Below are 56,699 nucleotides of genomic sequence, written 5' to 3'. Positions count from 1 at the left end.
CCGGATCGGCGAGCAGATGAAAGCGCCCGTCCGCTTCCTCGCGCGACCAGTGCTGCGCGAGATAGCGCGCGCGTGCCAACGGCAGACGCGGATTCGTGCGGATGAGCCGGTCCGCGACTTCGTCGAGGCTCGCGTAGCTGCGTAGCGCGGGCGGCACGCGCAGATCGTCGAGCCATTGCGTGAGACGCCCCGGCGCCTGCGAGGCGCACGCCGCCGGCAGACCAAAGCCTTCGAGATCGACCACGCGGCGCACGCGCCCGGGCCGCACGCCCGCGTACAGCAGGCACACGTTCGCGCCCATGCTGTGCCCGACGAGATTCGCTGGCGCGCCCGGCGTGTAGTGATCGAGCAGCAGGTCGAGATCGGCGAGATAGTCGGGAAAGTAATAGTGACCGCCGCCGTGTTGCGCGACCGGCCAGTCCGACAGGCCGAAACCGCGCGCGTCGGGCGCGAGCACTTGCCAGTCGCCCGCGAGCGCATCGACGACGAACTGGAACGACGCCGAGACATCCATCCAGCCGTGCAGCATGACGAGCATCGGTGCGTCGGGCGAACCCCAGCGGCGCACGTGCAGACGCACGCCGCGCGCGTCGACGAAATCGGAGCGCGATTCTTTCATGATGGGATCTTTGCGAAAAAGGATGATCGTTCGATTATAGCGGCCGGTTCTGCGTCGCGTCGTCGAGGCCGGCGAGCGCACGCAGTTCGGCTTCGTCGAACCCGGCGTCGCGGCGCGCTTCGAAGTTGAACGGCCCGCGCAGCTTCGGCGCGTGGTATTGCGCGGCGAGGCGTTCGTAGGTCGTGTGCGGATCGAGACCCTCGCCGTCGCACAGATGACGGAACCAGCGATTGCCGATCAACACATGGCCGATTTCGTCGCGCAGGATCACATCGAGAATCGCTGCCGACGCGTGGTCGCCCGCCTGCGCGAGACGCTTTCTAATGGGCGGCGACGCGTCCAGCCCGCGCGCCTCCAGCGTGCGCGGCACGAGCGCCATGCGCGCGAGCACATCGCCGCGCGTGCGCTGCGCCATCTCCCACAGACCGTCGTGCGCGGGGAAATCGCCGTAAGCATGGCCGAACTCGGCGAGCCGCGCGCTGAGCAGCGTGAAGTGATGCGCTTCCTCGGCGGCCACTTTCAACCAGTCAAGATAAAAACCAACTTGCATGGAGGGAAAGCGCCAGACGGCATCGAGGGCCAGATTGATCGCGTTGAATTCGATATGCGCGAGCGCATGCAGCAGCACGGCGCGCCCCGCCTCGGACTGCATGCCGCGGCGCTTGAGCGACGACGGTTCGACGAGCTCGGGCCGCGCGGGCCGGCCGGGCAGATCGTCCGGTTCGTCGAACGCCGCGCCCGGCTCGATGCGCTCAGGCGCCGCCCGCGCCGCGTCCCACAGCGCGCGGGCGTGCGCCGCCTTGGCCGCGGGCTCGCGCTCGCGCAGGATGTGGAGCGCCGCGAGGCGCGCGCAGTGGCTCGGGTTTGGGGCAATCGCGGAGTCGTGCATCGAACTATCTCGAAAACGGCGTCGAAGGCGGCAGTCCGGCGGACGGATGTCGCAAACAGCTAAAATAGTAATCCCGGTGAACGCCGCAATCCGCGCAACGATCGCGCGGCAAGATCCGCCACGCCGCACCGGCAGGCGCGCATTTTAGCGCCGCCGCCGCGCGGCGCGCCCCGCGCCTCATCCCCACGACACCACGCCCAGGAGACAATGTGGCCATCTACAAACTCGGCGACGACGCCCCCACCATCCACGAAAGCGTGTTTCTCGCGGATACCGCGACCATCATCGGCCGCGTGACGCTCGAGGAAAACGCGAGCGTCTGGCCGGCGGCCGTCCTGCGCGGCGACAACGAGCCGATCGTCGTCGGGCGCGGCAGCAACGTGCAGGAAGGCGCGGTGCTGCACGCGGACCCGGGTTTTCCGCTCACGATCGAAAATGACGTCACCGTCGGCCATCAGGCGATGCTGCACGGCTGCACGATCAAGGAAGGCTCGCTGATCGGCATTCAGGCGGTGGTCTTGAATGGCGCGGTGATCGGCCGCAACTGTCTGGTTGGCGCGGGCGCCGTCGTTACCGAAGGCAAGGTGTTCCCGGACAACACGCTGATTCTCGGCTCGCCCGCGAAGGCGGTCCGGGAAATCGGCGAGGCGGATATCGCCCGCATGCGCGCGGCCACGGCAAGTTATGCCGACCGGCGCGAATATTACAAGGCGCAGCTCGTGCGCATCGGCTGAAGACCGGAAAGAACGAGCGAGCCCCAAACCCCAAGGAAGAGTTGTGAACGACCAGTTGCAGAAATTCATGTTCAACGCGGCGCCCGTGCGCGGCGAGATCGTTTCGTTGCGCAGTACGTGGCAGGAAGTGCTCGCGCGCCGCGCCTACCCGCCGGCCGTGCGCAACGTGCTCGGCGAGATGATGGCCGCGTGCGCGCTGCTGTCTGCGAACCTCAAATTCGACGGCACGCTCGTCATGCAGATCTACGGCGACGGCCCCGTGAAGATGCTGGTCGTGCAGTGCAACTCGAACCTGTCGCTGCGCGCCACCGCGAAACTCGCCGAAGGCGTGGAAGCCGAGCTCGAAAACGAGATGTCGCTTCCCGAACTGCTGAACCGTCACGGTCGCGGCCGCTGCGTCATCACCCTCGATCCCGCAGACAAGAAACCGGGACAGCAGCCGTATCAGGGCATCGTGCCGCTCTCGGGCGAGCACGGCCCGCTTTCCTCGATGGCCGAAGTGCTCGAGCATTACATGCATCACTCGGAGCAGCTCGACACGCGCCTGTGGCTCGCCGCGGACACGGATCGCGCCGTCGGCATGCTGCTGCAGAAGCTGCCGGGCGATGGCGGCATCGTTCCCCATCCCGGCGAGCACGACGCCGACACCTGGCAGCGCGTCTGCCATCTCGGCAGCACGCTTTCGACGGAAGAATTGCTGAAGGAAGAACCGGAGACCGTTTTCAAGCGCCTTTTCTGGCAAGAGAACGTGCAGCACTTCGAGCCGGCGGCGGCGCGCTTCCAGTGCACCTGCTCGCGCGAGAAAGTCGGCGGCATGCTGAAGATGCTCGGCCGCGAGGAAGTCGACAGCGTGCTGGCGGAACGCGGCGAAGTCGAGGTGCATTGCGAGTTCTGCAACCAGCGCTACGACTTCGACTCCGTCGACGTTGCGCAACTTTTTGTCGCAAAAGAGCTCTCACAAGGAGTCAGTCCGGCGCCGGGACAGCGGCACTGAGCGCGGCTTTGGCACATGGCATCGCGTTTGTCGCGGATGCCGGGGCGCGGCGAGCGATCGCCACGCCCGCCCGCGGCGGGTCTCTCGCGAAATCCGCCGCGCGTTATGATGTGATTTTTGTTTAGTTGTCCGACCCGCTGGAGGTCGCAAAATGAAAACCGCAACGCTCAATCGGAATCTCATGTCGTGCATCGCCGGCGCGGCGCTCCTCGCCAGCTGCGCGATGGATCCGCCCGGCCCTTCGCCGATCTATAGCCGTCTGCCCGACAGCGCGCCCGCGCCCCAGCAAGCGCTCACGCCGCAACAGCAGATGGAACGCTACAACGCCATCGACAAGCAGGCGCTGAACGAATCGCAACAGGCCGCCGCCGCGGGCAATGCCGCGAAGACGATGTCGCAGTTCTATGCGCCCATGCCGGTGTCCGTGTATGGCGGATATTCGAGCGGCGGCTGGGGCGGCCCGTACTGGGGCACGGGCGTCGGATTCGGCACCTGGTGGTGAGCGGGCCGGAAACACATCGGCGGAAAGAAAAATGGCGCGGTCGATGACCGCGCCATTTTTTTTATGCAGTTCGATAAGACCGGGAGGCTACTGACCTGCCCCCTGCTTCTTCGCTTCCGCTTTTTCCTTCTGCGCTTTCTTGTCCAGATCGCGCAACTCCTGCTTCGAACGCGACACGGGATTCGGCACCACGCGCAACGGCGCCGCCGAAACCTGCCCGCGCGTCGAGCCGTTCATGCCCGGCACGTTCGCGGAGTTGACGGGCGCGGTCGAATTCGGCGAGACGAACTGCACGAACACCTCGCTGTCCTTCACCATGCCCATTTCATAGCGCGCACGCTCTTCCACGGCAGCGGTGCCGCCTTGCAGGTCCTGCACTTCGCCCTGGACGCGCTCATTGCGCAAGCGCAGATTCGTGTTCTTCTCCGTCTGCTGTGCAAGCTGCTGCTGCAATTCGTGCACGCGCAGCCAGCCGCCATGCCCCCACCAGAGCGGGTACTGGATCAACACCAGCAACAGAACCAGAACGACAGTTACGAGCCGCATTCACGTAGCCGAAATAAGCGCAGCCCGGCGGCCTCGATTGACTTCGAGAACCGTGGGCCGCGGGCTTCAAAAGATGACTTAACGTCCTTTATCGACTAAAGCGGCAAAAGCTTTAGCGCAAGTTGTAGAACGCCGACTTGCCGGGGTAGCTCGCGATATCGCCGAGATCTTCCTCGATGCGCAACAACTGGTTGTACTTCGAGATGCGGTCGCTGCGCGACAGCGAGCCGGTCTTGATCTGACCGGCGTTCAGGCCGACCGCGATATCGGCGATCGTCGAATCTTCCGTCTCGCCCGAACGGTGCGAGATGACCGCCGTGTAGCCCGCGCGCTTGGCCATTTCGATCGCCGCGAAAGTTTCCGTCAGCGTGCCGATCTGGTTGATCTTGATGAGGATCGAGTTCGCGATGCCCTTCTCGATGCCTTCCTTCAGGATGCGCGTGTTGGTCACGAACAGGTCGTCGCCGACGAGCTGGATTTTCTTGCCGAGCTTGTCCGTCAGCAGCTTCCAGCCTTCCCAGTCGGACTCGTGCATGCCGTCTTCGATGGAGACGATCGGGAACTTGTCGGCGAGCGTCGCGAGATAGTCCGTGAATTCCGCCGACGACAGTTGCAGGCCTTCGCCCGCGAGCTGGTACTTGCCGTCGTGATAGAACTCGCTCGCCGCGCAGTCGAGCGCGAGCAGCACGTCTTCACCGGCGCGATAGCCGGCCTTCTCGATGGCTTGCAGAATGGTCGACAGGCATTCGTCGTTGCTGCCGAAGTTCGGCGCGAAGCCGCCTTCGTCGCCCACCGCCGTGCTCATGCCGCGCTCGGCCAGAATCTTCTTGAGCGCGTGGAACACTTCCGCGCCGCAGCGCAGCGCTTCGCGGAACGTCGGCTGGCTCACCGGCACGATCATGAATTCCTGGATGTCCAGGCTGTTGTTCGCGTGCGCGCCGCCGTTGACGATGTTCATCATCGGCACCGGAAGCTGCATCGCGCCGGAGCCGCCGAAGTAGCGGTACAGCGGCAGGCCGGCTTCTTCAGCAGCGGCCTTCGCGACCGCCATCGAAACGGCGAGCATCGCGTTCGCGCCGAGGCGCGACTTGTTGTCGGTGCCGTCGAGTTCGAGCAGGGTCTTGTCGAGGAAAGCCTGTTCCGAGGCGTCGAGGCCCATGATGGCTTCGGAAATCTCGGTGTTGATGTGTTCGACCGCCTTCAGCACGCCCTTGCCGTTATAGCGGCCGGCTTCGTCGTCGCGCAGTTCGATGGCTTCGCGCGAACCGGTGGACGCACCCGACGGCACCGCGGCGCGGCCCATCGTGCCCGATTCGAGCAACACGTCGCATTCGACGGTCGGATTGCCTCGCGAATCGAGAATCTCGCGGCCGATGATATCTACGATAGCACTCATGGTTTCCTCAAGAAATGACGATGAATTCTGTCAGTCACAACGAAGCGCGCCGCGCGGTTTTACACTTCGATACACCCTTCGGCGCACGCTTCACTGGCTTCGCTCAGACCTTCCCGATGACCGCCGGGTTCAGTTCCGGCGCACAGAGCGGTCGTTCGGGACCGGCGTTGTCGGTCCATGTGACCCCTCGCGACACGGGCGCCGATGGTGACGCCCGCGTTGCACTACCTGTTGCTGCCGATGCTCAGTTGAAATCGTTCTCGAGAAACGCGCCGCTTTTCACGGCGCGATCGATCGTGATGAGCGTATTGAGCAGCGCTTCCATATGATGCAGCGGCACCGCGTTCGGGCCGTCCGACTTCGCGCACGCCGGGTCCGGATGCGTCTCCATGAAGAGACCGGCCACACCGGTTGCGACCGCCGCGCGCGCGAGCACCGGCACGAATTCGCGCTGGCCGCCCGAGCTCGTGCCCTGCCCGCCCGGCAACTGTACCGAATGGGTTGCATCGAACACGACCGGCGCGTTGGTTTCGCGCATGATCGCGAGCGAGCGCATGTCGGACACGAGATTGTTATAACCGAACGACACGCCGCGCTCGCATGCCATGAAGCGGTCTTCCGAGAGACCCGCTTCTCGCGCGGCGTCGCGCGCCTTGTCGATCACGTTTTTCATGTCGTGCGGCGCGAGAAACTGGCCCTTCTTGATGTTCACCGGCTTGCCCGAGCGCGCGCACGCGTGGATGAAGTCGGTCTGACGGCACAGGAACGCGGGCGTTTGCAGCACGTCGACGACCGACGCGACCGCTTCGATTTCCTCTTCCGTGTGCACGTCCGTGAGAACGGGCACGCCAAGCTGCTTCTTCACTTCACCGAGAATGCGCAGGCCTTCGTCCATGCCGGGGCCGCGAAACGACTTGCCGGAGCTGCGGTTCGCCTTGTCGAACGACGACTTGTAGATGAAGGGCACGCCGAGCTTCTGCGTGATTTCCTTCAGCCGCCCGGCGACGTCGATGGTCATTTGCTCCGACTCGACGACGCACGTGCCCGCGATCAGGAAGAACGGCTTGTCCAGACCGGCTTCGAAGTGACACAGCTTCATGCTTGCGCTCCCGCGGTGGCCGTAGCGCGCACCGGCGTCTTCGCGCCCGCGCCTTCGGCATGCGCGCGCGCCGCTTCGACGAACGCCTTGAAGAGCGGATGCCCGTCGCGCGGCGTCGAGGTGAACTCGGGGTGGAACTGCACGCCGACGAACCACGGGTGCAGCGACTGCGGCAACTCCATCATTTCGGGCAAATCCTCGCTCGGGGTACGGGCGCTGATGATAAGCCCGCCCGCCTCGAGCTGGGGCACGAAACGGTTATTGACTTCATAACGGTGACGATGACGCTCGTTCACATCGCTGCCGTAAATGCGCTCGGCCATCGTGCCGGGCTTGATCGGGCACTTCTGCGAGCCGAGACGCATCGTGCCGCCGAGATCCGACTCTTCGCTGCGCTTTTCGATGCGGCCCGCGCGGTCGTACCACTCGGTGATGAGCGCGACGACCGGATTGTTCGTGTCCTGATCGAACTCGGTGGAATTCGCATCGGCGAGGCCGGCGACGTCGCGTGCGAATTCGATCACCGCGAGCTGCATGCCGAGGCAGATGCCGAGATACGGCGTCTTCGATTCGCGCGCATAGCGGATCGCCTTGATCTTGCCTTCCGTGCCGCGACGGCCGAAACCGCCCGGCACGAGCACGGCGTCGAGATGCTTCAGCGCATCGGTGCCTTCGGCGTCGATCTGCTCGGAATCGATGTACTCGATGTTGACCTTCGTCGACGTATGAATGGCCGCATGACGCAGCGCTTCGATGAGCGACTTGTACGACTCCGTGAGCTCGACATACTTGCCGACCATGCCGATGGTCACTTCGCTCTTCGGGTTCTCGAGCTTTTGCACGAGGTCAGACCACATCGAGAGATCGGCGGGCGGCGGCGCGAGCTTCAGCTCTTCGCAGATGATGTCGTCGAGATGCTGGTCGTTGAGCATCTGCGGAATCTTGTAGATGCTGTCCGCGTCCCACACCGAGATCACGGCGTCTTCCGGCACGTTCGAGAACATCGAGATCTTCGAGCGCTCGTCGTCGGGAATCGGGCGGTCGGCGCGGCACAAGAGCACATTCGGATAGATACCGATTTCGCGCAGCTTCTGCACGCTGTGCTGCGTGGGCTTGGTCTTGAGTTCGCCCGCGGTCGCGATGAACGGCACCAGCGTCAGGTGCACGAAGCACGCGCTGTTGCGGCCCATGCGCAGGCTCATCTGACGCGCGGCTTCGAGGAACGGCAGCGATTCGATGTCGCCCACCGTGCCGCCGACTTCGACGATCGCCACGTCCGGCTGGCCGCACGTCGCCGCTGCGGCGCCGCGCTCCACGAAAGCCTGGATTTCGTTGGTGATGTGCGGAATGACCTGCACCGTCTTGCCGAGATACTCGCCGCGGCGTTCCTTGCGGATCACCGATTCGTAGATCTGGCCGGTGGTGAAGTTATTGGCCTTGCGCATCTTCGTACTGATGAAGCGCTCGTAATGGCCGAGGTCGAGGTCGGTCTCCGCGCCGTCTTCCGTCACGAACACTTCCCCGTGCTGAAACGGGCTCATCGTGCCGGGATCGACGTTGATGTAGGGATCGAGCTTGAGGAGAGTGACTTTGAGACCGCGCGATTCGAGGATCGCGGCGAGGGAGGCGGCGGCAATACCCTTGCCAAGGGACGAAACTACGCCGCCGGTGACGAATACATATTTGGTCATCGCTAGATGCTCGCGGGAAAAACGGATTATACCGTAAAGGCAGGTTCCCACGAAGCGCGAGCGTGACCGGAATTGACTACAAAACCGCGCATTTCGGCGTCATTTTTGCGGAACGCGCCGCCGGCGGTTCGTCAAGTCCCGCGCGTCGATTTACCCGGCTGCGTCACGCCGAAACGCGCATTGCCTCCAGCAGGCGCTGCACGGCGCGCGCGGTGTCGATCGGGCGTTCCATCGGAAAAAGATGGCTGCCCTCCATCCATTCGAAATAATCCCCGGCGATGCGCCGCGTCATGCCGAGTCCCACCTGGCGCACCTCGCGCGAGCGCGTCCCCGCGACGAAACCGACCGGCACCGGCGCACCGTGCGCGAGCCGCGCGCCGAGCGTGTGCGGCAGCGTGCGATAAATCAGATATTCGACGTGCCGGTCGAACGCGAGCGCACGCGCGCCATTCGCCTGAGTCTGCGGAATGCCGAAATCGACGTAATCGGACAGCATGCGCTCGTCCCAGCGCGCGAACGCGGGCTTCGCGAGGAAATGCCGCCAGGCCTCGTCGCGGCTCGCCCAGCGCGTGCGGCGTTTCTTGGTCGCGGCAGCGGGCGAAAGACGCTCGTCCAGCCCGGTCCATTGCGTCACGCGCAGAAGACCGCTTTTCCAGCCCGCGATCACCGGAGAATCGAGCATCACGACGCCCTTCACCCATTGCGGGCGCTTCAACGCCGCCATCATCGAGAGATAGCCGCCGAGCGAATGCCCGACGAGCCACACTTTCGGATGATCGCCGTCGGCCTCGCGGCGGTAGCGGCCCATGTCGTCGATGAGCTGATCGACGAGATACGGCCAGTCGCGCGTGACTGGAAAACGCGCGTCATGCCCGATGCGCTCGATGCTGCGAATATCGTAATCGTCGGAGAGCTCCGCGAACATCGTGCGATATGTCGACGCCGGAAAACCGTTCGCGTGCGAGAAATGGATGATGTCCTTCAAGCGGCTCCTTGGTTTTTTCTAGTGCTTCATCCAGTAGCGCGCGTGCGTGTCCCGATAGCGTTCGAGCACGATGTCCGAACCGATGTCGATGCGCGCGGCGCCGTCGTCGTCGCTGCGCGACAGCGCGATGCCGCGCAGCCCGTAGCGCGCGAACACGGTCGGATGCGGATGGTGAAAACGGTTGCGATAGCCTACCTGAAATATCGCCGCGAGCGGCCCGACGGAATCGAGGAAAGGCTCGGTGGACGAAGTGCGGCTGCCGTGGTGCGGCACGATCAGCACATCGGCGTGCAACGCGCCTGCCTCGCGCGCGATCAGCATGCGTTCGACGTCCGCTTCGATATCGGCCGCGAAGAGCGCCGCGCGCCCCGCCGCGCTCGTCGCCTTCAGCACGCACGACTGATGATTCGGCGTGCCGGCGAGCGGCCCCGGCTCGGGCCACAACACGCGAAACTCGACGCCGTCCCAGGTCCAGCGCTGCCCCGCCACGCAGCGCAGCGTATCGGCGCCGCGCGCGCGTGCGCCCGGCCAGAGTGCGTTTGTCGCGGGCAGCGACGCGAGCAGTTGACGCACGCCGATCGATTGCAGCACGGCCGGCGCGCCGCCCGCGTGATCCGAATCGGAATGGCTGATGACGAGCGCATCCAGGGTGCGCACGCCCGCCGCCTGCAGATACGGCACGGTGATGCGCTCACCCGCATGCGTCGATTCGGGGCCGGGACCGGCATCGAAAAGCAAGGCGTGCCGCGCGGTTTGAACGACGAGCGCCGAGCCTTGCCCGATATCGAGCGCGGTTACGCGAAACGCGCCTTCGGGCGCGGGATGCGACGCGGGCGCGAGCAAGGGCAGCCACGTCAGCGGCGCGGCGAAGCGCAGCGGCCAGCCGCGCGGCGCGAGCGCCCACGCGACGCCGACGCACGCCGCCACGAGTGCGAACGCATCCGGCCGCGGCAGCATCCACAGCGGCGCCGGCAGGGAATCGGCAAGGCGCGCAAGCACATCGATCAGCACGGAAAGCGCGGCATGCGCGGCGTGCAGCATCGGCGCGTCGAGCGGCGCGGGAAGCAGCAGGCCCGCGAGCGTGGCCGGCGTGACGAGCACGCTGATCCACGGAATCGCGAAGGCGTTTGCGAGCGGGCCCAGCAGCGGAATTTGCGAGAACCAGTAGACGGTGAGCGGCGCGAGCGCGATCGTCACCGCATATTGCACGCGCACGCTCGACGCGGCGTGAGCCCGCGCGCGCCGCCCCAATCGCGCGACGAACGCGAACGGCTTGCGCTTGCGTGACGGCTCCGGACGCTGCGGACGCTGCCCGACCTCGCTCGGATCGACGCGATCCCACTGATCGATGTCATCGCGGTCCTGCGCCGGCGCTTGCGATTCGACCCGCCCCGCCGCCGCGATCGCATGCAGGATCGCGGCCACCGCGCCGAACGACAGCCAGAATCCCGGCGACGTCACCGCCCACGGATCGGCGAGCAACACGCACGCGAGCGCCCACAGCAGCACGAGCGACGATGCGGGCCGCCGTCCGCACAGAAACGCGGCCCCGACGATCAGCAGCATGCAAAGCGTGCGCTGCGCGGGCACGTTGAATCCGGCGAGCGCCGCGTAGAACGCCGCGAACAGGGCCGCGCCCGCCGCCGCCACCTTTGGCGCGGCCACGAAGAGCGGCGCGCTCGCGCCTCGCCATCGCGCGCGCTTCCACACGAAGCCCGCGACGAACGCGGCCAGCCCCGCGACGAAGCCGATATGCAGGCCCGAGATGGCGACGAGATGGCTCGTGCCGGTCGCGCGCATGAGCGACCAGTCGGCGTCGCTGACGGCGTCCTGCGCGCCCACCGCGAGCGCGACGACGATCCCGCGATGCGGCGCGTCCCCAAGCACGTTTTCGATGCGTTCGCGCGCGCGGGCGCGCAGCCGGTCGATCGCCAGGCGCGGACCGCTGGCATCGGCAGGCAAGCGCCGCGGCGCGCGCGCCGCCGACACGGAACCCGTCGCGCGGATGCCGCGTTCGAGCAGCGTCGCTTCGCCGTCGCGCAGGCCGAAATTCGCGTTGGCGTGCGCGCGTTTCAGGCGCGCGACGAGCGTCCATCGCGACCCGGCCGGGAGCTTCGTGCGGTCCGCTTCCATCCACGTCAATCGCACGATGCGCGGGAAGTCATGCAAACGCGCGCCATTCGCCTCGACTTCGAAGAGAAAGCGCGTGCCGTCGGTCTGTTGCTCGGCCAGCCCGCGCACGAATCCCGTGAGTTCGATATCGCGTTGCTCGTATTCGACGGGCAAGTGCTCGCGCAGCGCGACGTCGGCGCGCGCGGCGGCATACGCGAAACCGGCCGCGCAGGCCGCGATCGCCAGGCTCGCGGTGCGCACGCGCGGCTTCATCGCACTCAATGCCAGCGCGATGGAAAACACCGCGCAGCATGCGAACCATGCAACGCCATCCGGCAAGCGAGCCTGCTGCTGCAACCCCCACACACCCAACGCAAAACCCAGCAGTATCGCCCGCACTTCTCCCTCGCCGTTTCGTGACCGCGAACGCATGCGCGCCGGAAGCGCTCCGGCGCAATTCAGCGTCGATCGAAACGATTATGACGAGGCAAGCGCAAGCCGTGGGAGCGCGGCGTGAGCGTTAGCCGTTGTGCCTAGGGAAAGCGCGTTTTCGTCGATGCCGCGCAGTTGCGCGAGCACTTTCGCGATCGCCGCGACCTGATCGGGCGAATTGCGCTGCTTGTAGCGCCAGGACGGCGCGATATCGGGCGCATCGGTTTCGAGCACGATCGAGCCGAGCGGAAGTTCGGCCGCGAGCCGCCGGATCTGCCGCGCGCGCTCGAAGGTGAGATTGCCGCCGAAGCCCAGATGCATGCCCTGCGCGATGAACGCCTCGGCCTGCTGAAAGCTGCCGTTGAACGCATGCGCGATACCGCGATGAATGCCGTGCACGCGCAGGCCCTTCAGCACCTTGTCCTGCGATTTGCGCACATGGCAGATCACCGGCAGATCGAATTCGCGAGCGAGCTTCAGTTGCGCGTCGTAGAAGAACTGCTGGCGCGCGTCGTCGAGCGTCGGCACGAAATAATCCAGCCCGATCTCGCCGATGCCGACGAACAGCGGATCGTCGAGACTCGCCTCGATTTCATCGCGCAAGATGCGCAGATCGTCTTCGTGCGCGCCCGGCGTGAAAAGTGGATGGATGCCGAGCGCATACGCGCCGCCCTCGATGCGATGCGCGAGCTTGCGCACCGTGCCGAAATTGCCGCGATCGACGCCCGGAATCACGATGCGCGCGACGCCCGCAGCGCGCGCCGCATCGGCGACGGCGTCGCGGTCGGCGTCGAACTCGCCGGCATCGAGATGACAGTGCGTATCGATCCACATGACGCCTCCCGCGAACAGAACGCCTTAGACCGGCACCGACGGCTCTTCGTGCAGTACGCCGTCGCGCAGGCGCATGATGCGGTCGCAGCGCGCGGCGAGATCCTGATCGTGCGTGACGATCACGAAGCTCGTCTCAAGCGTCTGTGACAGCTCCAGCATCAGGTTGAAGACAGTGTCCGCCGTGCCGCCGTCGAGATTGCCGGTCGGTTCGTCGGCGAGCACGCATGCCGGACGCGTGACGAGCGCGCGCGCAATCGCCACACGCTGACGCTCGCCGCCCGAGAGCGCGCCCGGCCGATGCTTCGCGCGGTGCCCGATGCCCACGCGCTCCAGCATGGTCTGGGCTTCCTTGCGCGCATCGTCCTCCGCCATGCGGCGGATGCGCAGCGGCATCGCGACATTGTCGAGCGCCGTGAATTCCGGCAACAGATGATGGAACTGGTACACGAAGCCAAGCGCGCGGTTGCGCAGTTCGTTGCGCTCCTTTTCCTTCAGTTCGGTGAACGGCTTGCCGAGCAGCGAGACGCGGCCGGCACTCGGCTCGTCGAGACCGCCGAGCACATGCAGTAGCGTGCTCTTGCCCGAACCCGACGCGCCGACGATCGCGAGCTTCTCGCCCTTCATCACGTCGAGCTGCGCGTTGTCGAGCACCTGCACGTTGAAGCCGCCCTGCACGAACGTCTTCGAGATCGCGGAGGCCTGCAAAACGATATTGGTTGCGGGAATCATGTCACTCATAGCGCAGCGCCTCCGCCGGACGAACCTTCGCGCCGCGCCAGCTCGGATAGAGCGTCGCGAGCGACGACAACACAAACGCGATGACGCCGATCTTGGCGACATCGCCCGGCACGAGCTCGGAGGGCAGCTCGCTGATGAAATACACCGAAGACGGCAGGAACTGCACGTTGAAGAGATGCTCGATCATCGGCACGAGCCACGGAATGCTCCACGCGATCAGACAGCCGAGCGTGACGCCCAACGCCGTGCCGATGAAGCCGATCGTCACGCCCTGCACCACGAAAATCTTCATGATCGAGCCGGGCTGCGCGCCGAGCGTGCGCAGGATGGCGATATCGGCCTGCTTGTCGGTGACGGTCATCACCAGCGACGACACCAGATTGAACGCCGCCACCGCGATGATCAGCGTGAGGATGATGAACATCATGCGCTTTTCGATCTGCACCGCGGAGAACCAGGTCTTGTTCTGCTGCGTCCAGTCGCGGATGTAAAGATCGCCCGACAGCGTGCGCGCGAGCTGGCGCGCGACTTCGGGCGCGCGCTGCATGTCTTTCAGGCGCAGACGCACGCCGGTCGGCGCGGGCAGGCGAAAGAGCGCTTGCGCGTCGCGGATTTCGATGAGCGCGAGCGTCGAATCGTATTCGTAGTGGCCCGACTCGAAGATGCCGACCACCGTGAACTGCTTCAGGCGCGGCATCATCCCGGCGGGCGTGATGGTGCCTTCGGGCGCGACGAGCGTGATCTTGTCGCCGTCCATCACGCCGAGATTGGCCGCGAGATCCTTGCCGAGCACGATGCCGAATTCGCCCGGCTTCAGATCCGTGAGCTTGCCCGCGCGCATTTCCTTCGCGATGTCCGACACTTGCGGTTCAAGCGTCGGTTCCACGCCGCGCAGCGCGACCCCGCTCACCGCGCCCTGGCGCGTGAGCAGCGCCTGCGCTTCGACATAGGGCGCCGCGCCGATCACTTCGGGATTCTTGCGCGCTTCCTGCGCGGTCAGTTGCCAGTTGGGCATGGAGCCGGTCGGCGAGAAGATTTCGACGTGCGCGAGCACCGAGAGCATCCGGTCGCGCACTTCCTTCTGGAAGCCGTTCATGACCGACAGCACGACGATCAGCGCGGCGACGCCGAGCGCGATGCCCGCCATCGACACGAGCGCGATGAACGAGATGAAGCCGTTGCCCGTGGTGCGTTTGCTGGCGCGCGTATAGCGCCAGCCTATCTGCCATTCGTACGGAAGTTTCAAGCGATTCCTTTCTGCTGCTGCCCAGCGTTATTGCGCCCCGATGGCGCAAATTTGCGAAAGTTTGCCATATGTGACGCGGATGGGACGGCAGCGTTCGTGAAAGCGCGCGGCTTTTCCACAGACGCAGCGGCTGAGCGCTTTGCCCTACAATGCCGAGCATCATGCCCGTTCACCACCTCCATCTCCTGCTGCCGTTCGCGCTGCCCTCGGCCGCGGACGCCGCCACCGCCCTGCACGGACTGGAGAGCGCGGCGCTCGACAAGCTGCTTGCCCGCGCCACGCTGGAAGAGCGCGTCATCGGCGAGGATTTTCAGCGCACGCTGCCGCACGAACGCTGGATCGCGCGCCGCTTCGACGCCGTCACGTCCACCGACCGGCGTTATGCCGACGACGCCCCGCTCGCCCCCTACATGCTGCTCGCCGACGGCGGCACGCCCGGCGATGCGCTGTGGGCCTGCATCGAGCCGGTGCACGTGCGCATTGCGCACGATCATCTGGTGCTGATCGACCCCGACACGCTCGGCGTGCATACCGAAGAAGCGCGCGCGCTGCTGCACACCGCGCGGCCCGTGATCGAAGAACTCGGCGTGCACCTGCAGGCGCCGACGCCGCTGCGCTGGTACGTGTCGGGCGAAGCGCTCGGCGCGCTCGCGGGCGCGTCGCCGTTGCGCGCGACGGGCCGCAACATCGAAATCTGGCTGCCGCACGAAGCCCGCACCGGCGAGCGCTCGCGCGCGTGGATGAAGCTGCAGAACGAAGTGCAGATGGCGTGGTTCGAGCATCCGCTGAATCTCGAGCGCGAATCGCGCGGACTGCCCGCGATCAACTCGATCTGGCTGCACGGACAAGGGCTGCTGCGGCCCGTCACGAGCCCCTTTGCGCACGTCATGTCCGACGCCGCCGCGACGCGCGGGCTCGCGATCGCGGCGGGCATCAAACCCGGCGCGCCGCCCGAATCGTTCGCGGCGCTCGCGGGCGGACTGACCGAGGGCAGCACGCTCGTCGAGCTGAATCCGTTTTCCGCGCCGTTCATCGAGCAGGACTGGGCGCGCTGGAACGCGTCGCTGAAGTCGCTCGAAACCGCGTGGTTCGCGCCCGCGCTGCAAGCGCTGACCGATGGCGCGCTCGGCCGCCTGAGCCTCACGCTGTGCGGCGACAGCGGCTCGGTCACGCTTTCCGTCACGCGCGCGGACTTGCGCAAGTTCTGGCGGCGCCGGCCGATCGCCGCACTCTTCATCGAATAAGGTTGCTCCCAGCATGACGCGAATCGTCACCCGCGCGCCCTCTCCCGCCGACGCCGAAGCGCTGATGCGCCACGGTCTGCATCCCGTCATCGCGCGCCTGTACGCGGCGCGCGGCGTGACTACGCCCGACGAAGTCGAAACCGAGTTCAAGCGCCTGCATGCGCCCGCCGCGCTGAAAGGCTGCGACGCCGCCGCCGTCGTGCTCGCCGAGGCGCTCGCCGCAGGCAAGCGCATGGTCGTGGTCGCCGATTACGACTGCGACGGCGCGACCGCCTGCGCCGTCGCCGTGCGCGGCTTGCGCATGTTCGGCGCGAGCGTCGATTATCTGGTGCCGAACCGCTTCGAATACGGCTACGGCCTGACGCCGGAAATCGTCGAACTGGCTGCGCGTTCGCCGCGCGGCGCGCCCGATCTGCTCGTCACGGTCGATAACGGCATCGCGAGCGTCGAGGGCGTCGCCACGGCGAACGCGCTCGGCATCGACGTGCTCGTCACCGATCACCACCTTCCCGGCGACGAATTGCCCGCCGCGCGCGCGATCGTCAATCCGAACCAGCCGGGCTGCGAATTTCCGAGCAAGTGCATCGCGGGCGTGGGCGTGATGTTCTATGTGCTGCTCGCGTTGCGCGCGGAATTGCGGCGCCGCGGCGCGTATGTCGACGGCACGCCGGAACCGCGCCTCGACGGACTGCTCGATCTCGTCGCGCTCGGCACGGTCGCCGACGTCGTCAAGCTCGATTGCAACAACCGCATTCTCGTCGCGCAAGGGTTGAAGCGCATTCGCTCCGGGCGCATGCAGCCGGGCATCGCGGCGCTCTTTCGCGCCGCCGGCCGCGATGCGCGCACGGCATCGGGCTTCGATCTCGGCTTCGCGCTCGGTCCGCGCCTGAACGCGGCGGGACGTCTGTCGGACATGTCGCTCGGCATCGAATGCCTGACCACCGACGACGTCGGCCGCGCCTGGGAACTCGCGCAACAGCTCGACGGCATGAACCGCGAACGCCGCGAGATCGAGGCCGGCATGCAGCAGCAGGCGCTCGCCGAACTGCAGACTTTCGATTGCGGCGAGCGCGCGACGCTCACGCTGTACGACGCGAGCTGGCATCAGGGCGTGATCGGCATCGTCGCGGGGCGGCTGAAGGAGCGGTTTCATCGGCCGTCGTTCACTTTCGCGCACGCCGACGAAAGCGGCGTGCTGTGCAAGGGCTCGGGCCGCTCGATTCCCGGCTTTCATCTGCGCGACGCGGTCGATCTCATCAGCAAGCGCGAACCCGGCCTCATCCACAAGTTCGGCGGTCACGCGATGGCCGCGGGCCTGACGCTCGCCACCGCCGACATTGCGCGCTTCACGCAGGCGTTCGAGACCGTCGGCCGCGAGTGGCTGACGGCGGAAACGCTCGCGCGCACCGTCGAAACCGACGGCGAACTCGAAGACGCGTACTTCACGCCGCAATTCGTCGAGATGCTCGACGCTGCGGTGTGGGGCCAGGGCTTTCCCGCGCCCACGTTCTCGGGCGAATTCGAAGTCGCGTCACAGGCGCTCGTGAAGGACAAGCATCTGAAACTGTCGCTCCTGCGCGGACGCCAGCGCTTCAACGCGATCTGGTTCAATCACGTCGATCCGCTGCCGCCGCGCGCGACGGTGGCGTACCGGCTGGTCAGCGATTCGTGGAATGGAGTGGCGCGGGTGCAGTTGATCGTGGAGCACGCGGCCTAACAGCCAGCTAAGCCAGCATCGGCGTCCATAGAACTTTCATTCCTCCCTGTTCGCTGCGTGCGCGCGCCTTCGGGCGAACTGCGCTTCGACTTCGTCATTGGACTGGCCGCGGCCCGCCCGCATCGATTCCCGCCCGGCTTCCACCTTGGCGCGCAGATACGCGTCGTATTCGCCCGCCTCACGTTGCCGCGTGATGAATTCGCGCATCAACTCGCGCAAGATCTGCGATGCAGGCCGATGCGACGCTTCAGCCGCCGCCATGAATTCCGCGCGCAACTCGGGCTCCAGCTTCATCGAAAAAACCGCTTCCTTCGCCATGACGTTTCTCTTCGCCGTTTTGTCATGACGAAGTATATACATTGTCATGACGCGAACGACACCCGGTGCTCAGTGTGCCCCACCGCGCCGGTCGGGAATACTCTGCCGTTCAGCTATAATTTCATCTTTTTACGAAGCCGAAGATCGACAATGGAAGCGGAACGTCTCAACGCGATCGAAAGCCTTCTGGCCGACCTGCGCCGCCGCGCGGGCGAGCTACGGGGGTATCTTTGACTACGATGCCAAGTCGGCGCGTCTAGTCGAAGTCAACAAGGAACTCGAAGACCCGAACGTCTGGAACGACTCGAAGAACGCGCAGGCGCTCGGTCGTGAAAAGAAGCTGCTCGACGGCGTCGTAAGCGCGCTCACCGCGCTCGACAACGACCTGCGCGACGCGAACGAGCTGTTCGAGATGGCGCGCGAGGAAGACGACGAAGACACGCTCGTCGCCAGCGAATCCGACGCCGATGCATTGCGTCTGCGCGTCGAAGACATGGAATTCCGCCGGATGTTCTCGAACCCGGCCGACCCGAATAGCTGCTTCATCGACATTCAGGCGGGCGCGGGCGGCACGGAGGCGTGCGACTGGGCGTCCATGCTGCTGCGCCAGTACTTGCGCTACTGCGAACGCAAGGGCTTCAAGACCGAAGTGCTGGAAGAGTCCGAAGGCGACGTCGCCGGCATCAAGAGCGCGACCATCAAGGTCGAAGGCGAATATGCCTATGGCTATCTGCGCACCGAAACCGGCATTCACCGGCTCGTGCGCAAGTCGCCGTTCGATTCGTCGGGCGGGCGCCATACGTCGTTCTCGTCGGTGTTCGTGTATCCGGAAATCGACGATTCGATCGAAATCGAGATCAATCCCGCCGATATCCGCACGGACACGTATCGCGCTTCGGGCGCGGGCGGCCAGCACATCAACAAGACCGACTCCGCCGTGCGTCTGACGCACGCGCCGACCGGCATCGTCGTGCAGTGCCAGAACGACCGCTCGCAGCACCGCAACCGCGCGGAAGCCATGCAGATGCTCAAGGCGCGTCTCTACGAGTTCGAGATGCGCAAGCGCCAGGCCGAACAGGACAAGCTCGAATCGAGCAAGACCGACGTGGGCTGGGGCCATCAGATCCGCTCTTACGTGCTCGATCAGAGCCGCGTGAAGGATCTGCGCACCAACGTGGAAATGAGCAACACGCGCGCCGTGCTCGACGGCGACCTCGACGACTTCATCAGCGCGAGTCTGAAACAGGGCGTCTGATCTCCCGCAGCGGCGTGGCCTTTCGGCCGCGCCGCATTCGTTTCACCCCGCCGCGCACTCTCCGTCTCACAAGCCAAGAATCATCATGACCGAACCGACTCAACCGGGCGCCGCTCCCGAACTGGAAGAGAACCAGATCATCGCCGAGCGCCGCGACAAACTGCGCGCGCTGCGCGAGCAAGGCGTCGCCTATCCGAACGACTTCCGCCCGACGCATCAGGCCGCCACGCTCCAGAGCGAGTACGCCGAGACCGACAAGGACGCGCTCGAAGCGAACCCCCTGCCCGTCGCGATCGCCGGCCGGATGATGCTCAAGCGCGTGATGGGCAAGGCGAGCTTCGCAACGGTTCAGGACGGCAGCGGCCAGATCCAGTTCTTCGTCACGCCCGCGGATGTCGGCGCGGAGACCTATGACGCGTTCAAGAAGTGGGACTTGGGCGACATCATCGCGGCGAAAGGCGTGCTCTTTCGCACGAACAAGGGCGAACTGTCGGTGCGCTGCACGGAATTGCGGCTGCTTTCGAAGGCGCTGCGCCCGCTGCCGGACAAGTTCCACGGCCTGGCCGATCAGGAAACGCGCTATCGCCAGCGCTATGTCGATCTGATCGTCACGCCGGAATCGCGCAAGACTTTCATGGCGCGCACCAAGGCCGTCACGTCGATCCGCAATTTCATGGCGAAATCGGACTTCATGGAAGTCGAAACGCCGATGCTGCATCCGATTCCCGGCGGCGCGGCGGCGAAGCCTTTCACCACGCATCACAACGCGCTCGACATGCAGATGTTCCTGCGCATCGCGCCGGAGCTGTATCTGAAGCGCCTGGTCGTCGGCGGCTTCGAGCGCGTGTTCGAGATCAACCGTAACTTCCGGAACGAAGGCGTGTCGCCGCGTCACAATCCGGAATTCACGATGATGGAGTTCTACGCCGCGTACACGGATTATCAGTGGCTGATGGACTTCACCGAATCGCTGATCCGCCAGGCCGCGATCGACGCGCTCGGCACCGCGACCATCACGTATCAGGGGCGCGAGCTCGATCTGTCCAGGCCGTTCCATCGTCTGACGATCAATCAGGCGATTCAGAAGTTCGCGCCGCAATACACCGACGCGCAGCTTTCCGACGCCGCCTTCCTGCGCACGGAACTGAAGAAATTCGGCGTCGATACGACGCAGCCGGCGTTCCTCAACGCCGGTCTCGGTTCGCTCCAGCTTGCGCTGTTCGAAGAGACGGCGGAATCGCAGTTGTGGGAGCCGACGTATATCGTCGATTACCCGATCGAAGTGTCGCCGCTCGCGCGCGCATCGGATTCGGTGCCGGGCATCACGGAGCGTTTCGAGCTGTTCATCACGGGCCGCGAGATCGCCAACGGCTTCTCGGAATTGAACGATCCGGAAGATCAGGCGGCGCGCTTCCAGAAACAGGTCGACCAGAAAGACGCCGGCGACGAAGAAGCGATGTATTTCGACGCCGACTACATTCGTGCGCTCGAATACGGCATGCCGCCGACGGGCGGTTGCGGCATCGGCATCGACCGTCTCGTGATGTTGCTGACCGACAGCCCGAGTATCCGCGACGTGATTCTGTTCCCGCATCTGCGCCGGGAAGACTGATTTCGGCTTCGGCTGCTTAGAAAGCGCGTCCTTCGGGGCGCGCTTTTTTTCGTCTGTGTTGTAACGGCTGGTAAAAGCTGCACGGCCGGCTGATGCCGCCCACCGCGACGCGCCGTGCCGATGCACCCTGGCACCGATTCTGCTTCAGCCCAGACACGCCATGTCCTCGAAATTGTTACAACCCGAAAAAGCGAAAAATCCGGGTCTCCCCCAGAATGGGTCGTAACGGCCGACATGGGTAGCGGCAGTTCGCCTCGACACGGAGGTTCGACAATGGATAACGGAACCAGCAAATTCGACACTTCGCCTGCTTCGGGCGGCGGCCAGCCGCAGCAGCGGCGCCTGCATCCGCTCATCGCCACGGCGGCGGGCGCGGTCATCGTCGCGAGCCTCGTGGCCACGGCCGCGATGACGGGGTTGTTCCCGAAGGCGTCGAGCAACGCCGCGCAGAACGCGCAAACGCAGGCCGCGCCGGTCGCGCAGCAGCCCGTGGCGAGCCCCGCCGCGCCGACGCCGGCGCAGCAGCAGGCGGCTCAACAGCAGGCGGAGCAACAGCAGGCTGCACAGCAACAAGCAGCGCAGCAACAAGCAGCGCAACAGGCCGCGGCCCAGCAGCAAGCGCAACAGGCTCCGGCGCAACCGCAGCCCGCGCAGCCATCGTATGCGCAGCAACCGCCGCAACATCGCGCGTACTGCTCGACCTGCGGCACCGTCGAAGCGATTTCCGCCGTCAAGCGTGAAGGTCACGGAACGGGTATCGGCGCGGTGGGCGGCGCTGTCGCGGGCGGTGTCGTCGGCAATCAGTTCGGCAGCGGCGGCGGCCGTACCGCGATGACCCTGCTCGGCGCGCTCGGCGGCGGTCTCGCGGGAAATTCCGTCGAAAAACATATTCGCAGCGAAACCGACTATTCGGTGCGCGTGCGGATGGAAAACGGCAAGACGCGCACTTTCACGTACAAGAACCCGCCGCCGTTCCAGCAAGGCGAGCGCGTGCATATCTCGAACGGCACGCTGGTCTCCGGCTAAGCGACGGACGACCGGCCACAAAAAAGGCGACGAGCCGTTGTGAACTGCACCCCAAAAGTTGGACACCCGTTCAACGATTTGGGGTGTTTTTTCATGAGCAAGTACAGCGCACGACTCAAGCGCAGAGTCGTTCAAGACTATTTATCAGGCGAGCGCGGCGGTTTCGGAGAGGTGGGGCGTCAACATGGCGTGGGCCGTGGCACGGTGCATAAATGGGTGGCGGCGTGGCGGGCGCATGGCGAGGCGGCGTTTAAGAAGAAGTACAGTTTCTACGACGGCCCATTCAAACTGAAGGTGCTGCAGTTCATGCACACCAAGGCTCTGTCGTGCCGAGAGACGGCCGCGATCTTCGATATCCGCAATCCGAGCGCGATTAATGTCTGGAAGCGCCGGTATGATTCGGGAGGTATGCAGGCCCTTGAGCCGCGCCCCCGAGGACGCTCCGTGAAGCAACCCAAGTCATCTGCGCCAGCTGTTTCGTCCAAACCCGACGAGGCCCGCACGAAGGAAGAGCTCCTGAAGGAGCTGAACTATCTGCGCATGGAGAATGCGTACCTAAAAAACTCGATGCCTTGATCCGCTCGGAAAGCCCTACAGCGCAGCGCAAAAAGCGCAAGTAGTGGCCGGGTTGAGGCATGAGTTTGCGCTCGACGGCCTGCTGAAAGTGGCCGGCCTGGCGCGCAGCACGTTCTACTACCAATGCAAGGCTTCACGCAAGGCGGACAAACACGCGCAGCTCAAGGCGCGTATTCGTTCTGTGTTCGAGCAGCACAAAGGGCGTTATGGCTATCGACGCATTACTCACGCAGTCCGGCATTTGGGCACGGTTGTGAATCACAAGACCGTCCAGCGGTTGATGCACCTCATGAAACTGAAGTCGCTGGTGCGCCCGAAGAAGTTTCAAGCCTTCCGCGGGACGGTGGGACGGGTTGCGCCGAACGTGCTGCAAAGACAGTTCGATGCCGCGGGGCCGAACCAGAAGTGGGTCACCGATATCACTGAATTCCGGGTGGGCGAGCGAAAGCTTTATCTATCGCCGGTGCTGGATCTGTATAACGGCGAGATCATCGCCTACGAGACGGCCACTCGTCCGGCATTCGCGATGGTCGCCAACATGATCAAAAAGGCATTCAGAAGGCTGGAAGTCGATGATCGCCCCTTGGTCCACTCGGATCAAGGCTGGCACTATCAGATGGGCGCTTACCAGGCGTTGCTCTCGCAACGAGCCCTGACGCAAAGCATGTCGCGCAAGGGCAACTGCCACGACAACGCCACCATGGAAAGCTTCTTCGGCACTTTGAAGTCGGAGTTCTTCTACCCCAACCGCTTCGAGAGCATCGAAGCCCTTCAGGCCGGAATCAGACGCTACATTCACTACTACAATCACCACCGCATCAAGCTGAAGCTGAAAGGGCTGAGTCCTGTGATGTACAGAACTCAGCCCTTAGCGGCCTAGCCCAAAACTGTCCAACTTTGCGGGGTCAGTTCATTGAGCTTGTCGCCTTTTTTTCGGGTGTGCAGGAAGCGCTAGTGCTCCCGCTGCGAACTTCGCGCCGGATTCGGCCGCCCGCGCACCGCCAGATAAGCCCACCAGATGTAACCCGAAAAGCCGTACAGCACGAACAGACAAAACAGCATGACCGGCGGATCGGACGACACCAGTACGAACGCCACCACGATCAGCAGCACGCCCGCGAACGGCACGCGATAGCGCACGTCGAGCGCCTTGCCGCTGTAGAACGGCGCGTTCGAGACCATCGTCACGCCGGCGTAGATCGTCAGCGCGAACGCGACCCACGGCAGCCACACGAGCTTGAGCGGCACGCGGTTGTCGGTCGCGAGCCACACGAAGCCCGCGATCAGCGCCGCCGCGGCCGGCGACGGCAAGCCCTGGAAATAGCGCTTGTCCACCACGCCGACGTTCGTGTTGAAGCGCGCGAGCCGCAGCGCCGCGCCCGAGCAGTAGACGAACGCCGCAAGCCAGCCCCAGCGCCCCAGGTCCTTCAGCACCCATTCGTACATCACGAGCGCGGGCGCGACGCCGAACGACACCATGTCCGACAGGCTGTCGAACTGCTCGCCGAATGCGCTCTGCGTGTGCGTCATGCGTGCGACGCGGCCGTCCATGCCATCGAGTACCATCGCGACGAAAATGGCGATCGCCGCGATCTCGAAGCGCACGTTCATCGCTTGAACGACGGCGAAAAAGCCGCAGAAGAGCGCGGCCGTGGTGAACGCATTCGGCAACAGATAGATGCCGCGCTTTTTCAGAAACTGCTGCCGCTTCGCGCGCCGCGTCTCGACGACGCTCACGTCCTGCGCGGCCTTGTTACGGCGAAACGCGCGCGGCGATGCGCCGTTCACGCGGTTACGGCGCGGTTTGAATGCCGCCATCGAATCCTCCGCGTTATTCCGCGAATTCGGCCAGAATCGTCGACGACGCCGAAACCTTCTCGCCGATCGACACACGCGGGCGGCTTCCAACCGGCAGATACACGTCGACGCGCGAGCCGAAACGGATGAAGCCGTAGCGCTGACCGCGCGTGAGCGGCTCGCCCACATGCACGTAGCAGAGAATGCGGCGCGCGATGAGGCCAGCGATCTGCACGGACGTCACGGTCTGCCCGCCCGCCGTCTGCAGCACCACGGCGTTGCGCTCGTTTTCGGTAGACGCTTTATCGACGGCCGCGTTCAGATACGCGCCCGGAAAGTACTGCACCTTCGTAATCGCGCCGTCCACCGGCGAGCGCTGCGAGTGCACGTTGAACACGTTCATGAACACGCTGATCTTGAGCGCCTCGCGGCCCACGTACGGATCGTGCGCGGTTTCGACCGCGACGATGCGCCCGTCGGCGGGACACAGCACCGCGTTGGGCTGCGCCGGAATCGGGCGCGGCGGATCGCGGAAGAACTGGACGACGAAAATCACGATCAGCCAGAAGATCCAGGCGAAGCCAAAACCGCCCATCGCCTGCACGAGGACGGCCACGACTGCCGCGATGGCGATGAACGGCCAGCCTTCGCGGGCAATGATCGGATGAGGATAGTTCATGAACGAGTTCTGTGTTTTAGGAGGGTAGCCCCCCTTCTTCGCAGAAGGAGAGCCCCCTAAGAACCGTACGTGCGAGTTTCCCCGCATACGGCTCCAATCTACGTACAAAGCCCAGTTTTATGACCGGGCCGGCTTAGTTAGCGCAATTTTACCTACATGCACTTGTCGGTGGCAGTCGGGATGCAATAGCACTCGATTGAAGAGGCCGTCGGAACCACCATGCATCCGGTATTCCAGATGATGATCGTGCCAACCGGTCTCTCGTGTCAGAGCACCGCCGCAGTGCGCACACAGCCCGCCTTGCGATAGGTATAGCGAAACCCATTGCTTGCGATGACGCATTGATACTTCCATGCGCGCCTGTCGCAATTGTTCGCCATACTGCTCCCAACCAAGATCAAAAGGATTGAAGTCGCCTTTGATCTTGCGATGCCGCCTGATCGATGTACCGCGAAGCTGGTACAACTCGGTCAAGCCGTTACTGCCATCGTCTCGAACTACAGGAACAGCAAAAATCCAGTGTCGAGTGCCATCGGAATGAAAGTATTTCTTCCTCACCCATTCAGCACCCTTGTTTGGATGTCGCCGTTTTGACCACCACCAAAGTCTTCGGAAGATCAGAGACTCCATGCGGCTGTATGCCTGCTTAGCTACGACGGGGCTGTGATATTGCGCCCAACCCCGTAGCATCGGATTCAGCAATCGGATTAAATCCTCGTGCTTCACCGTCTTGTTACCACTGATCGTTTCCGACACCTTGCGATAGAACGTCTGCACGTTCTTCTTGCTCGGCTTGATGAGCAGCTTTCCCGAGTACTTCCGGAAATTCCACCCAAGGAAATCGAAGCCTTCGTCAATGTGAGTGATCCGCGTTTTTGTCTCGGACAGTTGCAAGCCCCGAACAGCAAGGAATGCTTCCACCCAAGGCCTGACCTCGTTTTCCAGAATCTCTTTCGAGTCGCCGGTGATCACGAAGTCATCCGCGTATCGCACCACATTCACTTTCAGCTTCTTGGCTTTCGCGATTCCCAACGTCGCACCGAGGTGCCCAATCAGTTCACGCTCCAGCCCGTTCAGCGTCACATTTGCCAGCGTCGGGGAGATGATGCCCCCCTGCGGCGTACCGGCCTCGGTCGCCTGTAGCTGCCCCTTGTAAATCAGGCCAGCCTTCAACCACTTCCGGAGGATCTCCTTGTCCATCGGGACATGGCTTTCTAACCAGTCGTGGTTGATCCAGTCAAAGCAGCCTTTGATATCCGCTTCCAGCACCCATCGGGCCGAGCCCTTTTGGGACATTGCGACGAATATCTGCGACATGGCATCGGCTGTCGAGCGATTGAGTCTGAACCCATAAGAGTTCGGATCACTCGTCGATTCCGACACCGGCTCCAAGGCCAGCAGATACAGGGCTTGCATCGCCCTGTCCCGCATGGTCGGAATGCCCAAAGGGCGCTCCTTTCCATTGGCCTTGGGGATAAAGACTCTCCGTAATGGCAAAGGCTTGTACCCACGCCGCTTCAACCTGCCGATAGCTTCCCACCGGCTCTCAGGCGAATCCCACAGTTCGCGATCGACTCCGGCCGTTCGCGCACCTTGATTCTGCGTAACACGTCGTACCGCGTACAGCTTTGCGGACAACGTGCGGGTCAGCATCCGTTGCAAGGCTTTCACCCTGCGCCAGTCGCCTTCCCGCGTCGCCTTCGCAATTCGTATCTGCATCCCTCTCACGTTCCGTTCGACGCGACGCCAATCTACGGCGTGCCAGTTGTCAGGCACGTGGGAAAGCGCAGATCCATCCTTCCGGACAGATACTTTCATGCTGCTCTCCTACCTTGGGTTGATCATTCCCACAGCAGAAGGCGCATCTTCCCCAGCGGGATAGACACACCCCGCTGGGGAACAACAGTTGAACAAATACGGGCGCATGCGCCCATATGTCATCCATGTACTACGCACGAACGCGAGCGCTCGTGTCTCACCAAGTCACAAGGTCTGTCAGCCATCTTGCGACGGTAGACCAGACGGAAGTCTGCCCGCTTTCGCGTGGGATGATGTCTCAATCCCTATCCGGACCATTACAGCCCGTCATTCGCTTTTTCCGTCATCCTCTACCCGCATCGTCAACAGCGTTCCTTGCGGGCCGCCTGCCAGCCCAACTGCACTGGCAACGATACGGGCTTACCGTGTTCCCGGCCTGCCACATGACTGACGTAGGTTCTGCCTTTCCCCCGGCGGCCCTAAGACGACGTAACCCGAATTTCAAGCGAGTTATCCGACCGCACACCGTTTTGGTTAATGCCTATCAGCAGCTTTGGCATCGTCCCACTTACGAGGTTTATCATCAGTTCACTTCCGTTAACCGTATCAGCCAGCCTAGCGCCTCAACCCCCTTGCTGCTAGGAGTCTCTGAATACCTGTTTCACAACAGGCAGTCACCCAAACTTCGGGGGCTACATTGTCAGAGAAGCTTCACACCCCACCGTTGCCAGTGACGCATGTCCTCCTAGGCTACTGCTGGTCGTACAGCAGGTTCTCTACCTCATAGGGGGGCTAACCCCGTGAGATTGAACAATGACAAACCGAGCTTGCGCTCGACCTACCCTGAAATCACATACTCCAATCCGCTTTGTTAGCGGAGTTGAAGCCGCTAACTGGGCGGAACCTGACGGTAATCAGGTCAATGCGATTACGCGCAAGGGTCCGAAGACTCCGGTGCGTCTAAAGCTACGATTCCAAGCCAAACCGCACTCGGTTTCGTTTGCTACACAAGGGGTGGCCCAAGGTGCCACCAATGGGACGGCTTGCGCCGTCCAGTCGATGCGACTCACGTCGCACTAAAAACCGTAGGATAGCAAAAGCCGCCCGGCGCACAGGGCAACCGGGCGGCTTTTCTACAAGCAAGAAGCGTGACGCGAGTCGAAAAGATGCAGCTTAGTTCTTCGACTGATCGACCAGCTTGTTCTTTGCGATCCACGGCATCATCGCGCGCAGCTTCTCGCCGACCTGCTCGATCTGATGCTCCGAGGTCAGACGGCGGCGCGATTGCAGCGTCGGCGCGCCGGCGCGGTTCTCGATGATGAAGCTCTTCGCGTATTCGCCGGTCTGGATGTCCTTCAGCACGGCCTTCATCGCCTTCTTCGTCTCTTCCGTGACGATGCGCGGACCCGTCACGTATTCGCCGTACTCGGCGTTGTTCGAGATCGAGTAGTTCATGTTGGCGATGCCGCCTTCATAGATCAGGTCGACGATCAGCTTCAGTTCGTGCAGGCACTCGAAGTACGCCATTTCCGGCGCGTAGCCCGCTTCCACCAGCGTTTCGAAGCCGGCCTTGATCAGATCGACCGTACCGCCGCACAGCACGGCTTGTTCGCCGAACAGATCGGTTTCGGTTTCTTCACGGAAGTTCGTTTCGATGATGCCCGCGCGGCCGCCGCCGTTCGCCACGGCGTACGACAGCGCCACATCGCGCGCCGAGCCGGACTTGTCTTGCGCCACGGCGACCAGGTGCGGCACGCCGCCACCGTTCTGGTACGTGTTGCGCACGGTGTGGCCCGGTGCCTTCGGCGCGATCATGATGACGTCCAGATCCGCGCGCGGGATCACCTGGCCGTAGTGCACGTTGAAGCCGTGCGCGAACGCGAGCGCCGCGCCTTGCTTGGCGTTGTCGTGCACTTCGTTCTTGTAGACCTCGGCGATCTGCTCGTCGGGCAGCAGCATCATGACCACATCCGCGCCCTTCACGGCTTCGGCGACTTCCTTCACCTTGAGGCCCGCGTTCTCGGCCTTGCTCCACGATGCGCCGCCCTTACGCAGGCCGACCGTCACGTTCACGCCGCTTTCCTTCAGGTTGAGCGCGTGCGCATGGCCTTGCGAGCCATAACCGATGATGGTGACTTGCTTGCCCTTGATGAGGGAGAGGTCGGCGTCCTTGTCGTAGAAAACTTTCATGGTGGTTCCTTGAGTCCTGGAAAATGGTTGCGCTACGTGCTGCAAATGAATGGGTGAGGCGCCTTCAAACCTTGAGAATCCGCTCGCCCCGGCCGATGCCGGAACTGCCCGTGCGAACCGTTTCGAGGATCGCCGTGGCGTCGAGCGCCTGGATGAACGCGTCGAGCTTGTCGGACGCGCCCGTCAGTTCCATCGTGTAGGTCTTCTCGGTCACGTCGATGATGCGGCCGCGGAAGATATCCGCCATGCGCTTCATTTCTTCGCGTTCCTTGCCGACCGCCCGGACCTTGATGAGCATCAGCTCGCGCTCGATGTGGGCGCCCTCTGTCAGGTCGACCACTTTCACCACCTCGATCAGGCGGTTCAGGTGCTTCGTGATCTGTTCGATCACGTCGTCCGAGCCAATGGAGACGATGGTCAGCCGCGACAGCGAACTGTCTTCGGTCGGCGCCACCGTCAGCGTTTCGATGTTATAGCCGCGTGCCGAAAACAATCCGACGACGCGCGATAACGCGCCCGGCTCGTTTTCCAGCAGAACGGAGATGATGTGTTTCATGTTCGTGTTTCCCGATGTGTGTCCAGATTGGCGCTTGTCCGAAAAACCCGCGCGCGGCACATGTCCTTTGTGAAGACAGGCGCGCGCGAGCCTCGCGAATCAAACCCGCGTTAGAGATCCTCAGACCCGAGCAGCATTTCCGTGATGCCCTTACCGGCTTGCACCATCGGGAATACGTTTTCGGTCGGATCGGTCTGGAAGTCGAGAAATACAGTGCGATCTTTCAAACGCAGCGCTTCCTTGAGCGCCGGTTCGACGTCCGCGGTTTTTTCGACACGAATGCCAACGTGGCCATACGCCTCGGCCAGCTTCACGAAGTCCGGCAGCGCGTCCATGTACGAACTGGAATAGCGCTTCTTGTACTCGATCTGCTGCCACTGGCGCACCATGCCCAGATAGCGGTTGTTCAGCGAGATGATCTTGACGGGCGTGTTGTACTGCTTGCACGTCGAGAGCTCCTGAATGCACATCTGGATGGAGCCTTCGCCGGTGATGCAGACCACTTCGTCGTCCGGATAGGCCATCTTCACGCCCATCGCGGCGGGCAGGCCGAAGCCCATCGTGCCGAGGCCGCCCGAATTGATCCAGCGGCGCGGCTTGTTGAACGGATAGAACTGCGCCGCCCACATCTGATGCTGGCCGACGTCCGAGCACACGAACGCGTTGCCGTCGGTCAATTCCCAGAGCTTTTCGACCACATACTGCGGCTTGATGATCTCGCTCTTGCGGTCGAACGCCAGGCAGTCCTTCGAGCGCCAGCCTTCGATATCGTCCCACCAGGTCTTGAGCGCCGCCGTATCCGGGCCGTGCTCCGCGTGCTGAAGCTGCTCGATGAGTTCCTTCAGCACTTCCTTCACGTCGCCGACGATTGGAATATCGACCTTCACGCGCTTGGAAATGGACGACGGATCGACGTCGATATGAATGATCTTGCGCGGCGACGACGCGAAGTGCTTCGGATCGCCGATCACGCGGTCGTCGAAGCGCGCGCCGATGGCGATCAGCACGTCGCAGTTCTGCATCGCCATGTTGGCTTCGTACGTGCCATGCATGCCGAGCATGCCGAGGAACTTCTTGTCCGACGCGCGGTAGCCGCCGAGGCCCATCAGCGTGTTGGTGACGGGATAGCCGAGCAGATCGGCGAACTGGTTCAGCTCGCGCGACGCGTCCGCCAGAATGATGCCGCCGCCGGTGTAGATGTACGGGCGCTTCGCCGACAAGAGCAGTTGCACCGCCTTGCGGATCTGGCCCGAATGGCCTTTCGTGACCGGATTGTACGAACGCAGCGACACGCTCTTGATCGGCTCGTACTTGCACGGCGCCTTCGACACGTCCTTCGGAATGTCGATCAGCACCGGACCCGGACGGCCCGTGCGCGCGATGTAGAACGCCTTCTTGACGGTCGCGGCGAGGTCGCGCACGTCCTTCACGAGGAAGTTGTGCTTCACGCAAGGACGCGTGATGCCGACGGTGTCGCACTCCTGGAACGCATCGAGGCCGATGGCCGCGGTGGGCACCTGGCCGCTGATGACGACGAGCGGAATCGAATCCATGTAGGCCGTGGCGATGCCGGTGACGGCATTGGTGACGCCCGGGCCCGAAGTCACGAGACACACGCCTACTTTGCCGGTCGAGCGCGAATACGCGTCGGCGGCGTGCACGGCGGCCTGCTCGTGGCGCACGAGAATGTGCTGAATCTGGTCCTGCTTGTAGAGCTCGTCGTAGATGTAGAGTACCGAGCCGCCGGGATAGCCCCAGATGAATTCGACGTCTTCATCCGCGAGCGCGCGCATGAGCACGGTCCCGCCGATGGAATCGGCTTCGTGAGGAGGAGTGGTATCCGACGTGGAGAATTCCGCGCTAGGCATGTTCATTCATCACCTTTCGAATTTTCGGCAAAAAATTGATCGGGTGCTCTCTGCCGGGCTTGTGGCTCGGGTTCAAGCGGCGCGTCTTGAATTGACAGGCGTGCTTCTTGGGCTCGCCTCAAAGCAGACATTTCACTGGATGATGCGAGTCAGAAAATGTAACAGCGCGCCGCGCGACGGGTCAAGCAAAAACTTTGCGAACCGTCCGATAGCGGCTTTTGGCAACGGTCCGCGCCCGAAAGCGCCGTGCAAGCTCAAGCTGTCGAAGTGGTATGCAATCGCCCGGCCGAACACCGGAAGTGGCAACAAAATCGCTCATTTGCTCCCGCTGCCGCGAAACTTTGCTAGGATTCGCAGGTTTTCCTCGAACTCCACGATTCCCTTTTTCGACGCAACTACGGACGCAAATTCGTTGCGCCGGCCCCCAACGGATGGCATCAGACAAGGAACTCGCCGACTTTCTGGCGGGCGTCGAAAGACGCGCGTTCAAGCAGACCGTGTATACCGTTCGCGACGACGACGCGGCGCTCGACATCGTGCAGGACGCGATGATCAAGCTGGCGGAAAAATACGGCGACCGTCCCGCGAGCGAGCTTCCGCTTTTATTCCAGCGTATCCTTCAGAACGCGACGCACGATTATTTCCGTCGCCAGAAGGTGCGCAACACCTGGGTCAGCCTCTTCTCGTCCTTCGGCAACGCGGACGACGACGAATTCGACCCGCTCGAAACCTTCGAATCCGAAGACGGCGCGGCCGGCAGCGAGAGCAGCGAGAACAAGCTGGAGCGCGAACAGGTGCTGAACCTGATCGATGCCGAAATCCAGAAACTGCCCGCGCGTCAACGGGAAGCGTTTCTCATGCGTTACTGGGAGGATATGGATGTCGCCGAGACGGCCGCTGCGATGGGGTGCTCCGAGGGCAGCGTGAAGACACATTGTTCACGCGCCACGCACACACTCGCGCAAGCCCTGAAAGCAAAAGGGATCACGCTATGAGTTCCGCACTTGAAACGAAAGAAAACGAGTTCGCGCTGAAAGTCGTGCGCGCGCTCGACGAAAATACGTCGAACATGCCGGCTGCCGCCGTGGACCGGCTGCGCGAAGCGCGCCGCGCCGCGATCGCGCGCAAGAAGCCGGAAAAGGCAGCCGTCGCGATGAGCGCGCCCGCCTTCACGCCGGCGTTCGCTGGTGCGGGCGCCGAAATGGGCTCGACCCTCACCACGGGCGATTCCGGCGACGGCCATCGTCCGAAGGGCTGGCTCGCGCGGCTTGGCGGCCTCGGTCTCGCGTGGCCGCTCGCGGCGCTCGTCATCGGGCTGGCGGGCATCGCCTATTGGGAAGATCAGGAGCGCCGCGCCGAACTCGCCGACATCGACGCGGCCATGATGAGCGACAGCCTGCCGATCGACGCCTATCTCGACCACGGTTTCAACGCGTATCTGACGCGCAATCACTAAGTCATCGTTCGGACTGAACACAGCGGGGGAATTTTCGGGTGAGTTACAAGCGCGGTCTCGCGATTGTCTTTGGTTGCGCGATTGCGGGCATGGTTGCGTTCGCCGCGACTTATCCGCGCTTCTACGCCACTGCCGCCGCCCCGCCGTCGTCGGTCGCCACGCCGGCCGCCGGCGGCTCGGGCGCTCACGCCGACACGAATCTTTCGCCGCTTTCCGCACTCTCGTCCGAAGGGCCGCTGTCCTGGAGCCATCTGACCGAGGCGCAGCATCTCGCGCTCGCGCCCTTCGTCGCGCAGTGGGATTCTTTTTCCGACGAGCGCAAGCAGAAGTGGCTCAAGATCGCGTCGCGCTTTCACCGGATGTCGCCCGAGGCGCAGAAGCATCTGCATCAGCGCATGGAAGAATGGGTGCGGCTCACGCCCGATGAGCGCAAGGTCGCGCGCGAGAACTATCAGGTTTCCAAAGCGGTGCCGCTGGAAAAGCGCGAGAAAGCCTGGGATGCGTATCAGAAGCTCTCCGAAGAGCAGAAAAAGAAGCTCGCCGCGAGCGAGCGCACGCGCCGTCCTACCGTCGTTTCCGCGCCGCCCACGGGCAAGACCGAAGTGAAGGACATCAACCGCCTCGTCGCGGCGCGTGAGCAGGGTCACGCCTCCGGACATGCGGAAGCCGGTTCCGCCACGGCGCCCGGCACGGCCGCGCCCGCCTCCGGCGCACCGATGCAGCCTGCCATTCCGAACGCCGCGAGCATCGTGCCGGCCACGCCGATCCCCGTGTCGCCGCAGCAGGCGCCTTCGATGTACAACGGCTCGTGAGCGCCCAGCCCGAAGCGGCCGCGGCCTCCGTCACGCCGATGCGCGCGCCCACGCTGCGCCGCCGCCTCGCGACGATGCTCTACGAAGGCGTTATCCTGTTCGGCGTCGTGTTCATCGCCGGATATCTTTTCAGCACGCTCACGCAGCAACGCAACGGCCTCACGCACCACAACTGGCTGATGTCGTGGATCGGCCTCGTGCTCGCCGCGTACTTCGTGTATTTCTGGACTCACGGCGGCCAGACCCTGCCGATGAAAACCTGGCGCCTGAAGGTCGTCGATACGCACGGCCAGCCCGTCAAGGCCGGACGCGCGCTCGCGCGGTACGCGCTCGCATGGCTCTGGTTCCTGCCGCCGCTCGCGCTGCATCCGCTGCTTTCCCTCACCGTGCCGCAGACGTTCGCCGTGTTTGCGGCGTGGGTCGTGCTGTGGGCGGCGGCCGTGCGGCTCGATCCCGCGCGCCAGTTCCTGCATGACCGCCTCGCCGGCACGCGCATCGTCGCGACTCAAGCTGTCGTCAAGTAATAAGAACTTCTCGTGACTGTCACGGCTCGGTCACGGCCGCACGGTGCAATGCGCATACCGAAACCCGATGCGCGTGCCAATGGCCTTCACTTCGTCAGTTCACCCGGCATTCGACCCGCCCGGTCCGTTCGCACTGCGATCCGAGTCCACTGAATCGCCCAAGGCGGTGTCGCCAGACACGCCGAGCCTCCACGATGACGAACACGGCGATGCCGGCGACGCGCCGCACCGCTACCGCACCATCTGGCTCTCCGACATTCACCTCGGCTCGGGCGGCTGCCAAGCGCCGTATCTGCTCGACTTCCTGCGGTATCACGAGTCGGAGTATCTGTATCTCGTCGGCGACATCATCGACGGATGGCAGCTTCGCAAAGGCTGGTTCTGGCCGCAGGCGCACAACGACGTCGTGCAGAAGATCCTGCGCAAGGCGCGCAAGGGCACGCAGGTCGTCTACATTCCCGGCAATCACGACGAAGCCGCGCGCCAGTTCTGCGATCTCGCGTTCGGCGACATCCACGTGCGCGGCGAAGCGTTCCACACGACGCTCGCGGGCAAGCGCCTGTGGATCGTGCACGGCGATCTCTTCGACGGCGTGATCCAGCACGCGAAATGGCTCGCCTATCTCGGCGACACCGCCTACACGATGATCCTGCTGCTCAACCGCTGGTTCAATCGCGTGCGCACGAAATTCGGCTTCAACTACTGGTCGCTCTCGCAGTACCTCAAGCATCAGGTCAAGAACGCGGTGAACTTCATCTCGCAGTTCGAAAAGGTGATGACCGACGAGGCGCGCCGCCGCGGCTGCGACGGCGTCGTGTGCGGCCACATCCACAAGGCCGAGATCCGCGAAATCGACGGCACGCTCTACTGCAACGACGGCGACTGGGTCGAGAGCCTCTCCGCGCTCGTCGAGACCTACGACGGCGAACTGAAGATCGTCTACTGGACCGTGATGCGCGCGCAACAGGCAGGCGAAGCACGCACGACACGCGCTCGCGCCACCGTCTGAACGCCGCCGCATCGAGCCATTACACGTCACACCAACCTGGGCCATTCGATGAAGATCATGATCGTTACCGACGCGTGGGAGCCGCAGGTCAACGGCGTCGTGCGCACGCTCACGCAGACGACGAAGGAGTTGTGCGCGCTGGGCCATCGCGTGGAATTGCTCACGCCGCTCGAATTCAGGACGATCCCCTGCCCGACTTATCCCGAGATCCGCCTTTCGCTGCTGCCGGGCCGGCGCGTCGCCGCGCGCATCGACGCATTCGCGCCGGATGCGCTGCACATCGCCACCGAAGGCCCGCTCGGGCTCGCCGCGCGCGCTTATGCGCTGCGCCACAAGCTGCCGTTCACGACCGCGTATCACACGCGCTTTCCGGAGTACGTGAAGGCGCGCTTCGGCATTCCGCTCGCGATGACCTACCGCTTCCTGCACTGGTTTCACAAGGACTCGCAGGCGGTGATGGCGCCGACGCCCGTCGTCAAGAGCGATCTCGAACAGTACGGCTTCACCAACGTCGTGCTGTGGACGCGCGGCGTCGATCTCGACATCTTTCATCCGATGGAGTCGAAGGTGCTCAATACCGCGCGGCCGATCTTTCTGTACGTCGGGCGGGTCGCGGTCGAGAAGAACGTCGAGGCGTTCCTGAAGCTCGATCTGCCCGGCTCGAAGTGGGTCGCGGGCGAAGGCCCCGCCCTCGCCGAGCTGAAATCGCGCTACACGAACGCGAACTATCTGGGCGTGCTGTCGCAGCCCGAGCTTGCGAAGGTCTACGCGGCGGCGGATGTCTTCGTGTTCCCGAGCAGGACCGACACCTTCGGCCTCGTGCTGCTCGAAGCGATGGCCTGCGGCACGCCGGTCGCGGCGTATCCGGTGACCGGCCCGATCGACGTGCTCGGCGAAAACGGCCCCGGCGCGCTCCACGACGACCTGCGCGAAGCCTGCCTGGAGGCGCTGAAGATCGAACGCGCCGATGCCCGCGCATGGGCCGAGCGCTTCTCGTGGCGCGCGGCGTCGGAGCAGTTCGCCTCGCATCTGCGGCAGTGCGGGCCGCGCGCGGCGAGTCAGGACCGGGCCGCCGCATGACGCAACGCGCCGTGGCGCGGAAGCGTGCGCGAGAGAGCGATCCCTTCGACGACGATATCGAAGACACCGACGAAACCGACGGCAGGCCCGCGCCGGCCAGCGAGCCGCTCGGCCCCGACGACTTGCCCTTCAATCCGTACAAGGGCAACCGCGGCTTCACGCGCGCCTGGCACGCGATGAAGAACTCGCTCTACGGCTTTCGCGTCGCGATTCGCGAGGAAAGCGCGTTTCGCCAGGAACTGACGCTCGCCGCGATTCTGCTGCCGGTCAGCCTCTTCGTGCCGGTCGCGCCGGTGGAACGCGCCGCGCTGATCGCGTCGGTGCTGCTCGTGCTGATCGTCGAGCTGCTCAATTCGAGCGTCGAGGCGGCCATCGACCGCATCTCGCTCGAACGACATGAATTGTCGAAGCGGGCCAAGGATTTCGGCAGCGCCGCGGTCATGGTCGCGCTGGGCGTTTGCGTCATCACCTGGGGCCTGATTCTCTGGCCGCTTGCATCCCCGTGGCTCGCGCGTATCTTATAAAGGAGAGCACCATCGCGTAGAGCCCGCATGGGTGCAGCCGAACGACCGGTTTATAATCGTCCGACATTCTCAAAAATAGCAACGGAAGCGGCCGTGCGAACGCTCATCCCGAGCCGCCGCGGCCCGATGCCAAGGTCGGACGACATGGAAGCCAAACCACCCCGCCGCACCCGCGAACGCATACTCGAACTGTCGCTGAAGTTGTTCAACGATATCGGCGAGCCGAACGTCACCACGACGACGATCGCCGAGGAGATGGAAATCAGTCCAGGCAACCTGTACTACCATTTCCGCAACAAAGACGACATCATCAACAGCATCTTCGCGCAGTTCGAGCAGCAGATTCAGAAGCGCCTGCGCTTTCCGGACGACCACCGCCCGACGATCGACGAAATGTGGTCGTACCTGCAGTACATGGCGGATTTCCTCTGGACGTACCGCTTTCTCTATCGCGACCTGAACGATCTGCTCGCGCGCAACCGCACGCTCGAAACGCACTTCAAGCAGATCATCACGCACAAGGTGCATTTCGCGAGCCAGTTGTGCGAGGCGCTCGTGGCCGACGGCGAAATGGTCGCGACGCCCGAGGAGATCAACGTGGTCGCGACCAACATGGGCGTGATCGCGACCTACTGGCTCTCGTACCAGTACGTGATGAATCCGCGCAAGTACAACGATCAGGAAGCGATCCGCACGGAGCTGCATCAGGCGAGCCTGCACATCATCTCGATCATGGCGCCGTATCTGCGCGGGCGCTCGCGCCAGCTCTTCGACGACCTCGTATCCGGTAAGCTTCCGAAGCGCGAATACGCGGACTTCCTGCCGCCGCGCGAGGACAAGTCAGAACCACCGAAGGATTCCTGAGCATGAAAGCAGTCTGTGTCTATTGCGGCTCCGCGACCGGAGCCCGCCCCGTCTATGCCGAAGCGGCCAAGGCGTTCGGCCGCGCGCTGGTCGACAACAATCTCGCGCTCGTCTATGGCGGCGGGCGCGTCGGTCTCATGGGCCTCATTGCCGATGAAGTGCTCGCCGCGGGCGGACGCGCGGTCGGCGTCATTCCCGAATTGCTGGTCGCGAAGGAAGTCGGCCACACGGATCTCACCGAACTGCACGTCGTGCCCGACATGCACGAGCGCAAGAAAATGATGGCCGATCTCTCGGACGCGTTCGTCGCGATGCCGGGCGGCGTCGGCACCTTCGAGGAGTTTTTCGAGGTCTACACGTGGGCGCAGCTCGGCTATCACCAGAAGCCGGTCGGCCTGCTCGACGTGAACGGCTACTACGATCCGCTCATGGCGATGCTGCGCCACACGGTCGCCGAAGGTTTCATGCGCGCGCCGCTGCTCGATATGATCCAGGTCGCCGCCGAGCCCGACGCGATGATCGCGAGGCTCAAGGCCTACACGCCGCCCGCGAACGACAAGTGGGCCACCAACCGCAACGCCGTCTGAGGAGCGAAAGCGCATGTCAAAGGTGATTCTGATTACGGGCGGCAGCCGCGGCATCGGCCGCTCGGCTGCGGTGCTGGCGGGCGCGCGCGGCTGGTCGGTCGGCGTGAACTATGCGTCGAATGCGGCCGCCGCCGATGCCACCGTCGCCGCCGTGCAGGCCGCGGGCGGCAAGGCGATCGCCATTGGCGGCGATGTCGCCGACGAAGCCGCGGTCATCGCGATGTTCGACGCGACCGAGAAGGCGTTCGGCAAGATCGACGGCGTCGTGAACAACGCGGGCGTCGTCGCGCCCGGCTCGGCGCTCGCGGACATGGACATCGCGCGGATGAAGCGCATCTTCGACATCAACGTGCTCGGCGCCTATCTCGTCGCACGCGAGGCGGCGCGGCGCATGTCGACCTCGCGCGGCGGCAAGGGCGGGTCGCTCGTGAACCTGTCGTCGGCGGCGGCGCGGCTCGGCGGCCCGAACGAGTATGTCGACTATGCCGGCTCGAAAGGCGCGATCGATACGCTGACCATCGGGCTTTCGAAGGAACTCGGGCCCGAAGGCGTGCGTGTGAATGCGCTGCGGCCCGGACTCATCGACACGGAAATCCACGCGAGCGGCGGCAAGCCGGATCGCGCGCACGTGCTCGGCGTGCAGACGCCCATCGGACGCGCGGGCACGGCCGATGAAGTCGGCGAATCGATCGTGTGGCTGCTGTCGGACGCATCGTCGTATGTGACGGGGGCGATTCTGGACGTGACGGGCGGACGGTGACGGTAACGGAAACGGCGAATCAAAACCCGCCGTGTTTCGCCAGCCACGCTTCTTCATCGGGCAACATCTCGCGCCCGAGAATCCGGTTGCGATGCGGAAAGCGCCCGAAGCGCTCGATCACGTCGGCGTGCTCGACGGCCGATTCGTAGAAGCTCGAAACGCCCGTTTCCTCGTTTAGCTTTCCGAATAGTCTCAGCGATTCACGCTGGCTTTCGGGCGTTTCATCGTGTTCGAACGGCATATACGCGAACGCGCGATGATACGCGCCCGGCAGACTCAGATCGTCGCCGCTTTCGACCAGCTTTTTCGCCAGCGCGAGCGCACGCGTATCGCCCGCGAAGGCGCGCGGCGTGTTCCGATAGCAATTGCGCGAAAACTGATCGAGCAGCACGATCAGCGCGAGCGTGCCGAGCGGCGTGCGCTCCCACTCGCGCAGACCGCCCGCGTGCGCTTCTTCGAGCAATGCGCCGAAACGCTCCGTGAGCATCGCATCGACCACGCGCTTCTTCTTCCACCACAGCTTGCGTTCCTGCCCGAACTCGGGCGAGCCCGGTTCACCGAACCAGAGATCGAGAACGGCCTGCGCGCGCAGGTCCATGCGTCAGACGAGTTCCAGCACGAGCCGCCGCGTGCGCGCGCTCTTCTTTTCCAGCTTCGCGATGCGCAGCGTGCCGATTTCCCCCGTATTGCGCACATGCGTGCCGCCGCACGGCTGCAAATCGACATTCTCGATACGCAAGAGGCGCACGCGGCCGAGGCCCATCGGCGGCTTCACGCTCATCGTGCGCACGAGCTCGGGGCGCGCGGCCATTTCGTCGTCGGTGATCCATTCGGTGTGAACGTCGTGCGCGCCGCCGATCAACGCGTTCAGCTTCGCTTCGACCGTTTCGCGCTCGATCGGCTCGACGGTGGCGAGATCGAGGCGCGCGTAGTCGCTCGTGATGCTGCATCCGTCCACCGGATACGGCAGCACCGCGCAGATCAGATGGCTCGCCGTATGCAGCCGCATATGCCGATGACGCCGCGACCAGTCGATCTCCGCCTTCACCGCGTCGCCAACCTTCATGCGAGCCAGCGCGTCTTCCTGACCCGGCGCGGGCACGTGCACGGCGTCGTCCGGCGTCGCGCCTTCGAACTTCGCCTTGCGCGTATCGGCGATCGCGACCACCGTGCCATCCGCGAGCGTGAGCGTGCCGGCGTCGCCCGCCTGGCCGCCGCCGAGCGGATAGAACACCGTCCGGTCGAGGTGAATGCCCTGCTCGTCGATGGCCGTCACCGTCGCGTCGCAACGCGTCAGATAGGCGTCCTCGCGAAAGAGTGCGCGTGTGCTCATGTTTGCCGTTCCTTGCGTCCGATGCTTGCGTAAGAGGTGAAGCACCGATGATGCATCACCCGCGCCCCGCGTGAACCGGTACAAATCGGCGCGAATCAACCGGGTCGGTTGCGCATCCAGTCGGCCGTATCGAAGAACGAAGTCAGAAGGCGCTCGCGCAAGGCTTCGTCGACGCCGATGTCTTCCATCGCCCAGGCCATGCAGCGCAGCCATTGATCGCGCTCGGACGAGGCGATCGAAAACGGCAGATGCCGCGCCCGCAAACGCGGATGCCCGAAGCGGTCGATGTAATGATCCGGCCCGCCCATCCAGCCGCACAGGAACCAGAACGTCTTGTCGCGCGAATTGTCGAGCGTCGGCGGATGCAGCGCGCGGATGCCGGCGAATTCCGGCTCGAGATCCATCAGGTCGTAAAAGCGATCGACGAGCGCGCGCACGCGCGCCTCGCCGCCGATCAGCTCGAAAGCGGTCGGCTGCTGGCCTTGTTCGGTGTCTTCAGTCATTGCTTGTACGAAAAATTACGCATCGCGCAGGGATTGCAGGGCCGGGCGCACCAGCACGCGCCGCAGGCTCAGCCAGCCGCCGACGCCCGCGCACGCGACGCCCGCCACGATGCCCGTGGGCACGAGCCACGGATTGAAATCGATGTGAAATTCGAACACGCGCGCCGCGAGCACGTAGCCGATCGCCTGCGCGCCGATCGCGGCCATCAGGCCGGACAGCGCGCCCACGGCGACGAACTCCGCGACCTGCACCGAGCGCACCTGCCGGTGCGATGCGCCGAGCGCGCGCAAGAGCGCCGACTCGCGCACGCGTTCGTCGCGCGTACCGGCGAGCGCCGCGTACAGCACGAGCACGCCCGCCGCGAGCGTGAAGAGAAACAGGAACTGCACCGCGCCGATCACCTGCGCCAGCGTGCGGTGAATCTGCGCGAGAATCGGCGCGATATCGATCGCCGTCACGTTCGGATAACGCGCCACCAGCCCGTCGATCACGCGCTGCTCGTCGAGCGGCAGATGAAAGCTCGTGATGAAGGTCGCCGGTAGATCGGCGAGCGCCTCGGGCGGCAGCAGCACGAAGAAGTTGACCTTGAACGAATTCCAGTCGACCTTGCGCACGCTCGTCACCGGCGCTTCGACCGGCAGACCGGCGACATCGAAACGCAGCGTGTCGCCCAGTTTCACGCGAATCGTCTTCGCGATGCCCTCCTCGATCGACACCTGCGGCTTCGTGTCCTTGCCGAACCACGCGCCTTGCGTGACGCGGTTGTCGCCCGGCAGCTCGGTCGTGTAGGACAGGTTGAATTCGCGGTCGACGAGGCGCTTCGCATCGGCCTTGTCGTAGTCTTGCGGATTCACCGGCTTGCCGTTGATCGAGACGAGCCGTGCGCGCACCATCGGCGAAAGCGCGGCGTCAGGCTGGCCGTGCGCGTGAAGATAATCGAGCACACCCTGACGCTGGTCCGGCTGAATGTCGATGAGAAACTGATTCGGCGCGTCGGGCGGCGTCGCGTCGCGCCATCCCTTGATGAGGTCGTTGCGCGTCATGCCGATGAGCAGCAGACACATCAGCCCGATGCCGAGCGCGGTGATCTGCAGCGCGCTCGACCCGCTCCGGCGCTCGAGCGACGCGAGCGCGTAACGCCAGCCCACGCCCGCGCGGCTCTTCTCTCGCCGCACGAAGCGCGCCGCCGCCCAGAGCGCCGCGCGCGCGATCGCGCCGAACACGAGCAAGCCCGCCGCGAAACCGCCCGCGACGATGCCGCCGAGCTTCACTTCGCCCGCCGCGACGATCAAGAGCGCCGCGAACAGCAGCACGCCGACGCCGTACGCCGCATGCGCGACGCGCGCCGCGTCGCCGAGCTCGCGCCGGATCACGTGCACCGGCGGCACGCGCGTGATCGGCAAAAGCGGCGGCAGCGCGAAGCCGAGCAGCAGGACGAGGCCCATCGCGATGCCTTGCAGCGCGGGCCACACGCTCGGCTGCGGCAATTCGACATCGACGAGCGCGCCGAGCCAGTTCAGCAGCACGAGATGGCCGCCGAAGCCAAGCACGACGCCAACCCCGCTGCCGATCAGACCGATCGCCAGGAATTCGTTCAGAAAGAGCGCGCGCAGCGTGCGCTGGCTGACGCCGAGACAGCGCATCGCGGCGCAGCCGTCGAGATGCCGGCGCGCGAAGCGATGCGCGGCCATCGCGATCGCAACGGCCGCGAGCAGCGCCGTCAGCAGCGACACGAGCGTGAGGAAGTGGCTCGCGCGATCGATCGTCTGGCGCACCTGCGGCTGACCGTCGGACAAGGACTCCAGCGCGACGCCGCGCAGCTTGCCGCCGTCGGTTTCGTCGCGCGCGAACTTCGCGAACTGCTCGACCTGGGCGTCCGGGCCCGCGACCAGCAGCCGGTACGTGACGCGGCTTCCGTAGCCGACAAGCCCGGTCGCCGCGATTTCGTCGGCGCGCATCATGAGGCGCGGCGAAAAGTTGACGAACGAGAAGCCGCGGTCCAGCTCGCGCGTGATAACGCCCGCCACCGTGAAGGTGCGCGTGCCGACCTTGACCGTGCCGCCAACCTTCGTTTTCAGCGCGTCGAGCAAGGCGGGATCGGCCCACACGGTGCCGGGCGCGGGAATGCCGTGCGCGGGGGCATCGGCGGCGTCGGGCGCGGGCGCGATGCGCAACGCGCCGCGCAACGGATAGCCCGGCGTGACGCCCTTGATCGCGGCGAGCCGGGAGGCCGGCTGCGCGGACGTCGAGCTGATCATGCTGGGGAAGATCGTCGTGCCCGCGGTGTCGAGACCGAGCGATTGGGCCTTGCGCGTGAACAAGGTATCGACGGGATGATCGGCGCGCACGACGAAATCGGCGGCGATCATCTGGCGGCCGTCGCGCGCGAGGCCCTGGCGCATGCGATCGGCGAGAAAGCCGACGCTCGACAGCGCCGCGACCGCCAGCACGAGCGCGAGCAGCAGCATCGTGAGTTCGCCCGCGCGCCAGTCGCGCCCCGTCATGCGCCACGCCTGGCGCACCGTCTGCATGAAACCGAGCCGGATGGCCGGATGCGAATGCCCTGCCTTACGTGCAGCCTGATCGTTCCTGAATGCGGTGCTCAATCGTGCTTGCTCCGCAATCGGTTCATGCGCTCCGAATTCGGCAGCATGTGCTTGGCCATGCGCGACACGCCCACATGCACGCCGCGCGCGAGACGCGGCAGCGCCCAGCCCGCGAGCACCAGAAACACGAGCAGGAGCACGAGGAACAGCAACGGCACGAACAGCGCGAGCGTGATGCCCGTCACCGCGCCGACATCTTCGGTGGCGGACGCCGCCCAGTTCGACACCGGCTCCGGCGACAGATTGATGAGCGCGCGCGTGCCCGCCTTCGCGAAATGCGATGCGCCGGCGAGCGTGCCGCCCGCGAGCGCGGCGACGGTGAGCATGGCGGGATCGGCGTGGCCGAGCGAGCCGGCCGCGAGCACCGCGCCCGCCGGAATGCGAATGAAGGTGTGGACCGCGTCCCACAGGGAATCGACGGCGGGGATTTTGTCAGCGAGAAATTCGAGGAGCGCGAGCACGCCCGCGACGCCGATCACCCAGGGCGAGCCGAGCACGGCGAGCGAATCCGGCAGATGGACCAGCCCGAAGCGCTGAAACATGCCGGCGATGAACACGGTGAGGTACAGGCGCAGCCCGCTCGCCCATGACAGGCCCGCCGCGAGCGAAAGTGACTCAAGCATTGCCGCCTCCCTTGTTCCCTGCTGCCGCCGCTCGCTTCAGGTGAACGATTTGCCGGCTGAAGATACGATCTTTTCGGCAGATGCCGAAAGAAGCCTCCCACATCCACGACGATACAACAAAAACGTGGAGTCATAGGAACGACTAGGAACCGTCTGACTTCAGACCATTATATCCACGCCAAACCGCGCGGTGCAGCAAGCCCCGGACGTTTGCCGTTCGCGGTGTGCCAGCGCACGGCCGGGTGGCGCGGGCGCAACGGATGCGCCTTCAGTGACCCGACGAGAGCTTGAGCCCGATCAGCCCGGCGACGATCAGCACCGCGCTCAGCACGCGCGCCGCCGAGAGCGCCTCGCCCATGAACACGATGCCGAACACGAACGCGCCGACCGCGCCGATGCCCGTCCACACGGCGTACGCCGTGCCGAGCGGCAGTTGCTTCATGGCCATCGCGAGCAGCACGAAACTGCCGATCGCCGTGACGAGCGTGAAAATCGACGGCCCGAGCCGCGTAAAGCCTTCCGACGATTTGAGACCGGCGGCCCACGCCACTTCGAGCAACCCGGCGATGAAAAGAAGAATCCAGGACATCGAGCGACTCCCTTGAAGTCATGGGGCCGTCCCCGACAAAACGATGCGCATGCGGTCGTCCGCATGGCCATAAGATCGAACTGCGATTGTAGCAAAACGGCACTCGGACGCTTCGCCCGCGCCGCCGCGCGTGGCTGTCGTCGTCAAAACCGTGTATTAAGGAGAAAACGCCCGCGCGAGGCGTCCCTTCGACATATCCGCTGCAAAAGCCTGAACAAAGGAGCGTTCATGGATGTCGATTCGGTCCTGCTCTCACGCTTTCAGTTCGCGTGGGTCGTCGCGTTTCACATTCTGCTGCCGGCGTTCACGGTCGGCCTGTCGTGCTATATCGCGACCCTCGAATTCAACTGGTGGATCACCAAGCGCGACGTCTACCGGCGGCTCTCCGCGTTCTGGCTCAAGATCTTCGCGGTGTCGTTCGGCATGGGCGTGGTGTCGGGCATCGTCATGCCGTTCCAGTTCGGCACCAACTGGAGCCGCTTTTCCGACGCCACCGCGAACGTCGTCGGCCCGCTGATGGGCTACGAAGTGCTAACCGCGTTCTTCCTCGAATCGGCGTTCCTCGGCGTGCTGCTGTTCGGGCGCAAGCTCGTGCCGCAATGGGCGCACGTGATGTCGGCGATTTTCGTCGCGGCGGGCACCGTGATCTCGTCGTTCTGGATTCTCGCGGTCAATAGCTGGATGCAGACGCCGCAGGGCCACCGCCTGCTGCCGGATGGCCGCTTCGAAGTGGTGAGCTTTTTCGACGTGATCTTCACGCCGTCGTTTCCATACCGGCTCGGGCACACGGTCAGCGCGTTTCTCGTGACGGCGGCCTTCGTCATTCTCGGCGTCGGCGCGATGTATCTGCGGCAGCACCGCGCGCTCGAAGAAAGCCGCGTGATGGTGAAGATGTCGCTGCTTTTTCTCATCGTCATGGTGCCGGTCCAGATGGTGATCGGCGACGCGCACGGCCTCAACACGCTGAAGCATCAGCCGGCCAAGCTCGCCGCGATGGAAGGGCTGTGGGAATCCGGCACGCGCGTACCCGCCAATCTCTTCTCGATTCCGGATCAGGACGAAGAGCGCAATCACTTCGAGATTTCGATTCCGGTGCTTGGCAGCCTCTATCTGACGCACGATCCGAACGGCTATGTGCGCGGCCTCAAGGACTTCCCGCGCGAGGACCGGCCGCCCGTCGCGGTCGTGTTCTTCGCGTTTCACATCATGGTCGGCGTGGCGCTCCTGATGTTCGCGCTCGTGCTGTGGGGCATCGTGCAGTTCGCGCGCGGGCGGATCGAGACGAGCACGCGCTGGCTGCGCGCGGCGACCTGGGCGATGCCGCTCGGCTTCATCGCCGTGATCGCCGGCTGGACGACCACCGAGGCCGGCCGTCAGCCGTGGACCGTGTACGGCATTCTGCGCACGAAGGATTCGGTGACGCCCTCGCTCACCGCCGCCGATGTCGGCCTGTCGTGGCTGCTTTACGTGTGCGCCTATCTCGTCATTTTCGGCGCGGGATTTTTCCTGTTGCGGCGGCTGGTGCGCGTCGGGCCTGCCGAAGTCGCGCACGCGCACGAAAAGGACGAACTGGATGCGAAGACGCGCGCGGCGCGCCCGCTTTCGGCGGTGTCGGCGGGCGGCAGCCATGCGGGCGCGTCCCGCCCCGTGAGCAATGACGACATCGTGCCGCCGGGCCGCGGACGCAATTAACGACGACGGAGAACGCGATGCTCGATCTCGTGCCGCTGTGGGCCGCCATTCTCGCGCTGGCGGTGTTCATGTATGTGCTGCTCGACGGCTTCGATCTGGGCGTCGGCGTGATGTTCCTGCTGCGCCGCGACGGCGAGTCGCGCAACCTGATGATCAACTCGGTCGCGCCCGTCTGGGACTTCAACGAGACGTGGCTGGTGCTCGGCGGCGGCGGATTGTTCGCGGTGTTTCCGCTCGCCTTCGCGATCATCGTGCCGGCGGTCTACTTTCCGATTCTCTTCATGCTGCTCGGGCTGATCTTTCGCGGCGTCGCGTTCGAATTCCGCGAGGTGATCGGCGCGCGCAAGTGGCTGTGGGACGGCGCGTTCGGCGTGGGCTCGCTCGTCGCGACGTTTTCGCAGGGCATCGTGCTCGGCATGTTCATTCAGGGCTTCCCGATTCAGGGCCGCGAATACGCCGGCACGAGCTGGAACTGGGTTGCGCCGTTTCCGCTGCTCGTCGGCGTGGGGCTGATCTTCGGCTACGCGCTGCAGGGCACGACGTGGCTCGTGCTCAAGACCGAAGGCGAGTTGCAGGCGTGGAGCCGCAAGATGGCGCATGTCGCCCTGCTCGGCGTAATCGCGTTCATTCTGCTGATCAGCGTGTGGACGCCGCTCAAGGACGCGCGCATCGCGGCGCGCTGGTTCGGCTTCCCGGAGAGCTTCGCGTTCGCGCCGGTGCCCGTGCTGACCGTGCTGCTCGCGTGGACGCTCTGGTCGAGCCTCGCGAAAGGCCGCGAAGTCGTGCCCTTCCTGTGCTCGATCGGCCTCTTCTTTCTCGCCTTCACGGGGCTCGTGATCAGCCTGTGGCCGTTCATCGCGCCGCCTTCGGTGACGCTGTGGGACGCGTCGGCCGCGCCGCTATCGCATCAGTTTCTGCTGATCGGCACGATGTTCCTGCTGCCCGTGCTGATGATCTACGTGATCTGGTCGTACTGGGTGTTTCGTGGCAAGGTGCGCGGCGACATGGGCTATCACGCCGAGTAGGCTCACAACTTCTGCTGCGTCGCGAGCGAGAGAATGCGCGCCCACTTGTGCGCTTCGTTGCGATCGCGCATCGGCAAGGTCCATTCCGCGCGCTTCGCGTCCTTCACGTCGAGCAGCACCTGCCACGCGCCGCCCGCTTCCTGAGCGCGCGCGCCGCGCAGGTCCGCGAAGATGTAGCTGCCGGTTTCGCCGCGCAGGCGCACGTCGCACAGGCGCTTGCCCGCCGCGATCCGCACGCCGCCCCAGTCGGTCGCAAGCTCGTGCGTCCAGTCGCCGTGCTCGCCGCGGCGCAGATTCGGCGCGATCTCGCGGCGGCTCGCGAGCCAGCGCATCACGCCCGCGGCAATCGCGAGCAGCACGACGATCGCGACGCCCACTGCCACCCCCAGGCCAAACTGCGCGTGCAGCGCATTGAACGACCAAATCGCGCCATAAATCAGCAATCCTAAAGCGATCAGACCTACGACGATAGGCATGGGTCCCCCCGCGATCGATCAAGGAAAGCGCAGCTCATCACTGCGCCTTGTGCTTGGCATTCCAGTCACGCAGCGCCTGAAGCGTGTTCGCGACATGCTGGTCCGGCGACAGGCTGGTGTACTCGTAGATAACCTTGCCGTCCGGCGCGATCACGTACGACACGCGGTTGGCCATCGTGCGTGTCATCGGCATGGAGGCGTCGTAGGACTTGATGATCTTCGAGTCCTGGTCCGCCGCGACCGGAAACTTGCTGCGGCACTCGCTCACCGAAAACTCTTTCAACGTGTCGATGTTGTCGTGCGACACGCCGATGACCGTCGCGCCCTCGGCCTTGTATTGCTCGACCGCTTCCGCGAACTGGTGCGCCTCGATCGTGCAGCCCTTGGTGAACGCCGCCGGGTAGAAGTACAGCACGACGGGCCCTTTCTTGAGCGCATCGGCGAGCGAATAGGCGTAGACGTTGCCGCCGAGCGAGGCCTGCGCGGTGAAATCGGGCGCGGGGTCGCCGGGCTTGAGCGTCGCGTTCGCGGCAAGCGGCAAGGCCGCCGCACTCGCCACGAGGCAACCGGCCATCAGACTGAAAAGCTTTCTCATGCACGCTCCTTTTCATGACTTCGTTCGTGGGCTTCGTTCGTGCGGCGCGAGCGCGCGCCTGCCTCACGCTTCGTCCGCGCCGTGATCCATGCGATGCTCGGCGAACCAGGCCGCCGCGTCGAACTGCAACTTCGCCAGCACGGCGGGCGTGAGCAGGTCGAGCGCGGCATGCGCGTGGCGGCTCGCGTCGATGGCGGGCGCATCGCCCCGCTCCGCCGCCCGCGCGATGCCGAGCAGCGCGCCGAGCGGCCCATCGCCCGTGAGAATCGCCGCGCGGATTTCCGCCGCCAGATGCAGCTTATCCAGAATTTCCGCCGGCTGCATGTCGAGCACCACGTGCACGAGCGAGAAGATGCCGGTCATGAACGCGGCGTCGGAGAACGCTTCGTCGTCGGGGCGCAGCAGCAAGGCCGCGAGTTCCAGAAAGCGCGCGCGCGTGCCGACGAGTTGCAGCAGCGGGTCCGAGCGCCACGGCAGGCCGCGGCCGTCCGCGTAGAGCAGCAGTTGCGCCCAGCGCATCAACTGGCGCGTGCCCGTTGCCGCGATCGCCTCGCGCAGCGACGACACCCGCCGCCCGCGCGTCTGCGCGCTCGAATTCGCGAGCCGCATCAGTTGCACGACGATGTCCGGATTGCGCTTGAGTTCGGCTTCGAGCTCGCGCATGCCCGGCTCGCCGGCGAGCACGGCCATGAGGCGCAGCAGCGAGCCGCGCGCGGGGCTCGCGCGCCGCGCCGAGAGCACTTGCGGCCGCGCGAAGAAATACCCCTGGAAGAAATCGAAGCCGAGTTGCCTGGCCTGCGCGAAATCGTCGCGTGTCTCGACTTTCTCGGCCACGAGCAGCTTGCCGCGCCGCTTCACCGCCGCCGCGAGTTCCGGCAGATGGTCACGGTCCGCCACGAGAAAATCGACCTTGACGATATCCACCGAGGGCAGCGCGGCGAGCAGCGCATCGTCGAGGCGCACCACGTCGTCGAGTGCGAAGCGAAAGCCCGCGTTACGCAACTGGGCGCAGCGCTTGAAAAGCGCTTCGTCGAAAGTGATGTTCTCCAGCAGCTCCAGCACGAAGCGCTCGGGCTGCATGATATGGACGATGTCGTCGAACAGAAGCTCGCGGCTCATGTTCACGTAGCCCGAGTGCGGCCCGAGCACCGCCGGCACGCCGATCTCCCCGACCGTGCGCGCGACGACATGCGCGGTCGCCTGCACGTCGTCGTGAACGCGGGCGCGGTTGTCGGGGCTGTCGCGAAACAGCAGCTCGTAGGCGACGAGCGCGCCGTCGGCGTCGAGAATCGGCTGGCGTCCGACATAGACGCTCGGTCCGCGCTTCATGGACGACGCGCGCTTCACGGATGAATGGGGCATGGCGGGAACGGCCCGGACGTGCTTTGCGGCGCGCACGCGGCCGCCGGCGGTGTAAAGGATTCGATCATGAGACGAACGAGTCGGACGAATTCTGATGAGCAAAGCCCGGCGATGCCCCCGCATGGTGCATGCAACGGGCGCGGAACCGTTCCGCTCGAAACGCGCCACTGTAACCGAATTCGCCAGACGACATGTTACGAAACTCGACAATTCATGGACAAGTCGGCGCGCGAGATCAATTGCGCGCACCGCGCTAACGTCTAAAGATTTGGCGCCGCGCGCCGATAAATCGCCTGATAGAGCGTGCCGCGCCCGTTACGGCACGTCCCGGCCGGAACCGCCCGAAACCAGCACACGGCGCGTTCCGCGCGCCGACTCGCCGACCGGCGAGCGCTGCCGCCCGAAACCCCTACGAGACCATGCAAGCGAATCGGATCAACGTCTCCCGCCGCGCACCGTGGCGCATCGCGCTCGATGCGCTCGCCCGCGTCTGGCCGGGCGCCAAGCGCGCGCTGCCGGAGCGCGAGCTCGACGCGCCTTTCGAAGAGCCGCAGCCGCCCGCCGCCGCCGCCCCGGCCACGCCCGTTCTGCCCGGCGTGCCCGAAGCCACGCTCGGCGCCGTCGATTTCCTCGCGCAGCTCGACGACGCGCTGCGCTTCCAGTATGTGTCGGACGCGAGCATCGAGTTCATCGGCTATCACCGCGACTATCTGAGCATGCTGACGCTGCACGATCTCGTCGCCTCCGAGGAAGCGGACGAACTGCACGCGCTCGTCGCCCGGGCGCGCGCGAGCGGCAAGCTCGAATCGGCGACGCTGACCGTCGTGAAGTCGCTGACCTATCCGCTCTGCGTGGAGCTGCGGCTCGTCTCGACCGCCTCGCGCGGCACGCCCGGATTCGCGCTCGCCGCCTTCGACGTCGCGCACTGGCGCGAGCGCGAAGCATCGCTCGTGCACACGCTCAATCACGACGCGCTCACGGGCCTCGAAAATCTCGTCTCCCTGAGGGACGCGATCGCCGCGGCGCAGGCGCAGGCCGAGCTCACGCGCACGCACGCGGGCCTCGTACTGCTCGATATCGACGATTACCAGCGCATCAACCGCGCGCTCGGCTACGACGCCGGCGACGAACTGCTGCGCGAGACCGCGCGCCGCATCCAGCACACGGCCGGACACGGCGAGCGCGTCGCGCGTGTGGCCGGCGATTCGTTCGCCGTGCTGCTGCCCCCCGGCACGACGCCCGAACTCGCCGAGAGTCTCGGGCGGCGCCTGCTCACCGCGATCGCGCAGCCGTACCGGCATCGCGGGCAACACACGCATTTGTCGGCGAGCGTGGGCGTCGCGCTGTATCCGGATCAGCCGGGCAAGAACGCGCGCAGCGGCGTGCAGACGAGCCTGTTGCGCATGGCCGATCAGGCGCTCGCGCAGGCCAAGGAATCCGGCGGCAACGCGCTCGTCTTCCACACGCTCGACGACGACCCCGCCGACGCCGAGCGCCTCAAGCTCGAAGCCGATCTGTACGAAGCCGTGCGCAACGGCGAGTTTTCGCTCTACTTCCAGCCGATCACCAAGATCCGCACGGGCGCGGTGGTCGGCGTGGAAGCGCTGATGCGCTGGAATCATCCGGTGCACGGGCTCGTGCCGCCGTCGACGTTCATTCCGCTCGCGGAATCGATCGGCCTCATCAACTATCTCGGCAACTGGGTGCTGAAGGCCGCGTGCATGCAGATCATGCAATGGGACGCGATCGGCATCCGGCTCGATTACGTTTCGGTCAACGTGTCGCCGCAGCAGTTCCGCGACAAACGTTTCACCGCGGCGGTGAAGGAAGCGCTCGCGCTCACCGGCATCGAGGCGCGGCGGCTCGTGTTCGAGATCACCGAGAGCCTCCTGATGCACGATCCGGAAGAAGCCACGCGGCTGCTCGAAGCGCTGACGTCGATCGGCATTCGCTTCGCCGTCGACGATTTCGGCACGGGCTATTCGAGCCTCGCCTATTTACAACGTTTTCCGCTTTCGAAGCTCAAGATCGACCGCAGCTTTGTCGAGAACCTGATTACGTCCCGCAACAACCGCGCGATCGTGAGCGCGGTGGTCGGGCTCGCGCAATCGCTCGAACTGGAGCTGGTGGCAGAAGGCGTCGAAACCGAGGCACAGCGCGACTTGCTCGCCGACCTCGGCTGCGATCATATTCAGGGCTGGCTCATCAGCCATGCATTACCGTCGGACGAGCTGGCGCGCTCGTTCCAGTCGCACTCGCTCGTGCTGCACGAGTCAATATGAGTGGACGAGTGTTCGTGTTCTAATCGAGCAACGCGCCGTAAACCCCTAATAACGTGTATCTTTCGTTGTTGGGCGCTGGAGTGAATTGCTGGATCGCCTCGGGTTGGCCGTCGCGTATCCGGAAAAAGCAAGCAGGGTTCTAATTTCTAGCAATGGCACGCACCAAGGCCGAACTATTGGACAAGTTGTGGTCGCGCATGAGCGAGCGCGGGGACTTCCCCATGCTTTCCCAGGCGCTGCGCACGACCGTCTCCGCGATGAGCGACGACGACCTCGACTTCACGTCCCTCGTGCAAGTCGTGCTGTCGGACGTCGGCCTCACGCAGAAGGTGCTGCGCCTCGCCAATTCGGCGATGTACATCGCGTTCGGCGGCAATATCACCACGGTCACACGCGCGTTGATGGTGCTCGGCATGGATGCGGTCGGGCATCTCGTCGTCGGACTGAAGCTCGTCGATCACTTTCATCAGAGCGCGCCGCGCCGTATCGACGCGAAGCTCGAACTCAACCGCACGCTGCTCTCGGGCGCGGTCGCGCGCCAGCTCACCGAGCACAAGGATCTGCGTTCCGCCGAGGAAGCCGTCGTCTGCACGCTGATGCGGCAGATCGGCAAGCTGCTCGTGGCGTTCTATCTCGAGCACGAGTGGGATCAGTTGCGGCGCAAGGCGGCCACGGAAAACATTCCGGACAGCGCGGCGTGCGCGGCGCTGCTCGGCGTGACGTTCGACGAAATCGGGCTGGAAGCGGCGGACCGCTGGCGGCTGCCCGAGACGATCCGCGAAGGCATGCGCGCGACCGATCCTAACGCGCCCGTCGACGAAACCGTGCCGAAGCACGTGCGCTGGCTGCGCGCGATCTCCAACTATTCGACCGAAGTCGCCGACGCCCTCACCGCGCAGAACGTCGCCGTGGACGGCCGCGAGTCGCTCGTCTTCGACATCTCGAACCGTTACAGCGGCCCGCTTTCCACCGACGCCGAGACGCTCATGTCGATGAGCCTCGCGCTCGCCAACGAGGAAGCGAGCGACGGCGTGATCCGCGAGATTTCCGAGCTTCAGGCGAACGCCGACGCCATGGCGCGCGCGAACATATCGGCGGAGGCGCGCATCGGCGCGAGTGTCGAGGATCTGCGCTCGCTGCCATCGAAAAGCGCGTTGGCGCCCGCGCTCGCAATGGCGTCGGAATCGATACTCGGCAGCCTGCATCTGTCGCGCACCGTCATCTTCGTGCGGCAGGCCAACAACGAGTTCCACGCGCGCCTCGGTCTCGGCGCGGGCGTCGAGCCCATGATGCAGCAACTGCGCTTTTCCGCCGAATTCCGGCCCGACGTGTTTCATCTCGCGATCACGAATCCGGTCGGCATCTTCATCGAAAACGCCCGCGATGCGCGCATCGACGCGCGCCTGCCGCGCTGGTACAAGGACACGCTCGGCGAGGCGCAGGCGTTCGTGCTGCTGCCGGTGAAATCGGGCGATTCGACCGTCGCGCTGATCTACGGCGACTGGACCCTGCCGCAGCACGTGCGCAAGATCTCGCCGCCTGAAATGAGCGCGCTCAACGAGCTCACCAAGGAACTCAGCCGTTTTTTTTATAGCGCGAACTGGAAGGAAGTCGAGCTGATCTGACCGGCTTCCCTCCTGCGCGCAGACTCCCCCTACTCCCGCTTCAGAATCGCCACGGCCTGCTCGCCGTATCGCACGATATAGCCGCCGTGTTCGCGCTGCCACTCGCGCGCTTCGCTCTCCTTCGCAAACCAGTTCTTTTCGAAGTCGTTGAACGCGCCGGCGTCGAGCCGATAGCGGTCGATGATTGCGCCCGTGTGCGCGTCGATATCGGCCTGGCAGACGTCCCAATTGGCATAGCCGAGTTCGGCCGCGAGCATCGCGAGGAGATGCTTCAGTTGCAGTTCGCCGCGTATCGCGTGCAGGTCGGCGAGCCTCTCGGCGCGCGTGATCCGCGCGGCGAGCAGGCGGCGCAGCACGGGCATCGCGGCACTCGTGTCGCCTTCGCGGGCGTGGCGAAGCAGACGCCGCGCGTGCTCGCGCAGATAGTCGCTATTGGAAACGGAAACGGAAGAAGAGACAGGACAGGATGTAGACCACATGACGTTGTTCCTTTGTTGCGCCGTTCTCGCTGCGGCTGAAAAGGTTCGACGTTGCGGTTCGATCCAGAGTCGATGCGCTCGATGCGCTCGATGAACTGCGTGGCAGGTGCGTAAGACTTTCGCGAGACCGGGCGCCCTGCCGCGCCCGTCCGCGATTCTATCCCGATGTTTTGCCTCAGGCCAACTGGAATTTCCCGACGAGCGTTTTCAGCGCGCGCGCCTGATCGTCGAGCGATTGCGCGGCAGCCGCCGCCTCTTCGACCAGCGCGGCGTTCTGCTGCGTGTTCGCGTCCATCTTGGTCACGGCGTCGCCGATCGACTCGATGCCCGTCTTCTGCTCGGCCGACGCCGCCGAGATCTCGCCCATGATGTCCGTGACGCGGCGCACGGCCTTCACGACTTCGTCCATCGTGGCGCCGGCTTCCTGCGCGTAGGTCGAGCCATCCGACACGCGCGACACCGAGGTGTCGATCAAGGCCTTGATCTCCTTGGCCGCCGACGACGAGCGCTGCGCGAGACCGCGCACCTCGCCCGCGACGACCGCGAAGCCGCGTCCCTGCTCGCCCGCGCGCGCCGCTTCGACCGCCGCATTGAGCGCGAGGATGTTGGTCTGGAACGCGATGCCCTCGATCACGCCGATGATGTCGCCGATGCTCTTCGCGCTCGCGTCGATACGCTGCATCGTCTCGACGACACGGCCCACGACCGCGCCGCCCTTCTCCGCGATCTCCGAGGCGCTCGCGGCCAGCGTGCTCGCCTGCTTGGCGTTGTCGGCGTTCTGGCGCACCGTCGAGGTGAGCTGCTCCATGCTGGCCGCGGTCTTTTCGAGCGCGACGGCCTGCTCTTCGGTGCGGCGCGACAGGTCGACGTTGCCGGTGGAAATTTCGCTCGATGCCGACGCGATGGCCTCGGCGCTCGCCGCGATATCGCCAACGGTGGCCGAGAGGCCCGCCCGCATTTCAGCGAGCGCGTGCAGCATGCTGGCGTCGTCGCGGCGCTTGAGCCTGATCTCGTGCGCGAGATCGCCCGCCGCGATGCGTCGCGCGATGTCCTTCGCGTAGCCGGGCTCGCCGCCGAGCTGACCGGCCAGACGCCGCACGACCCATTCGGACACGACGATGGCGAGCGCGAACAACGCGAGCGTGAGCGCCGACACCATCACGAACGACGAATGGAAGATGAACGACGCCGAATCGATCGTGGCTTTGGCGGCCGCGCCGCGGCGCGCGACGAGTTCATCGACCATTTTTTCGAGCTTGCCGGTTTCGACGAGCAGCGACACGTCCTGCGTGCCGACTTGCCAGTTCATCTGCGACAAATCGAGCGGCTGTTCCTTCACGAGCGTGACGAACGTGCGCAGGTTCTTGCTCCACGTTGCGAGCGCGGCGGCGAAGCGCTTTTGCTGCGCGAGCGCATCCTGATCCGCGTGATCGATGTACTGCGCGAGCTGCGTCTGTTCGCGGCCGATATCCGCGAGCGCCTGTTCGACCTGCGCGCCGAGATCGTCGCGTTCCTTGGCGGTGGTCGCTGTGAGCAGCATCTTTTGCGAGCGGCTCGCGCGCAGCAGATAACCGCGCGTTTCTTCGGCCGCGCGGCTCGCGACATAGCCCTGCGTGTAGATCGATTCGGTCGCGCCGTTCAGACGGCTGATCTGCGTGAGCGAGATCGCGCCGATGCCGAGCGTGCCCGCGAGCACGAGCCCGAACGCGAGTCTCAGCGATGCCTTGACGGACAACGCGCGTGTGCCCGTCGTGCGGGCGTCGAGTCGTGCGGGCGCGGCCTCGGCCTGCGCTACGAAGCCCGCGTCCTTGGCGCCGCGAAGCGAAAACAGTTTCATCGATCTTCCCCGATTTTGATCTGCGGACTCAGCCGTCGTGCGGCGCATCCGTGGTCTGGTCCCCGCCGGTAGTACGGCAGGTTTTTCGGCTTCTTGAGCCGTATTAAATGGCGCGCGAACAGACGTTCGCCCACTATGTTCGGTTATAACCGGCCAAAATTCGTCGTATCAATGGAATTCCATGTTCGCAGCGCGGCGAAAGCTGTCCGATTCGCGACAAAGCTTGGCAGGACAACCCGCAAAGGACAGCCTAAACTTGTCAGAAATTCAGTCCACGCATAAATCGCGGGGACAAAAAAATCGAAATCCGAGACGGTTTTCCGCTTTCTTCATCAGCCATCCACTATGCAAACGAGCATCGACAAGGGCGCTTTGTCGCCTTCCGGCGCAGCGGCCGGCGCTTCCGCCGCAGGTTCCGCGGGCACGGCCACGCAACAACGCACCGTGTATTCCGTGCTGGGCGCGATCAGCTTCTCGCACCTGCTGAACGACATGATCCAGTCGCTGATTCTCGCGATCTACCCGATGTTCAAGAGCGAGTTCGCGCTCTCGTTCGGGCAGATCGGCCTGATCACGCTGACGTATCAGATCACCGCTTCGCTACTGCAACCGCTCGTCGGGCTGTACACGGACAAGCATCCG

Annotated in this window: 53 protein-coding genes (2 of these 53 only partly in view); 24 read left to right on the top strand and 29 right to left on the bottom strand. The window is 64.6% G+C overall.

The annotated features are described in order from the left end of the window. Window positions 1-619 carry the 5' portion of an alpha/beta fold hydrolase gene (locus LY284_RS02755; protein WP_041730511.1) on the bottom strand. It extends 266 nt beyond the left edge of the window, so only the first 619 of its 885 coding nucleotides appear in the window; its start codon is at window positions 617-619; its stop codon lies beyond the left edge, outside the window. A 34-nt stretch (window positions 620-653) separates the two neighbouring features. Next, window positions 654-1,508, bottom strand: coding sequence for a ferritin-like domain-containing protein (locus tag LY284_RS02750; RefSeq protein WP_041730512.1), 855 nt, complete (start codon window positions 1,506-1,508; stop codon window positions 654-656). Between the two features lie 209 nt (window positions 1,509-1,717). Here LY284_RS02750 and LY284_RS02745 point away from each other — a divergent pair, with 209 nt between their 5' ends. From LY284_RS02745 to LY284_RS02735, 3 genes are all read left to right on the top strand, one after another. After that, window positions 1,718-2,242: a gamma carbonic anhydrase family protein gene (locus LY284_RS02745; protein ID WP_014191818.1), complete on the top strand. Its 525-nt coding sequence runs from the start codon at window positions 1,718-1,720 to the stop codon at window positions 2,240-2,242. A gap of 43 nt (window positions 2,243-2,285) precedes the next feature. Beyond that, on the top strand, window positions 2,286-3,236 hold the full coding sequence (gene hslO / locus LY284_RS02740; RefSeq protein WP_014191819.1) for an Hsp33 family molecular chaperone HslO: 951 nt from the start codon (window positions 2,286-2,288) through the stop codon (window positions 3,234-3,236). A 151-nt stretch (window positions 3,237-3,387) separates the two neighbouring features. Continuing rightward, entirely contained in the window at window positions 3,388-3,738 is a 351-nt protein-coding gene (locus tag LY284_RS02735; protein ID WP_014191820.1) for a hypothetical protein, read from the top strand. 87 nt (window positions 3,739-3,825) lie between these two features. Here the strand turns inward: LY284_RS02735 and ftsB are convergent, their stop codons facing one another. The 9 genes from ftsB to LY284_RS02690 all read right to left on the bottom strand — a co-directional run bounded on the left by ftsB (window position 3,826) and on the right by LY284_RS02690 (window position 14,817). Continuing rightward, on the bottom strand, window positions 3,826-4,284 hold the full coding sequence (gene ftsB, locus LY284_RS02730; RefSeq protein ID WP_014191821.1) for a cell division protein FtsB: 459 nt from the start codon (window positions 4,282-4,284) through the stop codon (window positions 3,826-3,828). 112 nt (window positions 4,285-4,396) lie between these two features. Then, window positions 4,397-5,680: a phosphopyruvate hydratase gene (gene eno / locus LY284_RS02725; RefSeq protein ID WP_014191822.1), complete on the bottom strand. Its 1,284-nt coding sequence runs from the start codon at window positions 5,678-5,680 to the stop codon at window positions 4,397-4,399. 244 nt (window positions 5,681-5,924) lie between these two features. Further along, window positions 5,925-6,779, bottom strand: coding sequence for a 3-deoxy-8-phosphooctulonate synthase (kdsA, locus tag LY284_RS02720; RefSeq protein ID WP_014191823.1), 855 nt, complete (start codon window positions 6,777-6,779; stop codon window positions 5,925-5,927). Next, window positions 6,776-8,470 carry a CTP synthase gene (locus tag LY284_RS02715; protein WP_014191824.1) on the bottom strand — a complete coding sequence of 565 codons (1,695 nt, stop codon included), beginning with the start codon at window positions 8,468-8,470 and terminating at the stop codon, window positions 6,776-6,778. Before LY284_RS02715 ends, kdsA begins: the two co-directional genes overlap by 4 nt. Window positions 8,471-8,633: 163 nt before the next feature. Then, entirely contained in the window at window positions 8,634-9,455 is an 822-nt protein-coding gene (locus LY284_RS02710) for an alpha/beta fold hydrolase (RefSeq protein WP_014191825.1), read from the bottom strand. Window positions 9,456-9,473: 18 nt separating this feature from the next. After that, window positions 9,474-11,966, bottom strand: a complete 2,493-nt coding sequence (locus LY284_RS02705; protein WP_041731113.1) for a ComEC/Rec2 family competence protein — start codon at window positions 11,964-11,966, stop codon at window positions 9,474-9,476. Window positions 11,967-12,044: 78 nt separating this feature from the next. Beyond that, window positions 12,045-12,833, bottom strand: coding sequence for a TatD family hydrolase (locus LY284_RS02700; RefSeq protein WP_014191827.1), 789 nt, complete (start codon window positions 12,831-12,833; stop codon window positions 12,045-12,047). 24 nt (window positions 12,834-12,857) lie between these two features. Next, on the bottom strand, window positions 12,858-13,571 hold the full coding sequence (gene lolD, locus LY284_RS02695) for a lipoprotein-releasing ABC transporter ATP-binding protein LolD (RefSeq protein ID WP_041730514.1): 714 nt from the start codon (window positions 13,569-13,571) through the stop codon (window positions 12,858-12,860). Next, window positions 13,564-14,817, bottom strand: coding sequence for a lipoprotein-releasing ABC transporter permease subunit (locus LY284_RS02690; protein WP_014191829.1), 1,254 nt, complete (start codon window positions 14,815-14,817; stop codon window positions 13,564-13,566). Before LY284_RS02690 ends, lolD begins: the two co-directional genes overlap by 8 nt. Window positions 14,818-14,966: 149 nt before the next feature. On the opposite strand from LY284_RS02690, the gene LY284_RS02685 reads away from it, so the two are divergent. Together LY284_RS02685 and recJ are read left to right on the top strand one after the other, a co-directional pair. After that, the gene (locus tag LY284_RS02685) at window positions 14,967-16,061 is read left to right on the top strand and encodes a hypothetical protein (protein WP_014191830.1); all 1,095 of its coding nucleotides are present in this window, start codon (window positions 14,967-14,969) and stop codon (window positions 16,059-16,061) included. Between the two features lie 13 nt (window positions 16,062-16,074). Next, window positions 16,075-17,778, top strand: a complete 1,704-nt coding sequence (gene recJ / locus LY284_RS02680) for a single-stranded-DNA-specific exonuclease RecJ (RefSeq protein ID WP_014191831.1) — start codon at window positions 16,075-16,077, stop codon at window positions 17,776-17,778. Window positions 17,779-17,814: 36 nt separating this feature from the next. Here the strand turns inward: recJ and LY284_RS02675 are convergent, their stop codons facing one another. Further along, window positions 17,815-18,096: a CopG family ribbon-helix-helix protein gene (locus LY284_RS02675; protein ID WP_014191832.1), complete on the bottom strand. Its 282-nt coding sequence runs from the start codon at window positions 18,094-18,096 to the stop codon at window positions 17,815-17,817. A 150-nt stretch (window positions 18,097-18,246) separates the two neighbouring features. Here LY284_RS02675 and prfB point away from each other — a divergent pair. The 4 genes from prfB (at window position 18,247) to LY284_RS02655 (ending at window position 23,445) form a co-directional block, all read left to right on the top strand. Further along, window positions 18,247-19,351, top strand: a protein-coding gene (gene prfB, locus LY284_RS02670; RefSeq protein ID WP_143281699.1) for a peptide chain release factor 2 whose coding sequence is annotated in 2 segments (ribosomal slippage) — window positions 18,247-18,327 and window positions 18,329-19,351 — 1,104 coding nt in all. Because the reading frame shifts where the segments join, the coding sequence is not laid out codon by codon here. Window positions 19,352-19,436: 85 nt separating this feature from the next. After that, a complete protein-coding gene (lysS, locus tag LY284_RS02665) occupies window positions 19,437-20,963 on the top strand; it encodes a lysine--tRNA ligase (protein WP_014191834.1) in 1,527 nt (508 codons plus the stop codon). 273 nt (window positions 20,964-21,236) lie between these two features. After that, on the top strand, window positions 21,237-21,989 hold the full coding sequence (locus LY284_RS02660; protein WP_014191835.1) for a glycine zipper 2TM domain-containing protein: 753 nt from the start codon (window positions 21,237-21,239) through the stop codon (window positions 21,987-21,989). Between the two features lie 93 nt (window positions 21,990-22,082). Then, window positions 22,083-23,445 (top strand): IS3 family transposase gene (locus LY284_RS02655; protein ID WP_375294226.1). Its coding sequence is split into 2 segments (ribosomal slippage): window positions 22,083-22,549 and window positions 22,548-23,445, totalling 1,365 coding nucleotides; the frame shifts between segments, so codons are not numbered across the junction. Between the two features lie 71 nt (window positions 23,446-23,516). Here the strand turns inward: LY284_RS02655 and pssA are convergent. The 6 genes from pssA to LY284_RS02625 form a co-directional block, all read right to left on the bottom strand. Continuing rightward, window positions 23,517-24,383 (bottom strand): CDP-diacylglycerol--serine O-phosphatidyltransferase, encoded by an 867-nt coding sequence (gene pssA, locus LY284_RS02650; RefSeq protein ID WP_014191836.1) that lies wholly within the window; start codon window positions 24,381-24,383, stop codon window positions 23,517-23,519. A gap of 13 nt (window positions 24,384-24,396) precedes the next feature. Continuing rightward, window positions 24,397-25,041: a phosphatidylserine decarboxylase gene (locus LY284_RS02645; protein ID WP_014191837.1), complete on the bottom strand. Its 645-nt coding sequence runs from the start codon at window positions 25,039-25,041 to the stop codon at window positions 24,397-24,399. Window positions 25,042-25,158: 117 nt separating this feature from the next. Next, on the bottom strand, window positions 25,159-26,859 hold the full coding sequence (gene ltrA / locus LY284_RS02640; RefSeq protein ID WP_014191838.1) for a group II intron reverse transcriptase/maturase: 1,701 nt from the start codon (window positions 26,857-26,859) through the stop codon (window positions 25,159-25,161). Window positions 26,860-27,972: 1,113 nt separating this feature from the next. Then, the gene (gene ilvC / locus LY284_RS02635) at window positions 27,973-28,989 is read right to left on the bottom strand and encodes a ketol-acid reductoisomerase (RefSeq protein WP_014191839.1); all 1,017 of its coding nucleotides are present in this window, start codon (window positions 28,987-28,989) and stop codon (window positions 27,973-27,975) included. Between the two features lie 64 nt (window positions 28,990-29,053). Beyond that, window positions 29,054-29,545: an acetolactate synthase small subunit gene (ilvN, locus tag LY284_RS02630; protein ID WP_008341906.1), complete on the bottom strand. Its 492-nt coding sequence runs from the start codon at window positions 29,543-29,545 to the stop codon at window positions 29,054-29,056. Between the two features lie 110 nt (window positions 29,546-29,655). Next, window positions 29,656-31,419, bottom strand: coding sequence for an acetolactate synthase 3 catalytic subunit (locus tag LY284_RS02625; protein ID WP_014191840.1), 1,764 nt, complete (start codon window positions 31,417-31,419; stop codon window positions 29,656-29,658). A gap of 425 nt (window positions 31,420-31,844) precedes the next feature. Here LY284_RS02625 and LY284_RS02620 point away from each other — a divergent pair, with 425 nt between their 5' ends. The 10 genes from LY284_RS02620 to LY284_RS02575 all read left to right on the top strand — a co-directional run bounded on the left by LY284_RS02620 (window position 31,845) and on the right by LY284_RS02575 (window position 39,029). Continuing rightward, window positions 31,845-32,408: an RNA polymerase sigma factor gene (locus tag LY284_RS02620; RefSeq protein WP_014191841.1), complete on the top strand. Its 564-nt coding sequence runs from the start codon at window positions 31,845-31,847 to the stop codon at window positions 32,406-32,408. Next, complete coding sequence (locus tag LY284_RS02615; RefSeq protein WP_045450794.1) at window positions 32,405-32,869, top strand: DUF3619 family protein; 465 nt, start codon at window positions 32,405-32,407, stop codon at window positions 32,867-32,869. The genes LY284_RS02620 and LY284_RS02615 overlap by 4 nt, the downstream gene beginning before the upstream one ends. Before the next feature lie 38 nt (window positions 32,870-32,907). Beyond that, on the top strand, window positions 32,908-33,681 hold the full coding sequence (locus LY284_RS02610) for a DUF3106 domain-containing protein (RefSeq protein ID WP_233384467.1): 774 nt from the start codon (window positions 32,908-32,910) through the stop codon (window positions 33,679-33,681). Window positions 33,682-33,719: 38 nt separating this feature from the next. After that, a complete protein-coding gene (locus LY284_RS02605; RefSeq protein WP_045452103.1) occupies window positions 33,720-34,205 on the top strand; it encodes an RDD family protein in 486 nt (161 codons plus the stop codon). Window positions 34,206-34,284: 79 nt separating this feature from the next. After that, on the top strand, window positions 34,285-35,214 hold the full coding sequence (locus LY284_RS02600) for a UDP-2,3-diacylglucosamine diphosphatase (RefSeq protein ID WP_045450796.1): 930 nt from the start codon (window positions 34,285-34,287) through the stop codon (window positions 35,212-35,214). 48 nt (window positions 35,215-35,262) lie between these two features. Continuing rightward, entirely contained in the window at window positions 35,263-36,294 is a 1,032-nt protein-coding gene (locus LY284_RS02595; RefSeq protein WP_045450797.1) for a glycosyltransferase family 1 protein, read from the top strand. Next, a complete protein-coding gene (locus tag LY284_RS02590) occupies window positions 36,291-36,818 on the top strand; it encodes a diacylglycerol kinase (protein WP_233384464.1) in 528 nt (175 codons plus the stop codon). The genes LY284_RS02595 and LY284_RS02590 overlap by 4 nt, the downstream gene beginning before the upstream one ends. A gap of 144 nt (window positions 36,819-36,962) precedes the next feature. Then, window positions 36,963-37,682: a TetR/AcrR family transcriptional regulator gene (locus LY284_RS02585; protein ID WP_041730518.1), complete on the top strand. Its 720-nt coding sequence runs from the start codon at window positions 36,963-36,965 to the stop codon at window positions 37,680-37,682. A 2-nt stretch (window positions 37,683-37,684) separates the two neighbouring features. After that, complete coding sequence (locus tag LY284_RS02580; protein ID WP_014191849.1) at window positions 37,685-38,269, top strand: TIGR00730 family Rossman fold protein; 585 nt, start codon at window positions 37,685-37,687, stop codon at window positions 38,267-38,269. Between the two features lie 13 nt (window positions 38,270-38,282). Then, complete coding sequence (locus LY284_RS02575; protein ID WP_233384447.1) at window positions 38,283-39,029, top strand: SDR family oxidoreductase; 747 nt, start codon at window positions 38,283-38,285, stop codon at window positions 39,027-39,029. 19 nt (window positions 39,030-39,048) lie between these two features. On the opposite strand, the gene LY284_RS02570 is transcribed toward LY284_RS02575, so the two are convergent. From LY284_RS02570 to sugE, 6 genes are all read right to left on the bottom strand, one after another. Then, window positions 39,049-39,627, bottom strand: coding sequence for a DUF924 family protein (locus tag LY284_RS02570; RefSeq protein ID WP_233384445.1), 579 nt, complete (start codon window positions 39,625-39,627; stop codon window positions 39,049-39,051). 3 nt (window positions 39,628-39,630) lie between these two features. Further along, entirely contained in the window at window positions 39,631-40,362 is a 732-nt protein-coding gene (locus LY284_RS02565; RefSeq protein WP_014191852.1) for an alanyl-tRNA editing protein, read from the bottom strand. 95 nt (window positions 40,363-40,457) lie between these two features. Continuing rightward, on the bottom strand, window positions 40,458-40,865 hold the full coding sequence (locus tag LY284_RS02560; RefSeq protein WP_014191853.1) for a group II truncated hemoglobin: 408 nt from the start codon (window positions 40,863-40,865) through the stop codon (window positions 40,458-40,460). Between the two features lie 15 nt (window positions 40,866-40,880). Further along, the gene (locus LY284_RS02555) at window positions 40,881-43,397 is read right to left on the bottom strand and encodes an ABC transporter permease (RefSeq protein ID WP_375294251.1); all 2,517 of its coding nucleotides are present in this window, start codon (window positions 43,395-43,397) and stop codon (window positions 40,881-40,883) included. A gap of 71 nt (window positions 43,398-43,468) precedes the next feature. Then, window positions 43,469-44,095, bottom strand: coding sequence for a DUF4126 domain-containing protein (locus LY284_RS02550; protein ID WP_014191855.1), 627 nt, complete (start codon window positions 44,093-44,095; stop codon window positions 43,469-43,471). A 268-nt stretch (window positions 44,096-44,363) separates the two neighbouring features. After that, the gene (sugE, locus tag LY284_RS02545) at window positions 44,364-44,684 is read right to left on the bottom strand and encodes a quaternary ammonium compound efflux SMR transporter SugE (RefSeq protein WP_014191856.1); all 321 of its coding nucleotides are present in this window, start codon (window positions 44,682-44,684) and stop codon (window positions 44,364-44,366) included. 228 nt (window positions 44,685-44,912) lie between these two features. Here sugE and LY284_RS02540 point away from each other — a divergent pair, with 228 nt between their 5' ends. Both LY284_RS02540 and cydB read left to right on the top strand, forming a co-directional pair. After that, complete coding sequence (locus tag LY284_RS02540; RefSeq protein WP_233384434.1) at window positions 44,913-46,376, top strand: cytochrome ubiquinol oxidase subunit I; 1,464 nt, start codon at window positions 44,913-44,915, stop codon at window positions 46,374-46,376. Window positions 46,377-46,393: 17 nt separating this feature from the next. Beyond that, window positions 46,394-47,401 carry a cytochrome d ubiquinol oxidase subunit II gene (cydB, locus tag LY284_RS02535; RefSeq protein ID WP_014191858.1) on the top strand — a complete coding sequence of 336 codons (1,008 nt, stop codon included), beginning with the start codon at window positions 46,394-46,396 and terminating at the stop codon, window positions 47,399-47,401. Window positions 47,402-47,403: 2 nt separating this feature from the next. Here the strand turns inward: cydB and LY284_RS02530 are convergent, their stop codons facing one another. The 3 genes from LY284_RS02530 to LY284_RS02520 form a co-directional block, all read right to left on the bottom strand. Continuing rightward, entirely contained in the window at window positions 47,404-47,877 is a 474-nt protein-coding gene (locus LY284_RS02530) for a hypothetical protein (RefSeq protein ID WP_045450801.1), read from the bottom strand. A gap of 37 nt (window positions 47,878-47,914) precedes the next feature. Continuing rightward, on the bottom strand, window positions 47,915-48,472 hold the full coding sequence (locus LY284_RS02525; RefSeq protein ID WP_045450802.1) for a peroxiredoxin: 558 nt from the start codon (window positions 48,470-48,472) through the stop codon (window positions 47,915-47,917). A gap of 63 nt (window positions 48,473-48,535) precedes the next feature. Next, complete coding sequence (locus LY284_RS02520; protein ID WP_045450803.1) at window positions 48,536-49,834, bottom strand: EAL and HDOD domain-containing protein; 1,299 nt, start codon at window positions 49,832-49,834, stop codon at window positions 48,536-48,538. Window positions 49,835-50,253: 419 nt separating this feature from the next. Between LY284_RS02520 and LY284_RS02515 the strand changes: the two genes are divergently transcribed. Continuing rightward, entirely contained in the window at window positions 50,254-52,116 is a 1,863-nt protein-coding gene (locus LY284_RS02515) for a bifunctional diguanylate cyclase/phosphodiesterase (RefSeq protein WP_045450804.1), read from the top strand. A 152-nt stretch (window positions 52,117-52,268) separates the two neighbouring features. Beyond that, window positions 52,269-53,741, top strand: coding sequence for an HDOD domain-containing protein (locus LY284_RS02510; RefSeq protein ID WP_233384431.1), 1,473 nt, complete (start codon window positions 52,269-52,271; stop codon window positions 53,739-53,741). Window positions 53,742-53,770: 29 nt separating this feature from the next. Here the strand turns inward: LY284_RS02510 and LY284_RS02505 are convergent, their stop codons facing one another. Both LY284_RS02505 and LY284_RS02500 read right to left on the bottom strand, forming a co-directional pair. Further along, complete coding sequence (locus tag LY284_RS02505; protein ID WP_233384424.1) at window positions 53,771-54,220, bottom strand: hypothetical protein; 450 nt, start codon at window positions 54,218-54,220, stop codon at window positions 53,771-53,773. A gap of 175 nt (window positions 54,221-54,395) precedes the next feature. Then, a complete protein-coding gene (locus LY284_RS02500; RefSeq protein ID WP_233384422.1) occupies window positions 54,396-56,057 on the bottom strand; it encodes a methyl-accepting chemotaxis protein in 1,662 nt (553 codons plus the stop codon). Window positions 56,058-56,402: 345 nt separating this feature from the next. Between LY284_RS02500 and LY284_RS02495 the strand changes: the two genes are divergently transcribed. Continuing rightward, window positions 56,403-56,699, top strand: the start of a protein-coding gene (locus LY284_RS02495) for an MFS transporter (RefSeq protein ID WP_233384420.1). Its footprint extends 963 nt past the window's final position; 297 of the gene's 1,260 nt are visible here — the first part of the coding sequence; it begins with the start codon at window positions 56,403-56,405; the stop codon falls past the right edge of the window.

Origin of the sequence: Caballeronia sp. PC1, assembly GCF_021353155.1 — a bacterium.
Taxonomy (GTDB): Bacteria; Pseudomonadota; Gammaproteobacteria; order Burkholderiales; family Burkholderiaceae; genus Caballeronia; species Caballeronia cordobensis.
This window is presented reverse-complemented; position numbering and strand designations above follow the sequence as displayed.

Excerpts from the sequence above, each read along its gene's own strand:
- ltrA (WP_014191838.1), bottom strand. The coding sequence starts at position 26,859 with ATGAAAGTATCTGTCCGGAAGGATGGATCTGCGCTTTCCCACGTGCCT.
- LY284_RS02675 (WP_014191832.1), bottom strand. The coding sequence starts at position 18,096 with ATGGCGAAGGAAGCGGTTTTTTCGATGAAGCTGGAGCCCGAGTTGCGC.
- LY284_RS02735 (WP_014191820.1), top strand. The coding sequence starts at position 3,388 with ATGAAAACCGCAACGCTCAATCGGAATCTCATGTCGTGCATCGCCGGC.
- LY284_RS02520 (WP_045450803.1), bottom strand. The coding sequence starts at position 49,834 with ATGCCCCATTCATCCGTGAAGCGCGCGTCGTCCATGAAGCGCGGACCG.
- LY284_RS02530 (WP_045450801.1), bottom strand. The coding sequence starts at position 47,877 with ATGCCTATCGTCGTAGGTCTGATCGCTTTAGGATTGCTGATTTATGGC.
- LY284_RS02585 (WP_041730518.1), top strand. The coding sequence starts at position 36,963 with ATGGAAGCCAAACCACCCCGCCGCACCCGCGAACGCATACTCGAACTG.
- LY284_RS02515 (WP_045450804.1), top strand. The coding sequence starts at position 50,254 with ATGCAAGCGAATCGGATCAACGTCTCCCGCCGCGCACCGTGGCGCATC.
- LY284_RS02750 (WP_041730512.1), bottom strand. The coding sequence starts at position 1,508 with ATGCACGACTCCGCGATTGCCCCAAACCCGAGCCACTGCGCGCGCCTC.
- LY284_RS02575 (WP_233384447.1), top strand. The coding sequence starts at position 38,283 with ATGTCAAAGGTGATTCTGATTACGGGCGGCAGCCGCGGCATCGGCCGC.
- LY284_RS02510 (WP_233384431.1), top strand. The coding sequence starts at position 52,269 with ATGGCACGCACCAAGGCCGAACTATTGGACAAGTTGTGGTCGCGCATG.
- LY284_RS02505 (WP_233384424.1), bottom strand. The coding sequence starts at position 54,220 with ATGTGGTCTACATCCTGTCCTGTCTCTTCTTCCGTTTCCGTTTCCAAT.
- LY284_RS02715 (WP_014191824.1), bottom strand. The coding sequence starts at position 8,470 with ATGACCAAATATGTATTCGTCACCGGCGGCGTAGTTTCGTCCCTTGGC.
- LY284_RS02620 (WP_014191841.1), top strand. The coding sequence starts at position 31,845 with ATGGCATCAGACAAGGAACTCGCCGACTTTCTGGCGGGCGTCGAAAGA.
- LY284_RS02500 (WP_233384422.1), bottom strand. The coding sequence starts at position 56,057 with ATGAAACTGTTTTCGCTTCGCGGCGCCAAGGACGCGGGCTTCGTAGCG.
- cydB (WP_014191858.1), top strand. The coding sequence starts at position 46,394 with ATGCTCGATCTCGTGCCGCTGTGGGCCGCCATTCTCGCGCTGGCGGTG.
- LY284_RS02550 (WP_014191855.1), bottom strand. The coding sequence starts at position 44,095 with ATGCTTGAGTCACTTTCGCTCGCGGCGGGCCTGTCATGGGCGAGCGGG.
- LY284_RS02595 (WP_045450797.1), top strand. The coding sequence starts at position 35,263 with ATGAAGATCATGATCGTTACCGACGCGTGGGAGCCGCAGGTCAACGGC.
- LY284_RS02700 (WP_014191827.1), bottom strand. The coding sequence starts at position 12,833 with ATGTGGATCGATACGCACTGTCATCTCGATGCCGGCGAGTTCGACGCC.
- LY284_RS02525 (WP_045450802.1), bottom strand. The coding sequence starts at position 48,472 with ATGAGAAAGCTTTTCAGTCTGATGGCCGGTTGCCTCGTGGCGAGTGCG.
- lysS (WP_014191834.1), top strand. The coding sequence starts at position 19,437 with ATGACCGAACCGACTCAACCGGGCGCCGCTCCCGAACTGGAAGAGAAC.
- LY284_RS02565 (WP_014191852.1), bottom strand. The coding sequence starts at position 40,362 with ATGAGCACACGCGCACTCTTTCGCGAGGACGCCTATCTGACGCGTTGC.
- LY284_RS02660 (WP_014191835.1), top strand. The coding sequence starts at position 21,237 with ATGGATAACGGAACCAGCAAATTCGACACTTCGCCTGCTTCGGGCGGC.
- ftsB (WP_014191821.1), bottom strand. The coding sequence starts at position 4,284 with ATGCGGCTCGTAACTGTCGTTCTGGTTCTGTTGCTGGTGTTGATCCAG.
- pssA (WP_014191836.1), bottom strand. The coding sequence starts at position 24,383 with ATGGCGGCATTCAAACCGCGCCGTAACCGCGTGAACGGCGCATCGCCG.
- LY284_RS02560 (WP_014191853.1), bottom strand. The coding sequence starts at position 40,865 with ATGACTGAAGACACCGAACAAGGCCAGCAGCCGACCGCTTTCGAGCTG.
- ilvC (WP_014191839.1), bottom strand. The coding sequence starts at position 28,989 with ATGAAAGTTTTCTACGACAAGGACGCCGACCTCTCCCTCATCAAGGGC.
- LY284_RS02685 (WP_014191830.1), top strand. The coding sequence starts at position 14,967 with ATGCCGAGCATCATGCCCGTTCACCACCTCCATCTCCTGCTGCCGTTC.
- kdsA (WP_014191823.1), bottom strand. The coding sequence starts at position 6,779 with ATGAAGCTGTGTCACTTCGAAGCCGGTCTGGACAAGCCGTTCTTCCTG.
- LY284_RS02645 (WP_014191837.1), bottom strand. The coding sequence starts at position 25,041 with ATGAACTATCCTCATCCGATCATTGCCCGCGAAGGCTGGCCGTTCATC.
- LY284_RS02590 (WP_233384464.1), top strand. The coding sequence starts at position 36,291 with ATGACGCAACGCGCCGTGGCGCGGAAGCGTGCGCGAGAGAGCGATCCC.
- LY284_RS02625 (WP_014191840.1), bottom strand. The coding sequence starts at position 31,419 with ATGAACATGCCTAGCGCGGAATTCTCCACGTCGGATACCACTCCTCCT.
- recJ (WP_014191831.1), top strand. The coding sequence starts at position 16,075 with ATGACGCGAATCGTCACCCGCGCGCCCTCTCCCGCCGACGCCGAAGCG.
- LY284_RS02615 (WP_045450794.1), top strand. The coding sequence starts at position 32,405 with ATGAGTTCCGCACTTGAAACGAAAGAAAACGAGTTCGCGCTGAAAGTC.
- lolD (WP_041730514.1), bottom strand. The coding sequence starts at position 13,571 with ATGAGTGACATGATTCCCGCAACCAATATCGTTTTGCAGGCCTCCGCG.
- eno (WP_014191822.1), bottom strand. The coding sequence starts at position 5,680 with ATGAGTGCTATCGTAGATATCATCGGCCGCGAGATTCTCGATTCGCGA.
- sugE (WP_014191856.1), bottom strand. The coding sequence starts at position 44,684 with ATGTCCTGGATTCTTCTTTTCATCGCCGGGTTGCTCGAAGTGGCGTGG.
- ilvN (WP_008341906.1), bottom strand. The coding sequence starts at position 29,545 with ATGAAACACATCATCTCCGTTCTGCTGGAAAACGAGCCGGGCGCGTTA.
- LY284_RS02605 (WP_045452103.1), top strand. The coding sequence starts at position 33,720 with ATGCGCGCGCCCACGCTGCGCCGCCGCCTCGCGACGATGCTCTACGAA.
- LY284_RS02555 (WP_375294251.1), bottom strand. The coding sequence starts at position 43,397 with ATGCAGACGGTGCGCCAGGCGTGGCGCATGACGGGGCGCGACTGGCGC.
- LY284_RS02580 (WP_014191849.1), top strand. The coding sequence starts at position 37,685 with ATGAAAGCAGTCTGTGTCTATTGCGGCTCCGCGACCGGAGCCCGCCCC.
- LY284_RS02540 (WP_233384434.1), top strand. The coding sequence starts at position 44,913 with ATGGATGTCGATTCGGTCCTGCTCTCACGCTTTCAGTTCGCGTGGGTC.
- LY284_RS02600 (WP_045450796.1), top strand. The coding sequence starts at position 34,285 with ATGGCCTTCACTTCGTCAGTTCACCCGGCATTCGACCCGCCCGGTCCG.
- LY284_RS02570 (WP_233384445.1), bottom strand. The coding sequence starts at position 39,627 with ATGGACCTGCGCGCGCAGGCCGTTCTCGATCTCTGGTTCGGTGAACCG.